Origin of the sequence: Parageobacillus thermantarcticus (genome assembly GCF_900111865.1) — a bacterium.
Classification (GTDB): Bacteria; Bacillota; Bacilli; order Bacillales; family Anoxybacillaceae; genus Parageobacillus; species Parageobacillus thermantarcticus.
This window is the reverse complement of record NZ_FOJS01000013.1, coordinates 1-57,671: the sequence shown is the minus strand read 5'-3', so window position 1 is coordinate 57,671 and position 57,671 is coordinate 1. Positions and strand designations below refer to the sequence as shown.

The 57,671-nt window shown below is 40.5% G+C and carries 52 protein-coding genes and 3 pseudogenes; 15 read left to right on the top strand and 40 right to left on the bottom strand.

What is annotated here, in order from left to right; genetic code table 11:
- Positions 1–636: 636 nt before the first annotated feature.
- Both BM278_RS08690 and BM278_RS08685 read right to left on the bottom strand, forming a co-directional pair.
- The gene (locus tag BM278_RS08690) at positions 637–1,518 is read right to left on the bottom strand and encodes an Rpn family recombination-promoting nuclease/putative transposase (protein WP_090949004.1); all 882 of its coding nucleotides are present in this window, start codon (positions 1,516–1,518) and stop codon (positions 637–639) included.
- Between the two features lie 162 nt (positions 1,519–1,680).
- Positions 1,681–3,813: a Piwi domain-containing protein gene (locus BM278_RS08685; protein WP_090949002.1), complete on the bottom strand. Its 2,133-nt coding sequence runs from the start codon at positions 3,811–3,813 to the stop codon at positions 1,681–1,683.
- Positions 3,814–4,062: 249 nt separating this feature from the next.
- On the opposite strand from BM278_RS08685, the gene BM278_RS08680 reads away from it, so the two are divergent.
- The gene (locus BM278_RS08680) at positions 4,063–5,316 is read left to right on the top strand and encodes a deoxyguanosinetriphosphate triphosphohydrolase family protein (protein ID WP_090949001.1); all 1,254 of its coding nucleotides are present in this window, start codon (positions 4,063–4,065) and stop codon (positions 5,314–5,316) included.
- A 54-nt stretch (positions 5,317–5,370) separates the two neighbouring features.
- On the opposite strand, the gene BM278_RS08675 is transcribed toward BM278_RS08680, so the two are convergent.
- The 10 genes from BM278_RS08675 to BM278_RS08635 all read right to left on the bottom strand — a co-directional run bounded on the left by BM278_RS08675 (position 5,371) and on the right by BM278_RS08635 (position 18,750).
- Complete coding sequence (locus tag BM278_RS08675) at positions 5,371–8,046, bottom strand: DEAD/DEAH box helicase (RefSeq protein WP_090948999.1); 2,676 nt, start codon at positions 8,044–8,046, stop codon at positions 5,371–5,373.
- Between the two features lie 12 nt (positions 8,047–8,058).
- Positions 8,059–9,765: a site-specific DNA-methyltransferase gene (locus BM278_RS08670; protein ID WP_090948997.1), complete on the bottom strand. Its 1,707-nt coding sequence runs from the start codon at positions 9,763–9,765 to the stop codon at positions 8,059–8,061.
- The gene (locus BM278_RS19215; protein ID WP_244151128.1) at positions 9,750–11,531 is read right to left on the bottom strand and encodes a helicase-related protein; all 1,782 of its coding nucleotides are present in this window, start codon (positions 11,529–11,531) and stop codon (positions 9,750–9,752) included. Before BM278_RS19215 ends, BM278_RS08670 begins: the two co-directional genes overlap by 16 nt.
- 105 nt (positions 11,532–11,636) lie before the next feature.
- Positions 11,637–12,500, bottom strand: a complete 864-nt coding sequence (locus BM278_RS19210; RefSeq protein WP_244151127.1) for a DEAD/DEAH box helicase — start codon at positions 12,498–12,500, stop codon at positions 11,637–11,639.
- Between the two features lie 565 nt (positions 12,501–13,065).
- Entirely contained in the window at positions 13,066–13,155 is a 90-nt protein-coding gene (locus BM278_RS19205; protein WP_244151131.1) for a nucleoside triphosphate pyrophosphohydrolase family protein, read from the bottom strand.
- A 418-nt stretch (positions 13,156–13,573) separates the two neighbouring features.
- The gene (locus tag BM278_RS08655; protein WP_090948996.1) at positions 13,574–14,386 is read right to left on the bottom strand and encodes a sugar phosphate isomerase/epimerase family protein; all 813 of its coding nucleotides are present in this window, start codon (positions 14,384–14,386) and stop codon (positions 13,574–13,576) included.
- Between the two features lie 4 nt (positions 14,387–14,390).
- On the bottom strand, positions 14,391–14,768 hold the full coding sequence (locus BM278_RS19200) for an MFS transporter (protein ID WP_244151130.1): 378 nt from the start codon (positions 14,766–14,768) through the stop codon (positions 14,391–14,393).
- Complete coding sequence (locus tag BM278_RS19195) at positions 14,713–14,988, bottom strand: hypothetical protein (RefSeq protein WP_244151126.1); 276 nt, start codon at positions 14,986–14,988, stop codon at positions 14,713–14,715. Before BM278_RS19195 ends, BM278_RS19200 begins: the two co-directional genes overlap by 56 nt.
- A 703-nt stretch (positions 14,989–15,691) precedes the next feature.
- Positions 15,692–17,086, bottom strand: coding sequence for a methyl-accepting chemotaxis protein (locus BM278_RS08640; RefSeq protein ID WP_090948993.1), 1,395 nt, complete (start codon positions 17,084–17,086; stop codon positions 15,692–15,694).
- 437 nt (positions 17,087–17,523) lie between these two features.
- The gene (locus BM278_RS08635) at positions 17,524–18,750 is read right to left on the bottom strand and encodes a YeeE/YedE family protein (RefSeq protein WP_090948991.1); all 1,227 of its coding nucleotides are present in this window, start codon (positions 18,748–18,750) and stop codon (positions 17,524–17,526) included.
- Between the two features lie 332 nt (positions 18,751–19,082).
- On the opposite strand from BM278_RS08635, the gene BM278_RS08630 reads away from it, so the two are divergent.
- On the top strand, positions 19,083–20,126 hold the full coding sequence (locus BM278_RS08630; protein ID WP_090948990.1) for an AbrB family transcriptional regulator: 1,044 nt from the start codon (positions 19,083–19,085) through the stop codon (positions 20,124–20,126).
- Between the two features lie 167 nt (positions 20,127–20,293).
- Here BM278_RS08630 and BM278_RS08625 read toward each other — a convergent pair whose 3' ends face one another.
- From BM278_RS08625 to BM278_RS08600, 6 genes and pseudogenes are all read right to left on the bottom strand, one after another.
- On the bottom strand, positions 20,294–20,677 hold the full coding sequence (locus BM278_RS08625) for a VOC family protein (RefSeq protein WP_090948988.1): 384 nt from the start codon (positions 20,675–20,677) through the stop codon (positions 20,294–20,296).
- A gap of 145 nt (positions 20,678–20,822) precedes the next feature.
- Positions 20,823–21,311 (bottom strand): annotated as a pseudogene (locus tag BM278_RS08620) (oligopeptide ABC transporter substrate-binding protein); the annotation flags it as partial.
- 418 nt (positions 21,312–21,729) lie between these two features.
- Positions 21,730–23,220, bottom strand: coding sequence for a glycerol kinase GlpK (gene glpK, locus BM278_RS08615; protein ID WP_090949020.1), 1,491 nt, complete (start codon positions 23,218–23,220; stop codon positions 21,730–21,732).
- A gap of 19 nt (positions 23,221–23,239) precedes the next feature.
- The gene (locus tag BM278_RS08610; protein WP_090948987.1) at positions 23,240–24,067 is read right to left on the bottom strand and encodes an MIP/aquaporin family protein; all 828 of its coding nucleotides are present in this window, start codon (positions 24,065–24,067) and stop codon (positions 23,240–23,242) included.
- Positions 24,068–24,287: 220 nt separating this feature from the next.
- Positions 24,288–24,686, bottom strand: coding sequence for a sporulation protein (locus BM278_RS08605; protein ID WP_090948985.1), 399 nt, complete (start codon positions 24,684–24,686; stop codon positions 24,288–24,290).
- Between the two features lie 197 nt (positions 24,687–24,883).
- On the bottom strand, positions 24,884–25,135 hold the full coding sequence (locus BM278_RS08600) for a hypothetical protein (RefSeq protein ID WP_090948984.1): 252 nt from the start codon (positions 25,133–25,135) through the stop codon (positions 24,884–24,886).
- Positions 25,136–25,449: 314 nt separating this feature from the next.
- On the opposite strand from BM278_RS08600, the gene cspD reads away from it, so the two are divergent.
- Positions 25,450–25,650, top strand: a complete 201-nt coding sequence (gene cspD / locus BM278_RS08595; RefSeq protein ID WP_003251474.1) for a cold-shock protein CspD — start codon at positions 25,450–25,452, stop codon at positions 25,648–25,650.
- 140 nt (positions 25,651–25,790) lie between these two features.
- Positions 25,791–26,051 (top strand): DUF2564 family protein, encoded by a 261-nt coding sequence (locus BM278_RS08590; protein ID WP_090948983.1) that lies wholly within the window; start codon positions 25,791–25,793, stop codon positions 26,049–26,051.
- Between the two features lie 51 nt (positions 26,052–26,102).
- Here BM278_RS08590 and BM278_RS08585 read toward each other — a convergent pair whose 3' ends face one another.
- Positions 26,103–26,321 carry a zinc-finger domain-containing protein gene (locus BM278_RS08585; RefSeq protein ID WP_064550896.1) on the bottom strand — a complete coding sequence of 73 codons (219 nt, stop codon included), beginning with the start codon at positions 26,319–26,321 and terminating at the stop codon, positions 26,103–26,105.
- Positions 26,322–26,328: 7 nt separating this feature from the next.
- Positions 26,329–26,994, bottom strand: a complete 666-nt coding sequence (locus BM278_RS08580; protein WP_090948981.1) for a ribonuclease H family protein — start codon at positions 26,992–26,994, stop codon at positions 26,329–26,331.
- A 479-nt stretch (positions 26,995–27,473) separates the two neighbouring features.
- Between BM278_RS08580 and BM278_RS08575 the strand changes: the two genes are divergently transcribed.
- A complete protein-coding gene (locus BM278_RS08575; RefSeq protein WP_090948980.1) occupies positions 27,474–28,403 on the top strand; it encodes a DMT family transporter in 930 nt (309 codons plus the stop codon).
- Positions 28,404–28,491: 88 nt separating this feature from the next.
- The gene (sspL, locus tag BM278_RS08570) at positions 28,492–28,629 is read left to right on the top strand and encodes a small, acid-soluble spore protein L (protein ID WP_090948978.1); all 138 of its coding nucleotides are present in this window, start codon (positions 28,492–28,494) and stop codon (positions 28,627–28,629) included.
- 48 nt (positions 28,630–28,677) lie between these two features.
- Here the strand turns inward: sspL and acnA are convergent, their stop codons facing one another.
- Positions 28,678–31,398 carry an aconitate hydratase AcnA gene (gene acnA / locus BM278_RS08565; protein WP_090948977.1) on the bottom strand — a complete coding sequence of 907 codons (2,721 nt, stop codon included), beginning with the start codon at positions 31,396–31,398 and terminating at the stop codon, positions 28,678–28,680.
- Between the two features lie 218 nt (positions 31,399–31,616).
- Between acnA and sspO the strand changes: the two genes are divergently transcribed.
- A complete protein-coding gene (gene sspO, locus BM278_RS08560; RefSeq protein WP_090948975.1) occupies positions 31,617–31,766 on the top strand; it encodes a small acid-soluble spore protein O in 150 nt (49 codons plus the stop codon).
- 52 nt (positions 31,767–31,818) lie between these two features.
- Here sspO and BM278_RS08555 read toward each other — a convergent pair whose 3' ends face one another.
- Positions 31,819–32,082: a hypothetical protein gene (locus BM278_RS08555; RefSeq protein WP_090948973.1), complete on the bottom strand. Its 264-nt coding sequence runs from the start codon at positions 32,080–32,082 to the stop codon at positions 31,819–31,821.
- Positions 32,083–32,206: 124 nt separating this feature from the next.
- Between BM278_RS08555 and BM278_RS08550 the strand changes: the two genes are divergently transcribed.
- Positions 32,207–32,353, top strand: coding sequence for a small acid-soluble spore protein P (locus BM278_RS08550; RefSeq protein WP_090948972.1), 147 nt, complete (start codon positions 32,207–32,209; stop codon positions 32,351–32,353).
- Positions 32,354–32,448: 95 nt separating this feature from the next.
- A complete protein-coding gene (locus BM278_RS08545; protein ID WP_090948970.1) occupies positions 32,449–32,835 on the top strand; it encodes an Hsp20/alpha crystallin family protein in 387 nt (128 codons plus the stop codon).
- Positions 32,836–32,932: 97 nt separating this feature from the next.
- Here BM278_RS08545 and BM278_RS08540 read toward each other — a convergent pair whose 3' ends face one another.
- Positions 32,933–33,577, bottom strand: a complete 645-nt coding sequence (locus BM278_RS08540) for a cell wall hydrolase (protein ID WP_090948968.1) — start codon at positions 33,575–33,577, stop codon at positions 32,933–32,935.
- Between the two features lie 257 nt (positions 33,578–33,834).
- Here BM278_RS08540 and BM278_RS08535 point away from each other — a divergent pair, with 257 nt between their 5' ends.
- The gene (locus tag BM278_RS08535; RefSeq protein WP_090948967.1) at positions 33,835–34,269 is read left to right on the top strand and encodes a DUF2621 domain-containing protein; all 435 of its coding nucleotides are present in this window, start codon (positions 33,835–33,837) and stop codon (positions 34,267–34,269) included.
- 65 nt (positions 34,270–34,334) lie between these two features.
- Here the strand turns inward: BM278_RS08535 and BM278_RS08530 are convergent, their stop codons facing one another.
- From BM278_RS08530 to BM278_RS08520, 3 genes are all read right to left on the bottom strand, one after another.
- Positions 34,335–34,823, bottom strand: coding sequence for a CcdC family protein (locus tag BM278_RS08530; RefSeq protein ID WP_425272971.1), 489 nt, complete (start codon positions 34,821–34,823; stop codon positions 34,335–34,337).
- Between the two features lie 71 nt (positions 34,824–34,894).
- Positions 34,895–35,254 carry a response regulator gene (locus BM278_RS08525; protein ID WP_090948965.1) on the bottom strand — a complete coding sequence of 120 codons (360 nt, stop codon included), beginning with the start codon at positions 35,252–35,254 and terminating at the stop codon, positions 34,895–34,897.
- 30 nt (positions 35,255–35,284) lie between these two features.
- Positions 35,285–35,992, bottom strand: coding sequence for a cytochrome c biogenesis CcdA family protein (locus BM278_RS08520; RefSeq protein WP_090948964.1), 708 nt, complete (start codon positions 35,990–35,992; stop codon positions 35,285–35,287).
- Positions 35,993–36,389: 397 nt separating this feature from the next.
- On the opposite strand from BM278_RS08520, the gene BM278_RS08515 reads away from it, so the two are divergent.
- Entirely contained in the window at positions 36,390–36,566 is a 177-nt protein-coding gene (locus tag BM278_RS08515; protein ID WP_090948961.1) for an aspartyl-phosphate phosphatase Spo0E family protein, read from the top strand.
- Between the two features lie 26 nt (positions 36,567–36,592).
- Here BM278_RS08515 and BM278_RS08510 read toward each other — a convergent pair whose 3' ends face one another.
- The 12 genes from BM278_RS08510 to BM278_RS08455 form a co-directional block, all read right to left on the bottom strand.
- Positions 36,593–38,371 carry an ABC transporter ATP-binding protein gene (locus tag BM278_RS08510; RefSeq protein ID WP_090948960.1) on the bottom strand — a complete coding sequence of 593 codons (1,779 nt, stop codon included), beginning with the start codon at positions 38,369–38,371 and terminating at the stop codon, positions 36,593–36,595.
- A complete protein-coding gene (locus BM278_RS08505; RefSeq protein WP_090948958.1) occupies positions 38,353–40,122 on the bottom strand; it encodes an ABC transporter transmembrane domain-containing protein in 1,770 nt (589 codons plus the stop codon). The genes BM278_RS08510 and BM278_RS08505 overlap by 19 nt, the downstream gene beginning before the upstream one ends.
- Before the next feature lie 113 nt (positions 40,123–40,235).
- Positions 40,236–40,448: a YneF family protein gene (locus BM278_RS08500; RefSeq protein WP_003251505.1), complete on the bottom strand. Its 213-nt coding sequence runs from the start codon at positions 40,446–40,448 to the stop codon at positions 40,236–40,238.
- Positions 40,449–40,535: 87 nt separating this feature from the next.
- Entirely contained in the window at positions 40,536–40,973 is a 438-nt protein-coding gene (sirA, locus tag BM278_RS08495; RefSeq protein WP_090948955.1) for a sporulation inhibitor of replication protein SirA, read from the bottom strand.
- Between the two features lie 155 nt (positions 40,974–41,128).
- The gene (tkt, locus tag BM278_RS08490) at positions 41,129–43,135 is read right to left on the bottom strand and encodes a transketolase (RefSeq protein WP_090948953.1); all 2,007 of its coding nucleotides are present in this window, start codon (positions 43,133–43,135) and stop codon (positions 41,129–41,131) included.
- A gap of 479 nt (positions 43,136–43,614) precedes the next feature.
- Positions 43,615–44,727 (bottom strand): erythritol/L-threitol dehydrogenase, encoded by a 1,113-nt coding sequence (locus tag BM278_RS08485; RefSeq protein ID WP_013401193.1) that lies wholly within the window; start codon positions 44,725–44,727, stop codon positions 43,615–43,617.
- Between the two features lie 60 nt (positions 44,728–44,787).
- A complete protein-coding gene (locus tag BM278_RS08480) occupies positions 44,788–45,909 on the bottom strand; it encodes an ABC transporter ATP-binding protein (protein ID WP_013401194.1) in 1,122 nt (373 codons plus the stop codon).
- On the bottom strand, positions 45,897–47,039 hold the full coding sequence (locus BM278_RS08475) for an ABC transporter ATP-binding protein (protein ID WP_013401195.1): 1,143 nt from the start codon (positions 47,037–47,039) through the stop codon (positions 45,897–45,899). Before BM278_RS08475 ends, BM278_RS08480 begins: the two co-directional genes overlap by 13 nt.
- A gap of 19 nt (positions 47,040–47,058) precedes the next feature.
- Positions 47,059–47,877, bottom strand: a complete 819-nt coding sequence (locus tag BM278_RS08470) for a carbohydrate ABC transporter permease (RefSeq protein ID WP_013401196.1) — start codon at positions 47,875–47,877, stop codon at positions 47,059–47,061.
- 18 nt (positions 47,878–47,895) lie between these two features.
- On the bottom strand, positions 47,896–48,849 hold the full coding sequence (locus BM278_RS08465) for a carbohydrate ABC transporter permease (RefSeq protein ID WP_013401197.1): 954 nt from the start codon (positions 48,847–48,849) through the stop codon (positions 47,896–47,898).
- Positions 48,850–48,948: 99 nt separating this feature from the next.
- On the bottom strand, positions 48,949–50,358 hold the full coding sequence (locus BM278_RS08460; RefSeq protein WP_013401198.1) for an ABC transporter substrate-binding protein: 1,410 nt from the start codon (positions 50,356–50,358) through the stop codon (positions 48,949–48,951).
- A gap of 318 nt (positions 50,359–50,676) precedes the next feature.
- Complete coding sequence (locus tag BM278_RS08455) at positions 50,677–52,149, bottom strand: rhamnulokinase (protein WP_013401199.1); 1,473 nt, start codon at positions 52,147–52,149, stop codon at positions 50,677–50,679.
- 383 nt (positions 52,150–52,532) lie between these two features.
- Here BM278_RS08455 and BM278_RS08450 point away from each other — a divergent pair, with 383 nt between their 5' ends.
- The 4 genes from BM278_RS08450 (at position 52,533) to BM278_RS08435 (ending at position 56,286) form a co-directional block, all read left to right on the top strand.
- On the top strand, positions 52,533–53,291 hold the full coding sequence (locus BM278_RS08450) for a DeoR/GlpR family DNA-binding transcription regulator (protein WP_013401200.1): 759 nt from the start codon (positions 52,533–52,535) through the stop codon (positions 53,289–53,291).
- A 204-nt stretch (positions 53,292–53,495) separates the two neighbouring features.
- Complete coding sequence (locus tag BM278_RS08445) at positions 53,496–54,170, top strand: class II aldolase/adducin family protein (protein ID WP_013401201.1); 675 nt, start codon at positions 53,496–53,498, stop codon at positions 54,168–54,170.
- 6 nt (positions 54,171–54,176) lie between these two features.
- Entirely contained in the window at positions 54,177–55,634 is a 1,458-nt protein-coding gene (locus BM278_RS08440) for an FGGY-family carbohydrate kinase (protein ID WP_013401202.1), read from the top strand.
- 13 nt (positions 55,635–55,647) lie between these two features.
- The gene (locus tag BM278_RS08435; protein WP_013401203.1) at positions 55,648–56,286 is read left to right on the top strand and encodes a histidine phosphatase family protein; all 639 of its coding nucleotides are present in this window, start codon (positions 55,648–55,650) and stop codon (positions 56,284–56,286) included.
- Positions 56,287–56,744: 458 nt separating this feature from the next.
- Here the strand turns inward: BM278_RS08435 and BM278_RS08430 are convergent.
- Together BM278_RS08430 and BM278_RS08425 are read right to left on the bottom strand one after the other, a co-directional pair.
- Positions 56,745–57,329, bottom strand: a pseudogene (locus BM278_RS08430) (transposase); the annotation flags it as partial.
- 128 nt (positions 57,330–57,457) lie between these two features.
- A pseudogene (locus BM278_RS08425) lies at positions 57,458–57,671 on the bottom strand (IS1634 family transposase); the annotation flags it as partial.

Below are 57,671 nucleotides of genomic sequence, written 5' to 3'. Positions count from 1 at the left end.
CATGAGGAGACCGATTGGTTCCTCTTTCTTCTTTTTGGACACTTATCCAAAATAAAAATAACTTAATGGGATTTCATTAGGAGTAAATAGCTGCAATTCAACACCTTGCTATTTATTGATTTTAGCTACATCCTATTTTTGCACTAAAGCAACAATGCTATCGTTTACAATATTCGACACAATATGACAAATTTTCTACTTCTAAAGTAATTTTGTATAAAAGATCGTTCACAAGAAGGAGGGAAATGCTGGCATAGCAACTCCGTAACTGAATTTTGCAAATTATCCTCGGTTTTCGCTACTTTGACTGCTTTCACTGATTGTCATTTTTTAAACAAAGCCAGCGTGAGTCCCCCGTTGACCAACGCAGAAAGCAACGGCCCCGTAATAGTAATCCGCTTTGCAAATCGTTGCCATGGTAATCACCTCCTTCTCAATCAATTCGATTGTACCAATCGTTGCAGAAAAATGCTGTCGAACATTGTCAAATCGTCTATAAATCCCCTATGCACAACCAACATAAGTACCGAAAATTCGAGCGACCATAACAAAAAAAGCTGCCCCCATCATCTTGGGGCAACTTTCTCCTTTGACAGGTGCCAGACACCGAACCGTCAGGAAAATATCATTTACCTTTCAATTCAATCTTTCTCGAACTTCTTCTTCTGTCAAATCGAGCATATGTGCAATTTCCGCTACGCCCATTCCTTTTTCCGACATTTTACGAATAAGATCACGTTCTTTTTGCTTCATCCCTTGCTTAAATCCTTCTTCTAACCCTTCCTTCTTCCCTTTTTCTATTCCTTTTTGCTCATACGAGATCAACAGTTCGAGCACTTGCTCTTTTTCTTTCGTTTCCATTTGGTTCACCTCGTTTCGTAATCGTTGTTCTTCTTCATCCGACAATTTCACATATGTTTCAAAAAAGCCCATTAACAGCCTCTGCTTTGCTTCATCCAGCTCTAAACGAACTAACATGCGCAAAAACTGTTTTTTCAATTCGATTCGTTCATTTTCAGTATACCCCATTTTGCTAAGCAGCGCAGCGGCGATCGGGTTGTCGCTGCGAATGTAGTTGCGCCAATTTTGTTTGCGTAGTTCAACGGTGAAAAAGCGGAAGTGAAGGATGTTGCCAAACGGAAGTTGAAGCGTAAACGAGGACGGTTCGTCGCGGATGGCATCGTAGCTGAAAACGGCAATCGGAACGATGTTCGTGCGGTATTTTTCAAACAATCGGCTGAAGTAGATGAACATCCGTTCAGGAAGCGACGGCTGCACATAGCTTTGGTTTTCAATATGAACGATAATCAGCCCATTTTCTCCTTTCAACTTCGTCTCGACCAACAAATCGACACGGTATTTCTCCCCAGCGGTCACATCGGTGAACAGTTCTTCGGATAAAAAGGACAAATGGCGAAAGTCGATATGCTCGTACATGTCGGGGAAAAAGAGAAGAATAAACTCTTCAAAAAACGTCGTGATGAGCTCTTTAAACAAGCGGTCATGGTCAACAGCCATACATTCACCTCACATGCGAAAATTCACATACGTTATTTCGACAGCATGCGCAAAATTCCTGCATGGAATAAATAAAACAAAAACAGAGAGCCAAGCAATGACTCTCTGCTTCTACAAATCCCAGCCGTTCTTTAAGGAATGGAAAACGCAACCGTTTCACCATCACACAAACGGCAATGCCCGTTCATGCTGCGAACGCGGGTGAATCAGCCCACGGTTATGGAAAGTAGAGCTCAAATCGGCGTAATGGATCGTAATCGGCAAGCGTGTCTTCAGCATGGAATGAATATGCATAAACGATAGCTTATATATGTCGGAGACAATCTCATGAATCGATAAGCCATTCGTTTTTTGTACAATTTTAATCGGTTGAGCCATGCCGACAGCCTCTTTCGGGTCCGTTGCACATAAATACGCCATGTTGCCTTTTGAATAGTATACTCCTTGCTTCGTCACCCATTTTTTATTTGAATAAATAGCCATTCTTCTTCGCGGTTTTTTTATAATTTCTACAAAATCAAAAGGAATTTGAAAGGACCGCAAATAAGCTTGCAAAAAATCTAGATCCTCCCGACAAATACCATCGCGGTGAAAAGTAATATGCCGCGGCTTTGCACCATAGGTTTGTTCATAGCTGTATATGCTTTCATTCACAATCTCTTCCATTGTGGAATTGGCGATTGTTTCCCCCGATTCCGCCGCAGCCACTGATTTTTGTTTAATGATTTTCCCTTCTCTGCCAATGATCTGAACAATACCAGAAGCATGTCTTCCTTGTTCATGACTAACATCTAATCCGATAAAACATTCTGAATGCATAGGACTGGACAAAATCCACGGCTGAATTCCTGCCTTAGCATAAATCCCTAGCAAAATATTATAGTAGTGAAAGATATTATTTTCCGTAACTAAAGAAGAAGTGAACCCAACAAATTGCGTCATTAAGTCTTCTTTTCCGCCAAATTCCTTTTTAATAGTAACATAGGCGCGATCAATATTTTCTTCTGTTCCAATGACCACTACTACTGTTCCGCGGAACTGGTCAGTAATGGATTTCAAATGATACGACAGGTTATCTTGCTTAAAAAAGTCTTTTGGCAATTGACCGTATAGTTGGCGAGGCTGATCGGAAATATTAAGCTTTACACCAAGTGCCTCAGACATTGATTCTAGCTTTTTTACAAAATATCCTACTTCCTTTCGCTTTTGTAGGTCATAGTTCAGCTCTGGATCGACGAAAAAACTAATGGCTACACTGCTCGGTTCATACACTCCCGACTGCTTGAGCCCTCTATAAATCTCATTTGTTTTATATCCTTGTCCAAACGCCATCAGTGGGGAATCCAACTCATTAACATCATAGCCTAGGTTAACCGCCCGCACATTTTCTTTTTGGAATGTTAACACTTGTTGTTGCCCAAGCAAGTGGAACGTTTCTGTATAAAGCTTCGACATTTTTTCATGCGGTGACAGCTTAATTAAGCGATTCACTTTCTTCGTCATCGATGGCGGCAATTGCTCGTATGAACAAGTTAACTTTAGCAAATGGGGCAAATAAGGCAGAAGATGACCGTCTCTGCTTTTTACATGTACAATCGGTGTTTTTTCATGAACTCCTTTTAGCTTCCATCGTTCATTCTTTTCCAAATAATAATCAATGACACTTTGTTGTAAAAACGGACTTTTTTGCCCGGCTGTATAGTCAGCAATTTCTACAAATGTGTAATAGTATGCTCGCCTATTAAATAGGTCGACGACCTCCATTCCTTCTTTGAGTAACGATGGATCGGTATCGATAAAATCTTGTAATGTTTTTCGATATTCAAAACGGTGCTGATAATCAAAACCAACGAAAATATCTCCATTTTCTTCGACTGAAAAGGAAATATAGATTGCCGGATGAATACTAATTTCACCGACATGCATCGACTGTTCATTGGCTAAACGGAATAAGTCGTTATCCATCTTATAGCCGCTTTGACAACGATTCTCTAATTCTTTCTTTAATAATTTTTCCAAAATTGTTCTTTCCATAGGCAAAGAACATTGAATGGGCCGATGTTCGTGCCGAATATAACGACGATCTCCCCAATGACAAATCTCTTCAAACGACGCTATATACTGTCCATGCGCCGCCACCGTTATGTACGAATTTAGCTTTCTCAGTTCATAAGCGATCGAATGGGCATAAGAATATTTTTCGTGCGGATTAGATAAAGGAACCGTATAAAGATGAATGGCAATATCCGACGCTTTTTCATCCGCTTTACATTCAGAAAAATAATAATGGTTCACAATCTCACCGCCTTTCCAAATCGATCCATTCTATATTATATCATCATCTCTTGCAATTATAGTGAAAATATCATGACTTGAAATAAAACTCTGAATATATTTTCATAAAAATGCATCTCCTTGGGAATAAGGTACAAAAACAAGAGGTAGACTAAAGATTATCCGAGTTTTAATAAAAAATTTCGATAATTATTTAAATTGTTATAAAATAATAGGGGATAATACTAAGAAAAGCGAAGGGGGGCTTTCATGAGTTCTAGGCAAATCGATATTTCAAAGATGATTGAAGAAGGACAAGAAATAGCAAGCAATAAAAATGAGCTTCACACATTTCGCCAATATGACGATTTATTTATCTCTACTAAGCAAGATGAAATAGATGGTTGGAGAGATCCGTTTCAAAGAGATTATGCTCGCGTTCTTCATTCTTCTTCATTTCGAAGATTACAAGGAAAGATGCAGCTTCTCGGCACTCAAATTAGTGATTACTATCGCACCCGTCTTACTCACTCGCTTGAAGTAAGCCAAATCGGGACAACCATTTCTAGAAAAATAGAACATGAAGGTGTTAAAGTAAACTCGGCATTGGTTGCGATGGCGTGCTTGGCACATGACATTGGCAACCCACCATTCGGCCATTACGCAGAAAAAGAGCTAAATAAATTAATGAAAAATGATGGGGGATTTGAAGGAAATGCACAGACACTTCGCATTCTCTGCAAATTAGAAAAGAAAAGCTCTCATTATGATGGGCTGAATTTAACAAAAGCCGCTTTATATTCCGTTGTTAAATACGGCGTTTATAACACATCAGATTGGCAAATTGAACAACAAAAATTTCTTTATGAAGAAAATAAGAAGAATTTAGAAGATCATGGAAAAATGAAAATCCAAACGATAGAGGCACAAATTATGGAGCTTGCAGATGACATCGCTTACTCGACTCATGACCTTGAAGATGGATTAAAATCAGGAATTTTATCGATAGACGCTGTATTAGGGCAACTTGAAACTGAGGAATTAAGAAGGGAGTTTCAAGAACTATTACAACAAGCATATAAAAATTGTGGTGAGACGTTTGGTGACGTTGCATTTAAATCACTCACCTCTACATTAATCGATACGTTTATTAAAGACATCGGTGTAGTGGAATTAACTGAAGAACAACGTCAACGGAAAGGCACCTCTTTTAAATACGGCTTAGGATTGCGAACAAAAGCAAAGTTAATGGACGGATTAAAAAAAGCTGTGAGGAAGATTCTCATCGAAAAACCAAGTGTAGCGTTGTACGAAATCAGAGGAGCCCAGATAGTCAATCGCTTGTTTGAGCTCTTAAATGATGACAAATATGAAAGACTACTTCCTCCTGAGTATCGAGCGTTAATTCAAAAAGGAGAACCAAAAAAGCGTGTTGTATGCGATTATATAGCTGGAATGACAGATCATTACGCTGAACAACTTTACAAACAATACTTTGGAGATCCAAATACATTGAAAATATAAAAATAACAGATAGGCAAGCCTGCTGCTTGGCTTGCTTATCTGTTAGATAATAAATTAATTCTTTCTATACACTGCCTCTAATCCCTTGATCGTCTTGTTCGAATCTACATCATCGTGTGGGATTAATAAGTATACCCACTCCTTTCCATTGTTTTCGCGGGCATGATTGGAAGCGTGTTCGCACCAGGTGATAGCCGCTTGCGCTTTCAGTTCCACTTCTCGATCTTCTTCGATTCTGTTTGTTGCCTTAATTTCACATAAATACATTTTCTCTTCTGTTTCCACAATAAAATCCGGGATATATGCTTGTGTTTGATTATAATAAATTTTAATATGGTTTTTCGTTGGCTTCAGCCATTTTAAAACGGATGGATCGTTTTCGCAAATGACCGCAAATTTTCGCTCCGCATCAGACTCAAATTTTTGTGTTCGATATAAACATTTTTTAAATCCGCCAAAACACATGTTCCGAATCGCCGCTTTATTTGCTACTGGTTGGCGAAAATCGCGCACTTCTTCATTAACATCTACAGTGACACTGGTATCTTTTAACGTATCAAACCCTATTCGAACAGTCACTTCATAATTCGTTTGCTCTTCATAATAATGTTCTTTCATTTGCTTATAAATCAATTCTGCCAAACGTTTTTGATTGTAAATTACTACATTTTTGACATCATCTTCTGTTTTTAAATAACTTCGAAGATAATTAATTAACTGTCCTGATAACTTATACAACAATTCAGCATGTTCTTCATAGGAAACATCTGGATAATCCATAAGATGAAAGACAAGATAATCTTCTAAACGTTCTTCCGTCATATTCGTATCTTTTTGAATCCGCAACACTTCTCTTTGATGTGTACGCAAATGTTCAATTAGAATATTTTCGGTAACAGGCTGAAATTTTGGAATTAAATCGCAGTTTAAATCAAAATCGCGGTACCCCCACGAGATTTCTCCTGTAGGCTGCACGATAATTCTCGGAATTTCCATAGTCAAATTAGGAAGTACATCGACTGCTTTTGCAACCATGCTTTCAATCATTTTTTCAGGTTCTTCCTCAAATATAGACAATTGTGATATTGTGTATGTTTCTTTCACATCGCTAACAATTTGTTGTTGTACTTCAGGATCTTTTAATTGTTTAGAACTATATAATGTGCGCTGCTTAGAAATGGCTTTTACTATTGTTTCCGCAATATTTCTTTTCATTTCTATTTTCTTTTTGTCTTCTGGAGAAGTGGATTCCGTCGTTCCAACTAGTTCATCAATTAATGAACGTTCTACGTTTGACTCAACAGTAACTATTTTTTTCTCTGTCTGTGCCACATCACGACCAATGACAACCCCACGACGAATAATAGAAGTAGGATTATTCGCCTCATCAATGATTTCTTGGAATTTATCATGCGCAATAATCGTTAAACGATCGACTGCCGGAACTCCTGTCCGTTTTCCGTATGGGAGACGAAGTCCTCGACCGATCGACTGTTCCACTAATGTTTTGGAGTTTGCCGCACGGAGTGGGATAATCGTGTATAAATTCGTTACATCCCATCCTTCTTTTAACATGTTCACATGAATGACAATCTCCACTTTTGAATTTGGATCCTCAAGAGCAAGCAATTGCTTAATCGTTTCGTCCTTTTCTTCGCCGCGTTGGTTGGAATGAACAGTAATGACTTTGCCTTTATAACGTCCTTCAAAAAAATCATCACTTTCAATGATATTCATTAACTCTTCCGCATGATTCGTATCTTGAGCGACGATAAGAATAAACGGCTTTACTAATTTTTCGTTGTTTTCCCGAGCATACAACTCTAGCTCTAATTTCGTTTCTTCATGGACACGGATACCGTCTTCTAATTTTAAACGTTCTAACTCTCGTTCGTTGTTGAATTTTGCTGGATTAAAATTTTCTCTCGTCGCTACAGCTGGCTCTTTCACATACCCGTCTTCCATCGCTTTATATAAAGGATAGCTATAGATTATATTTTTAAATGGTATCGTTCTGTTTCCGCTTTCCACTTGCGGCGTAGCCGTTAACTCTAGACCAAGAATCGGATTCAATTCATTGATCGCTTTCACCCCAGCTGATGCTCGATACCGATGCGATTCATCCATTAACAAAACAAGATCAGGAAGGGATTTTAAATAATCATAATAACTCTGTCCTAAATATTCGCTTAACCGTTTAATTCTTGGAGATTTTCCTCCTCTAACTTCGCTATTAATTTTAGATATGTTGAAGATGTTAATGTTTACAGCTAACGGATCAGCTAAAAAGAGGGCTTGCTGATCATAGTTATCCCCTGTAATAATGTTCGGTTGTTTATTAGCAAACTCGGAAAGCCCCTTAAATACGTATTTCGGTGTATTAGGTGTAAAATCTTGGATTAATTTTTCATAAATTGTTAAGTTAGGTGCTAAAACAAAGAAATTACGAATTCCTTTTGCCATATGTAAGTAAGCAATAAACGCTCCCATCAGACGTGTTTTGCCGACACCAGTGGCTAACGCAAAACAGAGCGAAGGAAACTCACGTTCAAAATCGGTCACTGACGGGAACAACCTATTAACAGCCTCTAACTTTTCCTTCAAAGATTGGGGATCATTATTTTTATTTAAGCCGAAGTGTTCAATCACTTCGGCGAGAATTTCCAATGATTCTTTTTGCGGTTTACGGAGACTAAGCCGAGATGAGATAACGTTAACGATACGATTCATAACCTCTTCCCCCTAAAATAGTTCTAATTGTTCCGGTTCTTTTTCTTTCATTGGTAAGTTGTTGACATTTAAACTGTAATCGTCACGACCAAACTCACATTTGTTTAAAATAGCTTGCGGAATTTTCTTAATCGTCACTTGCGGGAAATCCTCAACGTTAACGTTATATGCTTTACAGCAAATGAGCAATGTTTCATTTTCTTTCATTTGCTCGACGATACCTTCCACCATTTGCTGCGTGACAAGCTGTGTGGTTGTGAAGATAAAATCGTTCTCCGTAGACTGACCTTGCTTCCAAAATACTTCCGGGTCTGGATTGTACGTAAACCCTTCATGTTTACACATCGCTTCCGCCAACATTTCGGGGTTGTATTCTGGATTAATAATCCAATTACCAAACTTATCTTTCTTCAACAAACTTGGCGCCAATTTATAATAGCGGAAACCGCCTCCACCTTTCCAATTCACTGCTTTACTAATTCCGCTTTGATCCGTTCCATCGATGACTCGCTTCATTCGCGGAATAATATGCGTATGGCAATGCTCGCCAAGCTCAATCATAATCCAGCGTCGTCCCATTTTATGCGCCACCGCACCAGTCGTTCCAGAACCAGCAAACGAATCTAAAACAATATCTCCTACGTCTGTAACCATTTCGATTATTCTTGAAATAAGTTTTTCGGGCTTTTTTCCGTTTCTGAAGTCTACTCCACCTTCATTATGCAAATTATTAATACCAATATCTAACCAAATATCCCCAAGTGGTTTCACTGGAACTAGTTCTCCGTCAATTACTTTCATCCTATCGCTACAAAAAATCACTTCTTCACGCTTATATGCAATTTTTTTTAACCCAGTTGGAGTGATTATCTCTCTAAATTTATCATCATTTGGCAATTCTTCAAATTGTTTACTTCTATTTCTCGCAGTTCTAAATATATTTTTAGCATTTTTTATACAAAAGTTCTCATACTCCTCTAAATTATTAACGTCAACGTTGTAATTTTGAGCAGCCTTCCTAAGCGGAATAACTGACCATTTTGACATGTTATCTGGATCATCTTTATCACGTACCAAAAAATTGTTATATCTATCAAAAACGTTAAAAAAGCTTTCTTTTTCATATATAGGATTGATCTTTAATAACTCCTTATTTTTAGCGTACATTAGTATATATTCCTTAATTTTAGGAAGTTTTTTATCAACGTGGCTCATTTTTACACCGCTTAGATGGGACATTTTAACACAAATATTTGTGATAAAGTTCTTACGCCCAAATATTTCATCACATAGCACTTTAAGATACGCATGTTCTTCATCATTTATCTGAATAAAAATGGCTCCATCTTCTGTTAGCAAGTTTTTTAGTATTTCCAATCTGGGTTTCATCATATTCAACCAAATACTATGCTCCAATCCATCATCATAATGCTCAAACGCATTCCCTGTATTATACGGAGGATCAATGTAAATACACTTAATCTTTCCAGTAAACTCCTGCTCCAATGCCTTTAGCGCCAACAAATTATCACCATAAATAAGGCGGTTATCAAATATATCATTTTCCGTCACTCGTTCTTTCGCATGATAGGAAAGCTCCGGATCTTCAAGAAGAATGCGCGGTTCGAGTTTTGGTTGTTCGTCTTTGCCAATCCACGTTAATTCTAATTTTTGTTTTTTCGCCAATGTGATCCCTCCTGTTGCTACACGATTCTCCATTTGATTGTAAAAAGATGTTCAGTTGACGTGCGCTGTTCTAGTTTTTTCTCTACTTCCTCGAATAAGCGATCTTTTTGTTCATCAATTTCATCCTGTTGATCATATAGATTTCGCCGCATCTCGTTGCGCTTCTTTTCCAATTCCTTAATTTGCTTGTTTTTTTCCAGCTTCTCAGCTAAGTTGCGTGTAAGTTTTGCTTCTCGCTTCAAATGTTCAATTTCTACTGTCATTTCATCTATATCTTTTTCAAGTTTATTTTTCAAGTCTTGCAACCACTTTTCCAGCTTTTCTAATTCAGAATCAAGATAAGCCGATGCTCTCTCCATAATCTCATTTAAAATTGCTTCTTGTTGCCCTTCGCTAATCCGGCGAAGCGTATTTCGAATCGAATCAGAAATTTCCACCTCTTCTCCTTCAACAGCAGGCAGTTCAAACATTTTTTCGCACATTTCCTGATCGAGCTGTCCACCTTCTGTATCAATTGCTGAAAAAATAAGGTGCTGTTCGCTTTCTAATGACTGTACATGAAGCAAATCAAGCGATAACCAACCTTCTTTTCCAATTAATCGCTCTAAAATACTGACTTTCCCTTTATAATCCGAATAACGGAACGTAATTTCCTTCGGCAACAGTTCCCGGCTTTTTGCCTGCTCGATCCACTTTTGTGCAAGCGGATGAGAAAAACGAAAATGATGAACGTTTGGGCTGTTTTGCTTCTTTGCTTGTGATATCATTTGATATGTTTCATGATCTTTGACAAAACTTAATGTTTCATCATCAAATATTGCCTCTCTTGCTCCTTCATATTTTGATAGATTCCAAAGATAACGTTCCATACGATTGAGGTGTAAACTTGTTTGATGATAATGATCTCTTAGTTTCTCTCTTACTTCATCATCGAAGTTTTCCAATAGATGCATACGTGTTTCTTTCATTTTTAATTGAATTTGCTCATCTAACTCCGCTTGCAAGTTTTTAAACGCTTGTTCAATTTCTTCCGCCGTGCGACACGTCTGATAAATTTGTTGAATCCGTTTTTCAAAATCGACACCGGACTCCAGCGAACCTAGCACCTCATCGGAAGAACCAAAAACCCCTTCAAACAGCTTAAATTTTTCGGAGAGAATTTCATACACTTTTTTATCGGCTTCATTTTTACAATTTAAAAAGTTAATCACAACGACATCATGTTTTTGACCGTAACGATGACAACGTCCGATTCGCTGCTCAATCCGCTGTGGATTCCAAGGTAAATCGTAGTTAACGACTAGGCTGCAAAGTTGCAAGTTAATTCCTTCCGATGCCGATTCAGTCGCAATCATAATCGACGCTTGTTCTTTGAAATATTCAACAAGCGCTGCGCGCATATCTGCTGTCTTCGATCCGGTAATTTTATCATCATGCCGATGCTTTTCTAACCATTGCTCATAAATTTGTTTTGCCTGTTCATCCTGGTTTTCGCCATTAAATAAAACAATTTTGCCAGCGTAGCCATTACGTTCAAGAAATTCACGTAAATACATCTGCGTTCGACGTGACTCTGTGAAAATAACCGCTTTTTCATTTGCGCCTAGCATTCTTAATTTTTCAAATCCTTTTTCAAGCGCAATAAGCAATGCTTCCGCTTTTGAATTTTCTTTAATTGATTTTGCTAGAGAATAATATTGTTCTAATTCTTCTTTTTCTTCTTGAATAAGACGCTTCATTTCATCTGGCGATAATTTGTCTATGTATGATGGCTGATCGTCTTCTTCCCACTCTTCCACCGTATCATCAAATTCATCAACATCAGCGTAAACGTTTGAGTGTTCTACAGTTTATCTCTGTTTTTCCGCTATCTAATTGTTCTAACAATTGCTCAAGTCTTTTGATCAGGGAAAGCATGTATCGGAAATAGCAAACGAAGAAGAAGCTAACAATTTACGGACAACAAGCGTCATTAATGCCCGTTGGCTTGCCGGTAACGCAAAAAGATGTTCTCTTTGTAAATATGCCGATACTTTTTCATACAATTCCCATTCCGCATTCGTTGGCATAAACTCTTGAGTGATCGGAATACGCTGTGTATAATTCACATACTCAGTCACTTGCCGTCTTAATGTACGATGACAAACAGGCTTAATTCGTTGTTTCAAATCAATAAAATCCTTTTCCGACATTTCTTTCGTTCCGCGAGAAAACTGACGTCTAAACGTCGTTTCATCACCAAAAATATGCGGATCAATAAAACTGATAAGTCCATATAATTCCATTAACGAATTTTGCAACGGCGTAGCCGTCAATAAAATTTTGGGATAACCAGCTGTAGCTTCTCTTAGCGTGCGAGCAATTTTATTTGATTTTTTGTATACATTCCGCATACGATACGCTTCATCAAAAACGATTAGATTCCAGTTGACCTTTCGTATCATCTCCGCTTTATTTCGGGCGTACGGATAAGAAGTAATCACAACTTGATCTTGTTGCAAAAAAGGATTACGGTGACCGGAACGTACCATTTCGTTGAAGTTTTTACTTTCTAGTATAATGGATGGGATATAAAATTTTTCCCATAGTTCCTGATGCCATTGTTTTCTTAACGGAGGCGGTACGATAATAAGAATATTTCGCTTCCGTTCTGCCCACAATTGACTGATAATCAATCCCGCTTCAATTGTTTTTCCTAATCCTACTTCATCCGCTAAAATCGCTCCTCTCTCCAATGGAGCACGAAAAGCAAATAAAGCAGCTTCCACTTGATGCGGGTTTAAATCGACCGTAGCATTGATGAGAGATTGGCTTAACCGTCCTATCGAATTTGAAGCGTTTTGTTAGTTCGTAAGCAAAGTATTGGCTTTGGTATGGTGTTATCATTAATAGCCCCCCAATATAAAGTCCCACCACTACTTGCGTTATCGAATGTTATCTATATTTATTATATTAGAAGTTATCTTACACTAACAGAGATTTTACAACATATGACAATATTTTTCTAAGCTCCCAAGGTTCTCTCACTATAATTTATTGAAAAAATGTTTATCCATTTCTTTCATTTCTCCTAATAATTTTTAACTCTTGAATTTACTCAATGATAGTATAACGATTGGCGTTTATAGTCGTTTAAGTAATACTGAACGTGTTACAAAACACATAACAAATGCATAATACCCATAAAAAATCCACCACCTTGGAAGTCATATACAGTATGACGAAAAACAACTCTCCAAGGGATGAACACGATCATGATTTCAATTGGAACAACGAACATACATCTAACAACTCACTAATAAAGTATATTTCTTTTCCGACTCAAAGAACTTCTTAATTGGGTACTTTTGTTCGTTTTTCTTTAATAGCTTTTTCCAGATCAATCTCTAATTCATGTGAAAGCAAGAGTGCATAAATAACCACATCCGCAATTTCATCTTTTATATTTTCCAAGTTTGTATTTAATCCTCTTCGCTGCTTTTCATCCAAATACCGGTTGTCAAGTTCAAAGCAGATGCGGTCAGACAACCTTCGCAGCATTCTCCATAAAGCGATTTCTTCTTTCGATTTCATGAACAATTCAGGGAGTTCTTTCGCTTCTTTTAAAATGTTTAACAAAACCAAATGAATACAAGCCATACACAAAAAACACCACCCCTTCTCCACAATAAAACGCAAGGGGTGGTGAACGTGATCTTGATAATAAGCTTCAATTTCACAAAATGACACGCTTCAGCGGATCAAGTCCGCGAAATTGTGTAAAAAAGCGATTCTATTTTCCCGTAATTCAAGTCTACTGTACTGGCAATGGAATTTTACACAATAATTTGGATTTGACCCGTCAGCGATTCCCGGTCTCTATACTTTCCTGTTTTTCAAACAGATGGCTATTTTTTTCTTCGGAAACATAGTGAAGAATATCTTGCAAAGAATATCGATACGGATTTAACTCATATACAATCGGCCCTTTAAAATTCATTTGCCGCAGCGTTTCCAGCACGCCATTCGCCGCGCTGTTTTTGCCATCAGGCAGCAAGTGCAAATCGGACGCGCCATCGTTATCCGAATAATGAACTGCCGCTAACAAGCCGCCCAGTTTCGCGATGACATCCTCTATATTTTCCTTCATCACCAATAGGTGACCTACATCTAAACAAGCTTTTACATTTGCTTCATCTAACAACGATTTCCACTCCGAAAAATGTGACGCGATATGATGAGAATAATTCAAGCGATCGGCGATAAGATTTTCCAATAGGAGTTCTACCCCAAGTTCTGCCGCAATTGCCGCCATTGCCGTTAACCGTTTCTTCACTTTTTCTACAGCTTCATCTCTTTCTTCGGAAGCCCAAGCATATCCGCCGTGCAGCGTTGCATGAACTCCCTCGTATTCTCGCAGTTTTTTCATCCACTCTATCAGCACTTTTTCCGCATGGTTCCATACTGCGATGTCGGGAGTGGCAAAATTCAAGTCGTGAAAGGGCAGGTGCATTCCGATTTCCAATCCACATTGCCTAGCGTATTCTAAATATACAAGTGCTCTTTTATGCTCGCACCAAATTTCGACGCCCGCAAATCCAGCTTCTTTTATTTTTTGAAAATGCGCCAGTTCGGCGTTTGGTCCAATTGACCATGTGCTGATCCATCTTTTCACAAAATCACCCCATTAAAGTTTGGTTGGAAAGTGAAGAAGCAAACTCATTATTTAACTCTTCTAATTTTCTTCCTTTCGTTTCCGGCGCAAGCCAAAGCGAAATAAGCAGACCTAACAAGCCGATAGCCGCAAAAAACCATAAAGCCGCGCTGTTTCCCCACGCCGCAACTAAATTAGGGAAAACGAGGATCCCTAAAATCGAACCGATGCGGCTGACGGAAGTCGCCAATCCGGACGCGCTGGCGCGAATGCCAGTTGGAAACAGCTCTGTTGGATAAACAAAATTGAGAATGCCTCCGCCCATATTGGCGAAAAGAACGGCGAAACTAAACAATATCACTAAAAACAGCAGCGTCGGCGCTGGATTTAAAGCCAATACAATGAGAGAGAGGGTTAAACCGGAAAACGATAAAATAATCAGCGGAAGAAGTAAGCAATCCTTGCATGATAGGCGTTATTTCCCATTGATTCAAAATAAGCGGCATTGCGACGGCAATAATAGTTAAATCATAGCCATCGAGAAACGTCCCTCCCGCCGACAACAGCGTGACTTTTCTTTGAAACTTCTTTAACTTCGGCGAATCCAAATATTCAAAGCTCATTTTTATTACCTCCATTTCGTTTAAAATGAAAGTGCGTAAAAAACGGCTTTTCCCTCCTTTACGATCCATACATATGTATCTATCGCCATCATAAAATCTGTTTGTGAATGTTCTCTTTCATCGATATGAATTTTTTGTAAAAATATTCTAAAAACTGGTTAAAAAAGAAACTGGCTTTCCTTTCCCGCGTTTCAGCGATAGCAATAAGGAAGCCAGTCTTTTTACGACAAGCAATATGAAAAAAGCTAATAGATGTCCCCTCTCTCCGCTTATTCCGCTCGTCCAAAAGTGCAGGAAGCCGGCTTTGGCGCGGAACGACGGCGCGCTTGTAGTAGGTTTCCCATTCTTTTGGCTGTTTAAGAATATTTATGTAAACATGGCGGATTTCTTTTATATATTCCACCGAGTGACGGTGCGCAGTTATTCTTAGTAAATGAAGCCATTGAGACCGTGAAATTTCAAATTGTACCATGTTTCAAGTTCTATTAAAAAATTGGATCCCTCCCCCGCTCTTTTTTTCCTATATAACACTTAAATAACGGCAAGATGCACAAACCCAAGTTCTGATTATTGTGTAAGATCCGTTTTCCGTCCAGCGAATTTAAGTCTTGGGAACATAACTGCTTTTTGCCGTTTCTTTTTATACGAATTCCCGGACTTCATCACTGCAAAAAAACATTTGACATGATATTTTCCTTGATATCTAGCGATCTACAACTTGGACAGATACATCCACTCCAATCACCCCAACGATTTGTTCATGATGGAAAATCGGGGACGAAATCGTGATGCAAGGACGTTTTGTCAAAGCGGAAGTGTAAATATCGGAAACATACGTCCGGCCTTTGCTTGCTTCCATAAACCATGGACGCGCTTTCGCATTCACAAGGCCCGCAGGAGGATTAGAGTAAACGAACGTCCCGTCTAATTTGTTGGACCATATTGCTTCAACATGCGGATGTGATTGCAAAAATTCATCGAGAAATTTTTTATGTTGTTGTTGATCCATCTCATATAGCGGGCGGGATTGAAGAAGACGGAAAAGCTCTTTTTTTGTATTGCCAATGACCGTTTCATCGACATGAATGGCAACGCTGGCTTCATCGTTTTTGATAAGGCTTTGCAGTTCATTGGACGTTTTTTCTAAAGCGTCGTTGATGGACATGATTTGCTCGACGTTTTGGTGCTGATGATCCATGTCTAACGCGACTTTACGCGCGTATTCCTTATTTTCCATCGCCATGTTGGAAATCGTCTCCAATAAGACCGCGATTTTTTGGACGCTGTCTGTTTGTGCGTCCACCGCTTGCGCCGAATCGGATACCATCGCGGTGATATCGCTTAACTTATCTTTAAACGAATCCAAAATGCCAAGGACGTTTATCATTTCCTTTGAACCGTTTTCGATTTGTTCGGTTTCTTTCTTCACCATGCCTGTTGTCGAGGCGATTTCTTTTTGTATAACGGACAAAATTTCCCGCGTTTGTTCAACGGCTTTTGACGTTTGGCCGGCCAATTTCCCCACTTCATTCGCCACGACCGAAAAGCCTTTTCCGTGCTCTCCTGCCCTTGCCGCTTCAATGCTGGCGTTTAACGCAAGAATGCTCGTTCGTTGTGAAATAGAACCGATCGTCGAAAGAATTTGATTGATTTTTTGCGAGCGGTTCACCAAGCTATCCATTTGCTGCAGCAAAACGCGATGGCTTTCGCGCAATTGCTCCATTTCATCTTGCAGCTTTTTTAGCGCGTTCCACGAATGAACCAATTCTTCATAAAACAATTGGCTGCTCGAGTGAATTTCTTGCGAAGCCGCAGAAATTTTTAAGGCGGACGATTCAATCATTCTCATTTTTTCCGATACTTGCAGCGTGTCTTTCACCGTCTCTTCAAGGTGGCGCATCAGTTCGATCGTACTCTGTTTGCTTGACGCGGATGTTTGATTTAAGGAAACCGCCGCCAATTTCATTTGTTCGATAATTCCTTTCAACTGATCGGCCGCGACTTCGATTTGTCCCGCAGCATGTCGATCATTCCGCGAAGATGGATGATGGATATTTTTATTTTCTTCCTTTTTTAACAAATGTTTTAATACAAACATAGAAAATATCACCCTTAATGTCATATTTTATTACAAGATTATAACATATTATGATATGTACGAAAACTCTTTTCAACGGCACGTGGTGATTAAATCACGAAAATTACGAAAAAAGAAAGCTCTTCGTCTATTTTGATGACAGTCAAGGGCTCATTAAGAAATTAGTGTGCAAATTAAAACTTTTCCGCTTCCCATTCTTAATTATCTCGATTTTTCACCAAAAGAATAAAAAAATAGCAAAAGAGAGAGTTGTTTTCTAGTCATTTAATTGACTGACTAAGAACAGAATTTTCTGCAATTTGGCTATGCATCAATCATTCAAAGTACTGCAAAATCAATGCGGCTAATTCACATATCGTTTTTATGATCGTAAAACTAGAGGATCAGCTAGCAAAAAAAGGGGAAGACCAAAACGGCTTCCCCTTTTTTCTATTTTTTTAGTTTTTATAAGCGCAATACGGACGCAGTTTGACACCGATGATGCTTCCAAGAAAGGCAAAAACAAACCAAATCCAGCCATGAACGCTGAAGGAGGCAATGCCGCTGAAGTACGCGCCGATATTGCAGCCAAACGCAAGGCGGGCGCCGTAGCCCATCAACAAACCGCCGATGAGGGCGCCGATCGTCATGCGCGACGGGCGTCTCCATTGAATCGGTTTGGCGTATCGGCCCGCAAACGCCGCAGCAAGCAGCGCGCCAAACATTAAGCTGATATCCATCACTGTTGTCACATCTTGGTATAATGGGCTTTTGAGCGCGTTCAATTTCGCCGGGTCTTGCCAATACGCCCATTGTGTCGGGTCGACGCCGAACAATTGGACGAACTTCGCCCCCCAAAGAGCGAACGCGGAAGTAATGCCCCACGGCTTGCCGCCAACGATTAAGACTAACGTGTTCATGACTGCAAGTAAAATCGCGCCGACAAGAAGCGACCATGGACCTTTATAAATCGCTTTCCAGCCGTTTTTGTTCTCAATTTCCGTCGAAATTAGTTTGCCGTGGCGGCGTTTTTCGATGACGGTCACAACGTAATAGACGAGCGCCAACAGCGCCAGTTGAAGGAGAAATCCTCCGACAGCGCCAAGCTGGTGGATAAGCGAAATCGGCGCTAGATGCGGCGTGTTCATCCAAAAATCAAAATGGGTCGTCGCGATGACCGAGCCGGCGATAAACCCGATTAAGGTAACGATGCCGTTCGTATCGCCGCCGCCGATATGATACAGCGTGCCGGACGCGCAGCCATCGCCAAGCTGCATGCCGATCCCGAAAATAAACGCACCGACGATGACAGAAATGCCGACATCATGAACATTTCCCGCAACCGCGTGACCGAATATCGAACCTTTCAACAATAGCGGCATGAAGAAAACGCTCGCCACTAGCATCATGATCATTTGCGCGCGAATCCCTTCCCCTTGGCGATACAAAATAAATTTCCGCCAAGCGGACGTAAAACCGAAATGCGCTTGATACAACACAAAACCGCCAAACGCTCCTAACAAATACAACAGCGCTTGCTGCCAAGAAACGCGGTTATATAAAAACAAAGCGCCCCCGATCAATACGACTAACGCTACCGTGATAATAAACGAAGTCGGATTTTTCGGGGTGTTTGTTTCTTGTTTGGCTTGTACATCCGCTTGTTTTTTTACCGCAATATCCAATTTATCTTCCTCCTTTTTTATTTTGACGCATTTAATAATATAATAAATTCGATTGATTTTCTAGGTTTTTGCTTATGATTTACAAATTTTGAAATTTCATAATACTTACGCGATGCAACAACAAAAAGATTAAGTACTAATTATTGCACAACATTTCACTTTCAGTCCAAAAATCTTCAATCTACGGAAAATAAAAACGCTTTGTGCCGTTTCTTGTTACACAAAGCCACGAAGTTAATCATGCAAAAAGAAGTATAAGCATTTCTCTTTCCATTCCGCTTCTTTTCTTTTACAATATAATTGACTTACAGAGAATGGAAAGGGATGCAGCTATGAAAGTTTTGGAAACATATATCGTCGCGGGATTGACGGGTTTGCTGTTTTATCATCTCCATTCCCCCATCCCGTGGATGCTCGGAGCGATTACAGGAATGCTCCTATGGAAAACGGTTGTCAAGCGAAAGGTGGCAGCGCCAAAAGCGTTATCCAACAGCGGACTTATCGTGTTAGGGACGTATTTCGGGCTATCTTTTACAAAGGAAACGTTGGCGACGATCGCCCCGTATATTTTTCCTTTCCTTGCTGTAGCTGCTTTATTAATTGTCATTAATATTTTTAATAGTATCGCCGTCACGAAATGGACGCATATTGATAAAGTGACGAGCGTGTTTGCATCGGTTCCCGGTGGGCTGTCGGAAATGGTCGCCGCAAGCGAGTCGTTAAACGCGAACACCGCTTTAGTGACGATTTTTCAGACGATTCGTTTATTAACGGTCGTTTTTCTTGTGCCGTCCATCGTCGTTTATTGGTTAAACGGCGATTCGGCGGCAAGCGGCGCGACCGCTCAAGCGGCAGCGACTTCTTCCGATGGCCATTACGCTTGGTTTTTATTAAGCATTTTCGGGGCGCTTCTTTTGCGGAACGTCATTCCGGCGGCATATGTCGTCGGGCCACTCATCGTAACGGCAGCGATGCATGTAGCCGGAGTAAACTTGCCGTCACTGCCCGCATGGTTGATTATTTTGGCGCAAATCAGCGTCGGAATGAACATGGGAGACCGCATTACGTTAGAAGATATTAAGCTTGGCGGAAAATTCGGCTGGGTATATTTCTTGCTCGCACTAGTGCTGATTGCCCTTTCGTTCGGATGCGGCTATTTGTTTGCGAAATTAACGAATCTCCCGCTGGCAACCGCGCTGTTAAGCCTTGCGCCAGGAGGGCTTGTGGAAATGGTATTAACGGCGCAATCAGTCGGGGGAGACCCGGCGATTGTCAGCTCCTTGCAATTTGTACGGTTTCTTCTCGTCATTATTGTCGTGCCGAATGTTTTGAAATGGGTATTCCGCAAATTTCCATCGATTGCCGAAACGTCATGAAAAAACCGCTCTGTTTCCGTTTCGAACAGAGCGGTTTTTATAAATATCTCCGTCTTTCCTTATGTCTCGCCTTAGCGCGATCGGCTGCGCCGCTTCGCTTCCGCGGTACCGCTTCCTCTCGCCGCTCACTCTCAGCCCGCACCGATGCCTAACCTTTTCGTTTTTTCTCATTTTGCCGGCTCGTAAAATTCGATCCATTCGCCATCAGGACCAAGGAAAAACAAATATTTCGCACCGTTTGGCAGCGTCGTAATATCTTCCCATACAAGCGGGACACCAAGCGATTGAAGCCGTTCTTTTTCTTGTTCAATTCCTTCTACCGTAAACGCAACGTGATGCACCTTTCCTTCTGTCGGCAAATCCGGATTGTATCCTTCGATTAATTCGACAATGACAGAACCGTTTAATCCTAAAAATGCCAGTTTCATCGAACCATTTGTATGTGTCATTTCATGAAGCAATTCCAAACCGATCACATCTTGATAAAATTTTTTTGATGTTTCGATATCTTTGACTTGAATGCCAACATGTTCGAATTTTTTTACCGCCATCATGTTTCTCTCCTTTTTTATTATTTTTAAGATTGAGAAAATACGGCCCGCAATATGTCTTATCTTATCATGGCACCTTTGTGATGACAATCATTTTTTCCACTACATGAAAAGAGAGAGCAAAAGCGCTCTCCCTTCTTTTTTGTTATTGCGCCACTTCCGGCTTTTCCGAAGTGACACCGACATCTTTCCAAGTTAATTTCGAGCTAGGGTCAACGGTAAAGTTTTTCACGCGGTTGTTGACCGCATAAATGATCGAGCGGTATAGCGTCGGAATTACTGGCACCTCTTCATTCATTAACGCTTGCCATTCGTTGTAAATTTTCTTGCGGTATTCTTTATCGAATGCTTGCTCGGAATGTCCTTTTTCTAACAATTCATCATTTTTCTCGTTCACCCATCGAGAATAGTTAAACATCACATCACGTCCATATAATCCATACGGGTCCACATCGGTTCCTGTATACCATGCGGCAGCGAACACATCAACTTTCGGGTTATCTTTTTCAACCATGTCATAGAACGAATTGAATTCGGCCAAACGGCCGTCGACTAGCTGCACATTCAAGCCAACGTCTTTCCAGCATTGCATATAAAACTTCGCCAGCGGCTCGGCGATGTCCCCACCGCTCCTTGAGTTGTATTTATTTTTTCTTGTTTTTATTGATTATTTAGCACATAGTTTTATTTTATATTTAGAAAGTGCACCGCTTTTCATTGTAGAATAGCGAAACATTTTCAAAAACGCCACATGGCACTATAAAATATACGTCATTATTCTACTTTTTCGACAAAAATAACATTAAGCGGCGATCACATGTCGATAATGGTTATTCACTATTGTTATGAAACTAGTCGATACAGCGGCAACAGAGATTGTACACATTTCCACTTGTATAGCCAGTGAACTTTGTCGCCAAAAAACGCTTTTTGCTGTTTTTTACATAGTTTCAGAAGTTGCCTTTATAAAAATCCCTTTACGAAAAAAGCGTCCTATATGTGATAAAGAAAAGGAGGCCCTTCCTTTTTGGAAGAGGCCTCTTTTTCGCATTTTACTTAAACGCCATGGCGGCTTTCACAGCTTTTTTCCAACCGTTATATAGCTTTTCCTGCTTCTCTTTTGCCATTTTCGGTTCGAATTGGCGTTCCAATTGCCATTGCGTGGCGATTTCTTTCCGGTCTTTCCAATAGCCGACAGCAAGGCCGGCTAAATATGCCGCGCCAAGCGCCGTCGTTTCGTTGATGACCGGGCGCTCTACCGGAACGCCGAGCATATCGCTTTGGAATTGCATTAAAAAATTGTTTTTCACCGCCCCGCCGTCAACGCGCAACGTTTTTAACGCGATGCCAGAATCGGCTTCCATCGCTGTTAATACGTCTTTTGTTTGGTATGCAAGCGATTCTAATGTTGCGCGAATGAAATGTTCTTTCGTCGTCCCACGCGTCAAGCCAAATACGGCGCCGCGCACATCGCTGTCCCAATACGGGGTTCCGAGACCGACAAACGCCGGCACAACATAAACGCCATCGGTGGAATCGACTTTTTCCGCGTACGTTTCACTATCTGACGCCTGCTTAATCATGCGCAGCCCGTCGCGAAGCCATTGAATCGCCGATCCAGCGACAAAAATGCTTCCTTCTAACGCGTATTCGACTTTCCCATCGATCCCCCATGCGATCGTCGTCAACAGCCCGTGTTTCGACTGCACCGCTTTTTCACCTGTGTTCATCAGCATAAAGCAGCCAGTTCCGTATGTGTTTTTCGCCATTCCTTCCTCAAAGCACGCTTGCCCAAACAGCGCCGCTTGCTGGTCGCCGGCCGCTCCGGCGATTGGCACTTCGACGCCAAAAAAATGATGTGGTATCGTTTTGGCGTACACTTCCGAAGACGGACGCACTTCTGGAAGCATCGACTTCGGAATGCCTAAAATCGTTAAAATTTCTTCATCCCACTGCAATGTATGAATATTAAACAAAAGCGTCCGCGAAGCGTTGGAATAATCTGTCACATGCGCGCGTCCGCCAGAAAGCTTCCAAATCAGCCATGTGTCAATTGTACCGAACAATAAATCCCCTTTTTCCGCTTTTTCGCGAGCTCCTTCCACGTTGTCCAAAATCCATTTTACTTTTGTTCCGGAAAAATAAGGATCAATTAATAAACCGGTCTTCTCGCGGAACAAGTCATCATATCCTTGTTGTTTCAACTGTTCGCAAATATCGGCCGTTTGCCGCGATTGCCAAACGATTGCGTTATAAATCGGCAATCCTGTATGTTTGTCCCATACGACCGTCGTTTCCCGCTGGTTCGTAATGCCGATCGCCGCTACTTGTTCCGGCTTGATCGATGTCTCTGACAAGACGGTGGCAATGACCGCCAAAATCGATCCCCAAATTTCATTCGCATTGTGTTCAACCCAGCCCGGCTTTGGAAAATATTGCGTAAACTCCCGCTGCGAAATATGAACGATTTCTCCTTTCTGATTGAACAAAATCGCGCGCGAACTTGTCGTTCCTTGGTCAAGCGATAAAATGTATTTCTCCATCATCCATTCCTCCCCCTAATTACATTAAAACATTTTTCGGTTTACGATAACTATTCGAAGTTTTTCCTTGCCAAATAAACGCAAGCGCAAGCACCGCTACGATGGCAATAAGCACATACCAAAAGGCAGGCATCACTTTTCCGAGAAAGACAGCTTTATAAAACAACCCGCCAAATGAACCGCCAAGAATCGGTCCGACAACCGGAACCCATGCGTAAGACCAATTAGACGGCCCTTTTCCCGGTATCGGAAGCAGAAAATGGGCGATGCGCGGGCCTAAATCGCGCGCGGGGTTGATGGCATACCCCGTCGTGCCGCCGAGGGAAAGGCCAATGGCGACAATAAGAAACCCGACGATGAACGGGTTTAGACCGTCGGCAAATCGATTTGCACCGATTGCTAAAACACCAAGCACTAATACAAATGTGCCGATTATTTCACTTATTAAGTTCGCAAAATAGTTTGGAACAGCCGGACTTGTCGCAAATACGCCAAGCTTTACGCTAGGGTCATCTGTTTCTTGCCAGTGCGGCAAATAATGAAGGTACACGACGACGGCGCCGATCATTGCGCCAAGCAGTTGCGCAACAATGTATTTCGGCACATCCGCCCATGGAAAATCACCGTTCAACGCTAAAGCAAGCGTCAACGCCGGGTTCAAATGTGCTCCGCTAAATTGGCCGACCGCGTATACCGCTACCGCTACAGCCAGCCCCCATCCCATTGTAATCACGATCCAGCCGGAATTTTGCGCAAACGATTTTTTTAAGTTAACACCCGCGCAAACTCCGCCGCCGAAAATAATAAGCAACGCGGTGCCGACAACTTCAGCCACAAACGGCGTCATCCTTTATCCCCCTTATCATTCGCTTTTGTAACCGTTTGAGTTTATCCCTCCGGAGGGAAACGGCGTCCTTTGCTTCGTGTCGGAAAAGACAAAAACCCACACATCTTCCCTCATCGCAAAAGGGAATAATGTGTGGGTCTCCGACATCTCCGCCACAATTATTAACTTGACTATAGGATAAACAAAAATGTAAGCGTTGTCAATAGGTTTTTCGCCATTTTTATTTCGGCAAAATTTGAATATAGTCAAAGTCTAGCGTATCGACCGCATCTTCAATATCCAAGCGGGTAATAAACCGATACGAAACGCCGGGCTGCGAAGGCGGAAGTGAATCTGGTATTTGATACGTAAACGGTATTTCTTTTTTTTGCCCCGCCTCGATTAAAAACGATCCCGCAATCGGAATCGTCGCGATGACCGTATCGACTTCTTTCCGATCGCGCAGCGTTTTTTGGACAAATTCGACATCCAGTTTTTCAATTTTTTGTTCCACCGTGCCGCCGCGAATATGAAGAATCCCTTCGATGCATTCTCCCGGTTGAAATACGGTTTTATTTAAAATCAAATCGACATACGCCGATCCGACTCCGAGTCTTGACATCATTTTGCGCAACAACATACGATACACCTCTTATCTTTATGCTTTTCATTCCACCATCATATAGTACGACGCAAAAAGAAAGTTTGTTTCAATATTTGCCCATAAAAATAAACAGACTTGCGCCTTATTTTCGGCAAAAGTCTGTTTTTGCTATAATTGCGCCAACGCCGCTCACACAGTAAGGTTATATAGCATCCTTTCACGTTTGTCAACTATTATTCATACACGTTTTCATTTTCAATAATGTAATCAATGCGGATGATTGGAATATCGCGGTTTTCGACTTCTGCCACGATCAAACCAACGCGGTCATTATAAATACAAAACGTTTCTTGCCCTTTTTTAAACGCCGTTTCCCCGTAGGAAAGAACCATGTTGTAAATTTTGTTGTCGGAAAAATACCGTCGGCTCACCTTATTTCCTAAACGAACGATCACCTCTTTACCCGCGATTTTTCCGCGGTACATCACGCCCATCCCCCTTTGCGTTCCTACTATTCAGTGTATGGCAACTTTCTTCCATACATTCTTACTTTTTCGCTGTCTACACAAACTATTTGACGGTTCTTCTTCAACATTTTGTAATTTTTTTCTGAATTTCATCTTCTTTTTCTTGACGATGCCCTTACATTAGTGTATAGTAAAGTCATCATATAACAGAATATATTTCAAGCATTCAGCGTGTTTGTCCACCTTAGATTGCTGTGAAGTATATTCCGTTATTTGATAAAAAATCTTTAAGTTAGCCTAAAGGCTAAAGGTATTAGGAGGAATTCAGTATTATGCAACGCGGTAAAGTAAAATGGTTTAACAATGAGAAAGGTTATGGTTTTATCGAAGTGGAAGGCGGGTCTGACGTATTCGTTCACTTCACAGCGATCCAAGGTGAAGGGTTCAAAACTTTAGAAGAAGGCCAAGAAGTTTCTTTTGAAATTGTGCAAGGAAACCGTGGACCTCAAGCTGCTAACGTTGTAAAATTATAAAGCGTTCGTTGATATAAACGAAAAGGACGTAAAGAACGTAAGCGGAACAAAAAGGCTGGCGCACTGTCAGCCTTTTTGCTTTTTTATGCGCATATTTCCTGACATTCGGCAGACACTATTCGCTAGGAGGTGTTTGCCGAATGGAACGCGGTATTCATTCCGGTTATAACGACTTAAAACAAGTAGAAATGTTTGTCAAAGCAGCGGAAAAAATGGTTGGTCAGGCGACGATGGGCTTGGACAAAGACATGCTTGAAGGCGCCAAACAAGCCGTCGCCAACGCTCATGCCCAGCTTTCCCGCGCCCGCCGGCAAGCAACTGGCGTCGATGAAGAATTTTTATCGCATTATGAGCAGAAGCTTGCCAATGCCGAACACCAATTAAACGAAGCGTTGCGCTGAACAACGCGTTAAAAAAAGGGGCTTCCTTTCTTTGTGAAGTCCCTTTTCCAGCTATTTTGTCGAACGGGAAGTCGTCGCCAGCAACATGGCTCCGTACTGCCGCATTTTCTCGCCAACCGTGCATTGGTTAATGCAAAAAGACTGCGCGTACGTTTTGCCGTATTCTTTTCGAAACGTGCTCTTTAAAAAGCAGCCTTCGCAATACGTTTGATGCAACTCGTTCAGTTTATCTAATATTTCTTTTCGTTTGTTTGCTTTTTTCTCTCTCATTTTATGCCTACCCTTTCTCCGTAAGTTCCATCATGCTGGTAATCGTTTGCCCTTCTAACGCCTGACGAGCAAGCTGATCGGCCTCTTTATTTTGTTTGCGTGAAATCGGCTCATAAATTGGCTGAATTCCCAGTTCGTTCATCTTTTCTTCAATGCGGTCCAACCATGCGTTATAGTCGTCTTCCAAACACGGCCAATCACCGGATAGCTGCTTCAGGACAACGTGCGAATCGCCGCGGAAAATGACCGGCAAATGATGGACGCCGAGTTCCTCAAGCGTTTGCATTAAAAACCAAAACGCGGCGTATTCCGCTTCGTTATTCGACTTTAACGCATCAAGCTGGCGGTTGGCGCGAAGCCGATATTGTCCGTTGTTTTGTTTATAGTAAACCACTACCCCAACCCCAGCCTGCGACGTTTCATTATCAAAACCGCCATCAAAATAAGCGATGATATCATGCGGTTCTGTTTCCATTTCTTTTAACAGCTTGTTTAATTCTTTTTTCGACCACACGACATGATTGTCGTCAATAAAACACAGTTTTTTGACGCGGCCCGTTTTTTCAAAATCTTCTGCCAACCGAAGCGCTTCATCAGCAGGTAAAAAATCGGAAGTAAGCACCACTTCGCGCTTTTTCGGTGTCATATACGTCCACTGGATCATGACGTCCAAGCCATCGTCACCCTTCCGTCATCAATTCCGTGTACAACCTATACTTTCATTTTTATTATACAATATAGTGAAAAAAACATGTGAAGCAACGATTTTTGATTATTTCTTGAAAATGATGTAAAAAACAGCAAAACACGATTTTGGTTTTCGACGATTCAAGTGTGGTCAAGTCCTGTTTATTGTGTAAAATTCCATTACCAGTACAGTAAACTTGGATTTACGGGAAAATAAAATCGTTTTTTGCCGTTTTGTTTTTACACAATTTCGCGGACTTGATCCCCAATACTGAGCTGCAATCGAACTTGATTTTTCTTTATTATCTATTACTATGCAAATTTTCCCGCTGTATCAATGTTTTTGTACGTGTTTTCCGCCTTGCATTTTTGCAAAAAAGTATGTTCTTTTTCGGTAAATTATGGTACACTACTGTTCGATCGCATGAAAAATGAAGCAAAGCGAGTCAAACGGGGGGGATTGGCTTGAAAAAACGATGGGTAGCTGACGCCAGCCTTCTTGCCGTCACGTTCGTCTGGGGGGCAACATTTGTCGTTGTGCAAAACGCGATCGCTTTTCTTGAGCCGCTTTCTTTTAATGCGGTTCGCTTTAGTCTAGCATGGTTGTTTTTATTTATATGGCTTGTTATTTTCCACCGCTCCCTTTTTCGCCATTATACGTTGCCGCTGATCCGCGCCGGTATATGGATGGGGCTTTGGCTGTTTAGCGGCTATGCGTTGCAAACGATCGGCTTGTTGTATACGACTTCGTCAAAAGCAGGATTTATTACCGGGCTCAACGTCGTGCTCGTTCCGTTATTTTCTTTTCTTTTTCTCAAACAAAAACCATCGGCCAATGCCATCATTGGTACGGTGATGGCGGCAGCCGGCCTCTATTTTTTAACGATTGGCGACGGCAGTTGGTCATTCAACCGCGGAGATGTCTTTGTCTTTTTTTGCGCGATTTCGTTTGCGATGCACATTATTGTGACTGATAAATATTCGGCGCGCTATTCGTCCATGTTATTAACAATGACGCAAATTTTCACCGTCGCGGTAATGTGTACGATTTTCGCGTTTCTTTTTGAAGACGAAACGCAAATATGGAATGCGGCGATTTTGCAAAAGCGAGAAGTATGGACGGCGCTTCTCATTACATCGTTGCTTGCGACAACAGCGGCGTTTTTCATTCAAACAAACTTTCAAAAATACACGACGGCCACTCGCGTCGCCCTTATTTTTGCGATGGAACCGGTATTTGCGGCGATTACCGCGTACATATGGGCGGGAGAACGGCTAACCGCTTCCGCGATCATCGGCTGCATCGGCATTTTGTGCGGAATGATTTTCGCGGAACTTCCCACTTCGTTCCTATCGGAAAAATGGTGGCGCGCGAAACGGCGCATAACGCACTGAACCTTTGCCGTGTTTGGATTAAGGGCGCTTGTTAGTGTTTTTTATATTTTGCGCGCTAACGGAGATACTATATTCGGAGGTGAGCGCGATGGCGAAGAATGGCGGCAAAAATCGCGGGACAAAAGCCCCAGGAGTCAATCCACAAGGATTCGGTCAAGACGCATCATTCACTCCGGATCCGAAAAGCAAACTAGAAAACGCGGCAAAAAAAGCGAATACAAAATAAAAATAAAGCAGGCTCTTCTTCTCAAGAGCCTGCTTTGTTATGTTTCGATTATTTTTTCGCTTTTGCGAGTTTTTCGCGCAATACCATCGGCAAAATTCCGCCATGGCGATAGTAGTCGATTTCGACTTCGCTGTCGAAGCGGACGATGACTTCAAATTCTTTTTTCTCGCCCGTATCTGGATTTGTCGCTGTCACTTTGACAAGGTCGCGCGGTTTGACGTTTTCGTCAATATGCACATCAAACACTTCCTTGCCGGTTAAGCCAAGCGTTTCTGCGTTTTCCCCTTCTTTAAATTGCAGCGGCAATACGCCCATGAGCACAAGGTTTGAACGGTGAATGCGCTCAAAGCTTTCCGCGATGACCGTTTTAATGCCAAGCAAGAACGTTCCTTTTGCCGCCCAGTCGCGGGAGCTTCCCATTCCGTAATCTTTGCCGGCAATAACGACAAGTCCCGTGCCGTCTTGTTTGTATTTCATGCACGCATCGTAAATCGTCGTGACTTCGCCTGTCGGCCAGTAAGTCGTATAGCCGCCTTCTGTGCCAGGGGCGATTTGGTTGCGAATGCGAATGTTCGCAAACGTACCGCGCATCATCACTTCATGGTTGCCGCGGCGAGATCCGTAAGAGTTGAAGTCTTTCGGCTCGACGCCTTTTGAGATGAGATATTGGCCAGCTGGCGTGTTTTTGCCGATCGCTCCGGCTGGCGAAATATGGTCGGTTGTGACAGAATCGCCGAATTTGCCAATGACGCGCAAACCTTTAAGCGGTTCGACTTTGCGCACGTCTGGCGACAATCCTTCAAAGAACGGCGGATTTTGGATGTATGTCGAGTTTTCATCCCATTGATAAAGCGGTTCATCCGTCGTTTCAATTGCATTCCAGCGCGGATTTCCGTCGAACACGCGCTCATATTCTTTGCGGAACAACTCTGGGTCAACCGCTTGTTTGACAACTTCTTTGACTTCTTCCATCGACGGCCAAATATCGCTGAAGTATACGTCATTGCCATCTTTATCTTTGCCGATCGGATCGTTTAACAAGTCAATGTCAACCGTACCTGCTAGCGCATATGCGACGACAAGCGGCGGCGACGCCAAGTAGTTACCTTTTACTAATGGATGGATCCGACCTTCAAAGTTACGGTTTCCGGAAAGCACGCTTGTCACAAGCAAATCGTTTTCCGCAATCGCTTTTTCCAGCTCTGGCGCAAGCGGTCCAGAGTTACCGATACATGTCGTACAACCGTAGCCGACGATGTTAAAGCCGAGTTTTTCAAGATATGGAAGCAATCCGGAATCGCGCAAATAACCGGTTACGACTTTCGAACCTGGCGCGAGCGATGTTTTTACATATTTCGGAACTTGCAATCCTTTTTCTACCGCTTTTTTCGCCAATAAGCCAGCCGCGATCAATACATACGGGTTCGAAGTGTTCGTACAGCTTGTAATCGCGGCGATGACAACGGCGCCTGTTTTCATTTTGACTTCTTCGCCGTTTAACGTTACGGTAATTTCTTTATTAAGATCCGCTTCCGTTAAGCCGAAGCCTTGGTTGCCTTGCGGCGCTTTTACCGCTTCACGGAACGATTGTTTCATTTTCGAAAGCGGAATTAAGTCTTGCGGACGTTTCGGTCCAGACAAGTTCGTTTCAATTTCGGACAAGTTAATTTCAACGACATCTGTAAACACAGGTTCTGGAGCATCCGGCGTGTAGAACAGACCGTTTGCTTTGCAATATGCTTCCACCACTTGCACATGATGCTCGTCACGGCCGGTTAAGCGCAAATAGTCAAGCGCTTCCGCATCCACTGGGAAGAAGCCGCATGTCGCACCGTATTCCGGCGCCATGTTCGCAATCGTCGCGCGGTCTGCAAGCGGCAATGTCGCCACTCCCGGTCCGAAGAACTCGACGAATTTGCCGACAACGCCTTTTTTACGAAGCACTTGCGTTACTTTTAAAGCAAGGTCCGTCGCCGTCGTGCCATTTGGCAGTTTTCCGGTTAAACGAACGCCGATCACTTCCGGCACTGGGAAGTAGGAAGGTTGTCCAAGCATGCCAGCTTCCGCTTCAATTCCACCGACTCCCCAGCCGAGAACACCAAGGCCGTTAATCATTGTCGTATGGGAGTCCGTGCCAACTAGAGTGTCTGGAAACGCTTCGTATTCGCCGTTTTCTCCTTCCACCGTATGAACGACATTCGCCAAATATTCTAAGTTTACTTGGTGAACAATTCCAGTTGCCGGCGGAACAGCGCGATAATTGTTAAACGCTTTCTGCGCCCATTTTAAAAATTTGTAGCGCTCCGCGTTGCGCTGAAACTCTAAGTTCATGTTGTATTCTAGCGCATCGTCCGTCCCGGCTCTATCGACTTGCACAGAGTGGTCGATAACGAGATCAACCGGGATTTCTGGATTGATTTCATATGGATCTCCGCCCATATCCGCCATCGCTTTGCGCATCGACGCCAAGTCAACGACGGCTGGTACGCCAGTGAAGTCTTGTAAAATAACACGCGACGGCTTAAACGGGACATCGATGTCTTTTATCTCCGGCGTTCCCCATTTGGCAAGGTTTTCGACATGCTCTTTTGTGATGACACGTCCGTCTACTTGCCGAAGTACCGATTCTAGCAATATTTTAATCGAGTACGGTAAACGGGAGATGTTGCCGATCCCTGCTTCTTCAAGCGCTTGCAAACGGTAATAGTTGTATTTTTTACCGTTTACTTCAAATGAAGAGCGGGCGTTGAAAACGTCTTGTTTTGCCATATGTATTACCCCCTCATTACATACTATACTATTTTTTCGCAACAAAGTCGAAAAAATAGCACGAATTCTCCCAACACCCGTAAAATTTGGTACGCTTTTATCTTATTATAAAGAAAGGTAAGTTGTAAATAGAATTTCGAAGGTTTCGTCATATTATCCCTTTTTCTGGAGCATAAAGTTATTTTTCCGCCGCAAACTAGTACCGGAGGTGAAAATTAATGGGCAAACGAAAAGCCAATCACGTCATTCCCAGCATGAACGCGGCGAGCGCGCAAGGAATGGGAGCCGGCTATAACGAAGAATTTTCCAACGAACCACTGACAGAAGCGCAGCGCCAAAACAATAAGAAAAGAAAAAAGAACCAATAGCCTTAGTCTCTCCATCGCAAGCAAAAGGGAATGTCGGATGATGACATTCCCTTTATGATTGTATTTCATTCACTTCATCGACAATCGCTTGCAAATCGTTACGAAACTTTTCCAGCTGCATCCGCTGTTTTTCCGAGGCGACTTCAAGCGCGTTGTTAATTTGCGCAAACGCTTCGTTCACCTCTTGCTTTAAATGGCTTAATTGATGGCCGTAATCGGCTTGGTCACGCACTAAATGATCGTGCCATTCTTTCGCTTCCATCGTTGCCTTTTGCGCCGCTTGAAACGCTTCTTGTTTCGTTTTATGATAAGCCATGATTGCCTTCCTCCTTCGTCAATGGCGGTCATTCATTACTTATCGTTTCAAACATGGCGTGAATTATACCGCGAATAATGAAGAAAGATGCCGGCATGCTAATAACAAAAGGAGGGGAATGGACATGACTAATAAAAACTCAAGCACAGACATGCGCAAAAACGCGGCAAAAGGCGACAACCCCGGACAGCCGGAACCGCTAAGCGGGTCCAAAAAAGTAAAAAACCGCAATCACACGCGGCAAAAACATCATTCCAGCCACGATATGTAATAAAAATCGTTTTCCGCTCCCGCCGCGAACTTTTCCCGTGTTCATTCATACAATAAACAACAGTAAGATTATTTCGGAATGCGGGGGAGCATTTCTTGGAAAACGGGAAAAAAACTGAGCAAAATGAGTTGCGTAAGTGGCTTGATTTGTTATGCGGCGAATCGTTTGCGTGCGAGTTAGATGAGAAGACGTTTCGCATTGACGTTTTTGAAACAGACAGTCATTACATTATAGAAGCGGAACTTCCCGGCTGTTTAAAAGAACAACTAGCCGTTATATGTGAAACAAACGCGATCATTATCCAAATTCATAAAGAAAAAGCATTTTATAAACAGCGGATTGTTCCTCTGCCGTTTTCGCTTCAACATAAACAAATTTGCGCCTATTTTTCCGCTCCAACACTAGAAATCCATATAAGTAAAGACGAAAGCACAAACGATACAAACCGATACACGATCATGATAAACGAAAGAAACTACTAGCTGAAACGAACATATTTTTTGCCAAACTTTGCTGGACAAGCTTTTTTAAATACACGTTTTAAAAAAAGATTGCCCACTAGCCGCGGGCAATCGCCGTTTATTTCGCAAATACATGATTCCCAATCCGGATCGTTACCGGTCTTGATCGCATCCATTTATCTTTTGTGATTTTTGGATTATAAAAGTACAACGAACCGCGGCGGTCGTTTGGAAACAGCGCCAATGCTCGATCGACCGCAGCATAATCTTGTTTCGTCGGCTGAATGCGCGTTAGTTTTCCCGTTTTTACAGGAACAAACGCGTAGCCCGATCTTGTTTTTTGATAAATGACGCCTTTAATCGTTTTTGGAAAAGCGGGATGCTTCACGCGATTTAAAATAACGAGCGCCACTTCCACTTTTCCCGCAAACGGCTCGCTGAAGCCAGTTTCCGCATGGACAAGCTGCGCCATTAGTTTTCGTTCTTCAGCGCTAATAGAAAACTTCTGCTTTTGCCCAACAGATTTCACCGCCAGCCGCGGCACTTTGATCGTTTCCCCGGCAATAAGAACATCGCTTTTGCGCTGGTTTAATGATTTCAAGGCTGAAACTGTCGTTTTATATGTTTTGGCAATCTTGAAAAGCGTGTCGCCTTTTTTCACCTTATAGTATGTATACGTTGTTGCGGCATTTGTCGAATAGGAGGAAAATCCGCTAACCATACAGCAAACTACCGCAAGTGTCGCAAACGTTTTTCTAATCATCGTAGCCACCTCAACGTTGCTTTTTCTTTGTCGTTTGCCTTTAATAGAGTAGCATGTTTATAGATAGATATCACTGGTCATAATTTCCATTTTTTTGTGACAATCGTCGCTGAACCATTGACATACAAGGGATCGCGGCGCTTCTTTACATTTACTTTACATTTTCGTAACAATGCGATAAAAATACGCTTATCTTGCCAAAAACCGCTTTTTTCGCAATAATGATGGATAGATTGGAATTCGTTGAGGTGGGAATGATGCTGACAGGTTGGTTTCTTTGGTTTATATTGTTTTGGACCGTGTTTTTGCTTGTCATCATGTCGATCGGCGGTTTTTTTATGTTCCGCAAATTTTTAAAACGGCTGCCAAAAGAAGACGGAAAATCGGAATTAGACTGGCAGGAATATTATATTGAGCAGACGCGGCATTTATGGGGCGAGGAAGAAAAAGCGCTTTTAGAAGAATTAGTAAAGCCGGTTCCGGAATTGTTCCGCGACGTCGCCCGCCAAAAAATCGCTGGAAAAATCGGGGAACTCGCGCTTCAAGAAAACGCTTCGCGAATTACAAGAGATTTAATTATTCGCGGCTACATTATGGCAACGCCAAAACGCGACCATAAATTTTTAATCAAGACATTGAAGGAAAAACAAATTAATATCACCCCTTATGAACATTTGCTGCAAAGCAAATAGTTGGACTTCTCGTCATATAGTTTAACGACAAAGAAAAAAGCGGGAATGCGTCTCCCGCTTTTTTCCTATGTTGTCAAAATGGGCGATTGGTATTTTAAGCGCCGCTCTAGCTTTTTATACATGATATACATCGCAATGCGCCACGGAACAATCATCGAAAAAGCAAGCAAATAAAACATTCCGCTCAACTGGCGATAGTCAATCGTTCTTCCTAAGTATGACTTTAAGCCGATTCGAATCGCAATCAAACCGACTAAAATGAAGATAAACGCTTTCGAACGCTTTAAATAAATAGCGCCGTCTTTTATCTCAAATTTCGACGTTTTAATGAGAAAAATGGAAAAAAACAACCCTAATACAACCGCCTCGATAAGTTCCCCTTTTGTCACGCGAAATACCGGGTCAATGAACATCAAAGCTCCGGTGCTCATAAATATCGGCGGTAAAATAATTTTTTTGGCGTTTGTCGGCTTTTTCGACGCTTTCATTCTCACAAACAAAATGAGCAATGCCATGAATACTGCAATGATTGAACTCGCGATTGCCAAGCGCATCATCCTCTTCATTTAAGTTTTGGACAATTGTATTATAACAAAAAGCAGCAATTGTTTCATACCAATATTGTTTATGATAATAAACGAGCCACCGCTTCTATGACACGATTTTCTTCAAACGGTTTCACGATAAAATCAGACGCTCCCGCTTCGATCGCTTCCACCACCATGCGCTGCTGTCCCATCGCCGAACACATGATGATTTTCGCATTCGCATCTTCTCGTTTAATCGCGCGCAACGCTTCGAGCCCATTCATCACAGGCATCGTAATGTCCATGATGACAATATCCGGTTTTAGCACTCGGTATAACTCCACGGCTTCTTTCCCGTTTTCCGCTTCTCCAACAATTTCATGGTTCGCCTTTTTCAAAATGTTGGATAATGTCATTCTCATAAATTTCGCATCATCAACAATAAGAATTTTCGCCATAACTCCTTAACTCCCCTTAATAAATCTAATTTAAAAACCAGTAAATCCACCAAAAATGCTCGTCGTGTACGCAATAATTTTTGTCATCCAATCAAAAAACAGAACGACTCCCATCGTAATCATTACATATCCACCGATTTTCACCATTTTTTCGCTATGCCGGCGAATCCATTGCAACTTTCCGATAAAAAACGAAAGGATAAAAAACGGAACAGCAAATCCTAGCGAATAGGCAAGCATATATAACATGCCTGAACTCGGGTTTGTCGCCGCTAGCGCAATAACGGACACTAAAATCGGACCCATGCACGGCGTCCAACCAGCCGCAAAGGCCATACCAATGATGATCGAGCCAAAATAGCCAGAAGGACGCTCTTGAAACGAAAGACGGCGGTCTTTCATTAAAAAAGCCGGCTTCCATATTCCGACAATTACAAGGCCGAAAATAATAATCAGAATCGCGCCAATTTGCCGAATAAGATCTTGGTATTCGCTAAACCATCTGCCGACAAGCGATGTTCCAAAGCCGATGGAAACGAATATAAGAGAGAACCCAAGCAAGAAAAATAGTGTATGCAATAAACTCCGCCGCTGCATCATCGCCTTCTCCGTCTTAAGTTCACTAACCGATACGCCAGTAATATATGACAAAAACGCCGGGTATAGAGGCAAGCAGCACGGAGAAATAAATGATAAAAAGCCGGCACCAAAAGCCAAAAACACATTGACATCAGCCATTGAATCCAACCCCTACATAATTTTATTTTATTGTAACAAAAATACAACTATTAGTAATCTACGAACAACACACTTTCTTCATAAAATGTAACTTAATTATTTCTATTTTTTACCAAAATTTCAAACAGAGGCAAATAGCGGATTGCCTTTACATCACGTTACAACAAAAAACATAAAATCTATTTTCCATTCAGTGAACTTGGACTATTGGAAAACACTATCGTTTTTACACGATTTTCCATACTACACCAACGAAAAATGGGGCACACATTTATTATTGTGCATAAAAAGCAAAATGTTCAAGTTTAAGCTTATCTATTTTTCTTTTTTGAATTTATTGGTAAAATAGTATAAAATACACCTATATCAATTTTGAAAAGAAAGGACTTGTTCCTCTGTGTTAAACAACGAAATTTTAACTTTAATTGAAAAAAAGCGCACGGAATTGATGGAAGTAGTCGCCAAAAACGGCTTGAACTCGGCTGTTGCAATCCAAGTGAGTCGAGAGCTCGATTCGCTTTTAAACATGTATAACCAACAAAACGATAAGCAAAAAAGCGCTCCTCGCCCGTAACACGAGAGGCGCTTTTTCTTTTTACGCTATTCTTCGACATCTATTAACCCGTTTTGCAATAAATACATTTTATAATATAACCCTTTTTGTGCCAGCAACTCCTGATGCGTCCCCTTCTCGACAATTTTCCCGCGATGAAGGACGAGAATTTGGTCAGCATCTTGAATCGTGGAAAGACGGTGGGCAATCGCAATCGTCGTCCGCCCTTTCCGCATTTTTGCCAGCGCTTCTTGAATCGCTTCTTCTGTTTCTGTGTCGATATTAGCAGTTGCTTCGTCCAATACAAGTATTTTTGGATCTGCCGCAATAGTTCGGGCAAACGAAATTAACTGCCGCTGCCCACTAGAAAAAGTAGATCCTCTTTCTACTACTTGGTGATCGTATTTGTCCGGAAGTTTTTCGATAAACGAGTCCGCTTGCACGAAACAAGCGGCATTTTTCACCTGTTCATCCGTTAACGATTGGTTGTACATGCGAATGTTGTCTTTAATGGTTCCATAAAACAAAAATGGATCTTGTAGCACGAGGCCGATATTTTTACGGAGCTCTTCCTTCGTGTAATCGCGAATCGATACACCATCAATGAGAATATCACCGCGGTCAAATTCGTAAAACCGCATTAACAAATTAATAATCGAGCTTTTTCCGCTGCCGGTATGACCAACAAGCGCAACGGTCTCTCCTGGTTTAGCGACAAATGAAATATGCCTGAGCACATCACGCTTTCCATCATAGGAAAAACTAACGTCACGAAACTCAATTTTTCCTTCCGTGATGGATGCTTTCGATTTTGCCACGTTCTTCGGCGCCAACTCTTCATGATCAAGAAGCGCCAATACGCGCGCGCCAGAAACGATAGCCTGCTGGTATAGGGAAAGGCGCATCATCATTTGCGTCACTGGTTCGAAAAAACGCTCCAAATAGTTGACAAACGCATACAGCACCCCTATTTCCACTGGGCTTTCCATTGCAGAAATTCCAAAAAAGCTAAGAACAACGATAATCGATACGATGTAAACGAAATCGATCGCGGGACGCAATAACAAACCGTCGATTTTAATATTTTTCATGCCCGCAGCGTAGTGTTTGTTGTTAATTTGCGCAAATTCTTCGCGAAGCCGTTTTTGCTGGCGAAACACTTGGATAATGGCCATTCCCTGCAATGATTCGTTTAGTTTCGCATTTAATTGGCTGAGACGTTCACGCATATCTCTATAAAAAATCGAACTGTAATGGCGATACAATTTCATAATCCAAATAATAACCGGCAAAATAAATAAACAATATACGGCGAGTTGTACGTTTAACGAAAACATCGCAATAAATACGCCAACCACAAATACACCGTTTTGAATAAAAGCGGCGAGTACACTAACGAACATGTCTTTGATCGCTTCCGTATCGTTCGTCACGCGCGATACGATACTGCCGCCTGGCGTCTGATCAAAATAGCACATCCCGAGCTGGTGCACTTTTGTAAACACGTCCATCCTTAGCGCCTGGATGACCTTTAACGCCAGTTCTTGAAATTTAACGAGTTGAAAATAAGAAATGATCGTTTTAAGGAGCAAAACACCGATATATGCTGCCGAAAGCCAAAATAGTGGCTCAAAATCAAGGCGCTGCGGTGTTAAATAATCGTCGATAAATATTTTCACTAAATACGGTCCGATGAGTTCTCCGGCCGTTGCCAGCACAAGCAATATAAAGGCAAGCATGGTATCTTGTTTGTATAATTTCATGTACGATAACAATCTCCATAAAACTTGCCGTTGTTCTTTTGGTGTTAACGATTTATTTTCCATACTTGCCCTCCCTGTTCCACTAATGACTCAAGCTGCTGCCGTTCATACATATTGCGGTACCAGCCGCCTTCTCTCATTAGTTCTTCGTGTGTTCCCATTTGCGCGATGCACCCTTCTTCTAACACAAGAATTAAATCAGCGTGCTGAATCGCGCTAAGCCGATGTGCGGTAATAATCGTCGTTTTTCCAGCGCGATTTTCTTTTAAAGCTGTCAAAATCCGCTCTTCCGTTTTAGCATCCACCGCTGATAACGAATCATCTAAAATAAGCACTTCCGGATTTAAAAGTAAAGCACGCGCGATCGAAATGCGCTGCTTTTGTCCGCCGGAAAGCGAAACACCTCTTTCCCCAACAATCGTTTCATAACCGTCGGCAAACTGTTCGATATCCTCGTGAATATTCGCTAATTTTGCCGCTTTTATCACATCTTCTTCACTCGCTTCCGGGCAGGCAAACGCAATATTTTCCCGCACCGTAGCAGAAAACAAAAAATGGTCTTGCGGTACATAGCCAATCGACGAACGAAGCGCATGTAACGTATATTCGCTAATTTCGTGATCTCCGAAACGAATTTCCCCATCGTATTGATCAAACTCGCGAATCAATAGCTTAAGCAGCGTCGTCTTTCCTGCCCCTGTTTTTCCGACGATGCCAAGCGTCTGACCACGCCGTAAGTGAAAGCGAATATTCCGTAAAACAGGTTTTTCTTCATTCGGATACGTAAATTGTTGAATATCGTAAACAATATCCCCTGTTGGAGGGGCAGCAATCGCATTTTCCGCCTCTTGAATTTCCTCTTTCTCGTCAAGCAGCGCTCGGACACGGTCATACGATGCCCGCCCGCGCTCGACAATGTTAAACAGCCAGCCAAACGCCAACATCGGCCAAATCAACAAACCGAGATACGTTGTAAACGATACGAGATCGCCGATGGTTAATTCACCAGCAATGACCATTTTTGCACCGAATGTAACTGCTAAGAAAAATGAAATGCCCACAATCAATGAAATCGTCGGGTCAAACAGAGCATCTACTCTCGCAACCGCCACGTTTTTCGAGACGACATCTTCTGACTGCTTGCGAAACGATTCAATGTCGTCTTGCTCATAGCCAAACGCTTTTATGACACGAATTCCACTTATGCTTTCTTGTACTTTATCGTTTAAGGAAGAAAATGCTTCTTGCGCCTTTAAAAACCGCTGATGCAGAAGCGTGCCATAGCGGCTTGTCGCAATCGCCATCACCGGCATCGGCAATAAACTAATGATCGTTAATTTCCAGCTTATCGTAAACGCCATCGTCGCCAGCACGAAGCCGCCTAGCATTAATGAATCGACAAGCGTCAATATCCCGCTTCCGGCTGTTTGTTGAATTGCTTGTAAATCGTTTGTCGCATGTGCCATTAAATCACCGATACGTTTCCGTTGGTAAAAAGACGGCGACATTTTCGTAAAATGGGCGTACAGCTCATTGCGAAGCTGCCGCGATAACTTCACAGCCGAACCAAAAATTAAAATGCGCCACCAATAACGCAATACATATAGGACGATGGCAACAACAAGCAAAGTAACCATCCAGCGAATGAGAATTGCTTTTGTAATCGTTCCTTCTTTTATATGATCAATCATAATTCCGATGACTTTCGGCGGAATCGTTTCGAAAAAAGCAACGATCAAAAGTACAATAATTCCTGTTATATATGCTTTTTTCTCCTGACGAAAAAACCAAAATAAATCACGAAATACCGTCATCGAACCTCTCCCATCGTCACGTAAAATGCGCTATATTATTGTAGCAAAAATAAAAAAATTTTGGAAGTTTATTTAAAATAAAAAGACACTCCGTCCGAGTGCCTGTCCGATGTTTATTTTAGATGATTGTTCATCATTTTCATCATTTGGTTAATTTTTTTCTGGGATGGCGTCATTCCCATTTGCATCATCATCATCCGAATCATTTGCTCATTAATTGGCGGGTTTTTCTTTAAGTAGTTCATCATCGTTTTGCGAGCAATGAAAAATCCTAGCGCCGTTCCCGCAATAAGCGCTAGAATGCCAACGAGAATCGTTGTCCCCATACTACTATTTCCTCCTTCGTGTTGTCTATTTAACAGTGTACTAAACAATGTGGTATTATACAATATTTCCTCACAAAAATCTTCTATTTACGCAAATTTTCTTCCATCAAGCGAAGCAGTCAGCCATCCATAGTCGGCAAAATGAGCATCCACCGCTAAAAAGAAAGGAGAAATCAGTGCGAGCGCTTGGCAAATGTCATTGGTGACTGACGGATTGTCGGCGACGAGAAGAAGGCGGCGCTTTTGCACAATTAATAGTGCTTCATCTCCAGCCTCATTTTGCAGTACGAACATGTTGCGCTCTAAATTTTTCCCGACGTTTCCCGAAAAATGTTCTTTAAGCCCCAATTCTAACCTTGAAAAAGAGAGGCGTTCCGTAATAAACTCCACTTGTTTTCGATAAATGCTCTTAAACGGCGCTTTGGCGCATTGGTGTTCCCGCAATAATTCGACGATTTTTTCCGTTTTATCGCGATAATGGCCCGCCACCTCTTCGTTTAACAAATAAATCCAATACCGTACCATTTCCCATCCCCCATTTCCTCCTTATTACTATTTTTATTATAGAGAAAAGCGAGAAAAAAATATGTCAATTAACGGAAAAAAATTTTTACTAACTTTGTCGATTGGCCCATATGAAAAAGCTGTCTCCTTCTTCATATGGAGACAGCTTTTTATCGTTATTTTTTCAGCAATGCTTTCACTCGTTTTACTACGTTTTCTACTGTAAAGCCGTACTCTTCCATAATTTTTTCCCCTGGTGCGGAAGCGCCGAAGCGGTCAATTGCCAAAATGTCGCCTTCGTCGCCGACATAGCGCTCCCAGCCGAGCGAAGCGGCCATTTCAATCGCTAAACGTTTTTTCACGGCGTTTGGCAGCACTTGCTGCTTATACTCATCCGGTTGTTTTTCAAAGCGATCCCATGATGGCATGCTGATGACAGAAACGTGAATTCCTTCTTCCGCCAATGCTTGCTGCGCCTTCACCGCAAGGCTTACCTCAGATCCAGAGGCAAGCAATAATGCTTCTGGATCGCCGTTTTTCGCTTCAGATAGGACGTAAGCTCCCTTTTTCACGCCTTCGTATGCCCGTTCCGCCGTATTCGGCAATGTTGGGACATTTTGCCGCGTCAATACTAATGCGGTAGGCTGGTCGGTCGATTCAACAGCCAAGCGCCATGCTGCCGCAGTTTCATTCGCGTCAGCCGGGCGAATGACCGACAAATTCGGCATCGCGCGCAACGACGGCAATTGCTCGATCGGCTCATGCGTCGGACCGTCTTCCCCAACGGCGATGCTGTCATGTGTAAGAACGTACGTTACTGGCAATCCCATTAATGCAGCGAGGCGAATGGCAGGGCGCAAATAATCGGAGAACACAAAGAACGTGCCGCCGAATACTTTTACACCGCCGTGCAACGCCATTCCGTTCAACGCCGCGCCCATCGCGAATTCACGCACGCCAAACCAAATATTGCGGCCTTCATAGCTTCCCGGCAAAAAGTTTCCGGCACCTTTGATTAACGTTTTATTGGAGCTTGCAAGGTCAGCAGAACCGCCAATCAGCTGCGGAACGACTTTAGCAATCGCGTTTAGCACCTCGCCAGAAGATGCGCGTGTCGCCAAGCTTTTTCCTTCTTCATATACCGGAAGCGCTTTTTCCCATCCTTCCGGAAGTTCGCCGTTCATTGCCAATTTCAATTGTTTCGCCAAATCCGGATACGCTTTTTCGTATTGGGCGAACAACTCGTTCCATTCCGCTTCTTTTTTCTCGCCCGCTTCTTTTACCACTTGGCGGAAGTGTTCATACACTTCTTGCGGGACGTAAAAATCTTCCGCAAACGTCCATTTATACGCTTCTTTCGTCAGCTTCGCTTCTTCCGAGCCAAGCGGAGCGCCGTGCACGTTAGACGTTCCCGCTTTATTTGGCGAACCATAACCAATCGTCGTTTTCACTTCAATAAGCGTCGGGCGGGTTGTGTCCGCTTTCGCTTCTTCGATCGCTTTGGCGATTTCCGCAATATTGTTCCCATCTTCAACGCGCAAATATTGCCAGCCGTACGCTTTAAAGCGTTGTTCGACGCTTTCTGAGAAGGAAAGATTTAATTCCCCATCAAGCGAAATATCGTTCGAATCATAAAGAACGATAAGGCGGCCAAGCTTTAAATGACCAGCTAGCGATGCCGCTTCGGAAGCGACCCCTTCCATTAAGTCGCCATCGCCGCAAATCGCATATGTGTAGTGATTGATAATTTCAAAATTTTCTCTATTATATGTAGCTGCTAAATGGCGCTCTGCCATTGCCATTCCAACGGCCATCGCAATGCCTTGGCCGAGCGGGCCAGTCGTTGCTTCCACCCCCGGTGTATGGCCGTACTCCGGATGCCCCGGCGTTTTGCTGCCCCATTGGCGAAATTGTTTAATATCTTCGATGGAAACGTCGTAACCGCTTAGGTGAAGCAAGCTGTATAACAGCATCGATCCGTGTCCTGCCGATAACACGAAGCGGTCGCGGTTAAACCATTTCGGATTGCTTGGGTTGTGGTTCATAAATTTCGTCCAAAGCGTATACGCCATCGGCGCCGCTCCCATCGGCATTCCCGGATGACCGGACTTCGCCTTTTCGATCGCGTCGATGGACAAAGTACGGATCGTCGTAATCGCTAATTGCTCAATCGTATATGCCATGTTTCTCTCATCCTTTCGTTAACATTGTACCAACACTATCATATAGAAAAGAAGGAAAATGTACAATGTTTCTTTGTGAAAATAAAATGGCTATATATTATTTTTCACATTTTAAACATATTGCAATACCCTTTATCAAACTTATTATAAAAAACAACCACCTTGAAAATGCAATGAAGAAGGATAACAATGCCTATACTATATAGGACTATAAACTGCACAACTTTCAACACGAATAATCTGTTCATTCTTTAGAAGATAATGGTTCTAAATATTACTTAGTTATGTATAAAGCTGGAGTTTTACTCTAATAACCTCAAACATCCGTTTAAAAAGGAGTATTAGCGATCGAAGCTCGAAAGTCTAAATAAAAGGAAAGCAATGCTCGTAAACAAAGCCAGCCCTTGTAACGACTGGCTTCTTAATCTTTAATTATGATAAAGGTTACTTTCTATATTATCTAAACAATACTGTAAAAATTATGGAATTAAAATTACTTTGATAGAATCTTTCCCATTTTTGACCATGTCGAATCCTTTTTTAAATTCCTCTAAAGGTAACTTATGGGTTACTACACCTTCAGTAGGAAAATCTCCATTTGCGATTCCCTCGATAACAAGCGGATAGCAATAAGGACCCAAATGTGACCCGAGCACATCTAATTCTTTTCGATCACTAATAATACTCCAATCTACCGTAACCGGATCTTTGAATACACTAAATTCTACGAATCTACCTAGCTTCCGGATCATAGATAATCCTTGTTCAACAGATTTTGGGTGTCCAGTTGCTTCAATATATATATCACAACCATATCCATCTGTCATTTTTTTGATTTCCGCAACAACATCAACCTTTGCAGGATTAAGAACAATATCTGCTCCGAATTTTTTCGCTAGTTCCAATCGGGAATCAATTAAATCTAAAACGACTAAAGTTCCTGCTCCTGATTTCTTTGCCGCTCCTATCATTCCTAAACCAAGCGTACCAGCTCCCGCTAATACGACAAAATCACCAAGCTGAATTTGTGCACGCTGGACTGCATGAAGAGAACAAGCATACGGTTCAATTAAAATTGCCTTCTCAATAGGAAGATCTTCCGGAACCTTGTAATTAATAGCCTCTTTCGTAAATTTCATATATTCGGCCATACCGCCATTTACATTATTTTGGAAGCCATATAAATCATGTTTTTCACACATCCAGTATTGGCCTCTCTTACAAAAACGACATTCCCAACAAGGAACGATTTGCTCGGAAATGACACGGTCACCAATTTCAAAGCCTGTTACTTTATTGCCCATCGCCACTATGCGACCAATAAATTCATGCCCTGGGATCACAGGAGACTTTATATACGCTGGCTGTGTTTCGTCTCCCCAGAAGCTAGGAGCTCCTTCAAATGCCTTTACATCACCAGCACAAATGCCGCAAGCCTCAACCTTTACAATAATTTCATATTCATTTTCAAGCTGTGGAGTTCTCACCTCTTCATATCTATAATCACCAGGGGCATACGCTACAACAGCCTTCATTGTTTCAGGAATAGTTAAATTATCACTTCTACCTAAACTTTTACTAATAGTTGTCATAGAAAAGTTCCTCCCTTTAAAAATGCATTTATTTTAAAACAATTCAACCTAAACAAAAAATTAGGTCATTTGTAGTGCTTTTTCAATCCTTTGTCCTGTTTTGCAGTCAAATATATGAATTCTCTCTGGATTAAACTTTAATTTAATTTCATCCCCATACTTGAAATGGAAGATCTCACTCGAAACAACACTTAAAATATTATCATTATCTAAGCGAATATGAATTCTACATTCTTCTCCTAAATTTTCAAACACACTAACTTTTGTTTTAACTGTATATGAATCATCTTCCCTACAAACCGTTATATCTGTAGGTCTTATACCAAATCTGTATTTTTCTCCCTCTTTTACAAAACGAATATATTTTTCAGGTACTACAAACTTTATTAGAGAATTTTCTGTTTTGAAATGTAGAATTCCATTCTCCATAATTGCAACAACATTAAAGATATTCATTGGCGGTTCACCGATAAAACCAGCCACAAACTCATTAACAGGATTATTAAAAACTTCTAATGGTGTACCAAATTGCTGAAGAACCCCTTGGTTAATAATAGCAATTCTATCCGCTAGAGCCATTGCCTCTAACTGGTCATGCGTCACAATAATGGTAGTACAATTAATTTCCGTATGAAGATGTTTAATCTCTGTTCTCATCTTTTGTCTAACTTTTCCGTCAAGATGGGATAACGGCTCATCCAGCAACAATACTTCCGGTCTCCGGATTAAGGCTCTTGCAATATTCACTCTTTGCTTCTGACCACCAGATAATGCAGCTGGCTTCATGTCAAGTAGATCCGTAATATCTAGTAGTTCAGCAATTTTATGAATTTCCTCTTTTATTTGTTTCTCAGGAATTTTCTTAGCCCTTAAGTTAAATCCAATATTATCGTAAACAGTGAGGGGTGGATATAGTGCATAGTTTTCGAAAGCCAAACCTATATTTCGATCTTTGGGATGGAGATCATTAATCCGTCGATCACCAATATAAATATCTCCTGATGTTATGTCCTCTAATCCAGCGATCATTCTAAGTGTTGTTGACTTTCCACATCCCGAAGGACCTAAAAGAGCAACAAACTCTCCATCCCTACATTTTAAATTTAATGATTTAACTGCTTCGACTGGCTTTTTGTTTTTATAGTAAATTTTACATACATCTTTAAGAATTAGTTCTGCCATGCTACCCCTTTCCTTTCTACATTTGAATAAGAAGCCAGAAGGTTATTTCCAACGCTATCAAAAAATATTGTTTTCTCCATATCTATTTCAATAAAAATCTCTTGATTTAGTTGAATTTCACTATCGGAAGGAACTAAAAGTTGGACTAGCTGATTGTGCACTTGAACCGTAAGAATCGCTTTTGCTCCTAAAGGTTCAAAACTATAAACTTTCCCTATAATACAGTTTTCATTCTTTTGTATAAATCCATATTTAATATCTTTTGGTCTGATACCCACCCGGACAATCGAAATTTCTTTTTCCGCAACTAGTTTTTGTATATTTTTAGGAATTTCGATTTTTTTTCTACCAAAAATACTTAATTTCAACTCTGTATTTTCTTTAACTACTTCTGCATTAAATATATTAATCTCAGGTTCCCCGAACGCGCTTGCAACAAATTCATTAGCAGGCTTATAATAAATTTCTTCAGGAGTACCTATTTGTTCGATTTTTCCTTTATTAATAACAGCAATACGGTCTGCTAAACTTAATGCTTCTAAGTAATCATGTGTAACATATATTGTTGTTGTATCTAGGTTTCGCTGCATATCTTTTAATTCAGCTCTCATTTGGTGTCTAAGTTTAGCATCTAAATGGGTAATGGGTTCATCCATCAAAAACACTTCTGGACTTCTAATAAGCGCTCTGCCAAGTCCTACCCTTTGACGTTGACCATTGGATAATTCTGATGGATTTCTATCAAGCAACCAGTCAATTTTTAGTATTTCTGCCACACGGGTAACTTCTCTTTTTACGACTTCTTCAGGTTGCTTGTATCGGGGACTTCTCAACGGAGAAGCTATATTATCAAAAACAGTCAAATGAGGATAAAGTGCATAATCTTCGAAAACCATTGCCACATTTCGATCTTCAGGCTCGACATGATCTATACACTTATTGTTTAAATACACATGCCCTTCATCGGGAACATAGATTCCAGCAATAATATTCAATAATGTCGTTTTTCCTGCACCTGCAGGGCCGAATATGACAAAAAATTCTTTATCTTTCACTTCAAAACTAATGTCACTTAATACCGTTTCCTTTTTAAACGACTTTTTTATTCCTTCCACTCTTACATTAGCCACTTTGATCTCTCCTTCATGTTTAACCTTTAACAGCCCCCATACTCAATCCACGTACTAGATGTTTTTGAATAGCCAAAGCAAGAATGATAATCGGCAAAGACGAAATAAGAACAGCAGCGGCCATTTGACCATAGTGAACTGTATCAGAGGAGACATATTTTAGCATTGCCACCGTCGTTGTTGTTACCTTTTGACCAGCTAATAATAAAGAAAATGTAAAGTTATTCCACACAAATATAAATGATAACAAGGAAGACGCTACCAAACCCGGTTTAATAAGCGGGATAATCATCTTTATGAATACTTGCCACCATGAATAACCGTCCAGACGAGCAGCATGCTCCATTTCTACAGAAATATCCTCGAAGTAGCCTCTTAAAATCCATATCATAAGAGGCAATGATACAACTTGGAAAATCCAAATTAAACCGAAATAAGTATCATACAAACCAATTTTTTGGTAAATAAGGAAAATCGGTAAAACTACTAAAATCTCAGGTGCAAATCGAAAAGAAAGGAACGTAAATGCAATCGACTCTTTCCCTTTAAAATCAAATCTTGCCAACGCATATGCTGCAGGAACACCGACAACGATGGATAAAATGATTGCCCCCACACTAACGATTAAATTATCAACAAAGTACCCGATAAATTCCCCGCTTGAGAATAAGACACGATAGTTGTCTAACGTTGGCGAGAAAATAAATGTTGTATTAAACATTTCTCGGTCATGTTTAAATGAAATAATAACCAACCATACTAACGGGAATAATGCAAACATGGCATATAAGAGTAGCCCCAAATCTTTTAACAAGCTCACTACCTTATTTGATTTCACCTTAATCCCCCTTTCTATTTATTTCCCGGATGCTTTTTTCTGTGTGTGTGACCAGTATTTCACCATATAATGGCTAATCAAATAAACAAATGCCCATAAGATTAACATATATGGAAGAGAGTATCCCAATTCTTTATACGTAAAGGCCTCGGTATAAGCAGTTAAAGGTAAAGTCATCAACGTATTCCCAGGTCCCCCACGTGTTAAAGCGAAAATAATATCAAACATTTGTAGAGATGCCATTAGACGAAATAAAACGGCAATTAATAGCATAGGCATAATCATTGGCAATGTAAGATTTTTAAATGTAAACCAAGCCGAGCCACCATCTATCATCGCAGACTCAAACGGAGCCTTTGGGAGAGATCTTAGTCCAGCTAATACAAGTAAGATAACAAAAGGAGTAAATACCCATGCATCAATAACTAATACAGTAAAAAGGGCCGTTTTTGGATCCGCTCCCCATGTAAAGTTATCAACACCCACCATACGGAGCCATTTACTTAAAATACCAACCGAATTATTTGTCATAAGTTGCCATATTAATGTTGCGATAACCGGAGCAATTACTAGAGGGAAAATAAGAACGATCCTTAAGGATTTAGCGATAACACTTTCCCTATTTAGTAGCAGCGCAATGATTACTCCCAAAACCGTTTCTATCACTGTTGCTAAACCTGCATACATTATTGTTACTTTCACACTATGCCAAAACTCTGGATCTTTGAACATTGAAATATAGTTTTCTAATCCAATCCAATTATAAACAGCGTATTTAAAAGAGAAATTTGTAAAAGAATAATAAATAGCCATTCCAAATGGAATTAAAATACCGATTGTTAATAGGAAAGCGGGACTTAAAATAATATAAGGCCTCATCTTACGGAGAAACGGTATTTTTATTTCCTCATTACTTAACAAAGTTGTGGAATCTGCTTGAACAAATTTTCCTCTTTTATGTTCTACCTGCATCGTTCTCCCTCCTTTTTATACAGCGGGGGAGAGAAATTCTCTCCCTTCGCTTCTTTATTCAGAATCCTAAAATTTACCTTATCCCATAGCATAGACAATCTATTTAACTCTCAATCTTTCAACACGTTTATTGATATCATTAGCCAATTGATTTAAACGTTCTTGTGCATCTGCACCGTTAACAATATCCTGAAGTGCGGCTGCCCATTCTGTTGTGGTGTTAAAGAATTCTGGTTGAGGAGTGAATTTAATTGTTGAGTTATCGATGATAGATTTAAATGTTTCTTCATAACCTTCTATTTTGCTGATTCTTTCTTTAAAACCTTGATTTTCCCATACAGATTTACGGACCGGATCAACTACATTCGCTTGAGTTGCTCCCCAAATCATATGTTCTTTGCTAGTAAAATATTGCATAAATAGCCATGCAGCATCCTTTTTCTGAGAAGATTTATTCATCGCAATAGACCAAACCCACATATTTGACCCTACATCTCCGTCCTTAGTAGCAGGTGGTGGGGCAACCGCAAGATTTCCTGCTTCTTTTGAAGCACCTTCCTTATTATTGTAAAAAGAAAAATTATCTGCATCATATGCCATCGCTGCCTTACCTGCCCCCAAATCACTAGATACTTGATACCAAGTGTAGTTAGACCAGTCTTTCGGGCCAGCTTTCTTAATTAATTCAACAAATTTTTTAGTAATTTCAACAGATTTTGAGCTATTAAGTTTAGAAACTAACTTCCCGTTTTCGATCTCAAAGTCTTTGGCACCATGATTGGAAAACGAAGTCATATAGCCCGGATGAATTGTAGCCCAAGAGCGGGTTCCACGAATCGCAATACCGTAGGATCCTTCGCCATTCCACCCATTCAGTTTGGTGGCGATTTCAATAAGTTCGTCAAAAGTTTTGGGAGGATTTTTAATTCCAGCTTGTTCAAACGCTCGTTTGTTATAGTGCAGTACATTAATTTCAAATCCTAACGGAATAGCCCATAAATTACCAGTTCCAACTTTATGGCCTGGTACTAAATCCCATTTATCCGCATTTAGTACTCCTTCAAAGAAATCATTGATATCATAGTCCGATGATGTTCTATTTTTGTCATTAACGAACGGGTCTAATTCCTGAATATACCCTGCCGGTGCATATTCCCATAGCTGGTATGAACCTGTCATAAAAACATCTGGATTTCCATTTTTTGCGTTTAATGCAGTAGTTAGTTTATCAAAGTAACTTTCCTCAGGTGTTACCGAATATTTGACCTTAATTCCAGTTAATTTTTCAAATTCAGGTAATCTTTTAATGATTGCTTCGGCATAAGGGTGTTGATTTAACATTACGTTAATTTCTTCTCCTTTAAAACGCTTCCAATCAAAGCCATCCAACTTTTTCAACTCTGTTTTTTCCACTGAAGATCCGGATGATTGAGTGCTATTCGAACAAGCAGAAAATACAATACCTACAACTAACGAAATAATAATAGCTAAGAATTTTCTTAACAACATTTCTTCTCCTCCTTTTTCTACTTCCCCCTAATTCATTAAATTTAAAAACTTGTTTTTATTTTCGCCTCCTTTTGTTTCCTTTCATAAAATTTCTAATTAGAATATTATTATTAATATTTTTAATTGTCAATATATTTTTGTTTTGAATCACATTTTTTTATTTTTTATCATATTATATTTTTTATGTTTTCGTTTTTAAAAATTTAATTATCGATTTGCTTTAGTTTTACTTCTTAATAATAAATTCCCTTATTTCACATGCTTCAATAAACAAAATACTACTTTACACTGACTGTTATATGCAGTTCGAAAGCCGCATTAATTATGACTTTCTATCACTTTCTTGAAAATTTCATATGCATCATTCCACAGTTGCGAATCCAACGGCTCATAAGTTTTTAAAGGAAAGGAATTCTGTATGATCATTCTTCCCTCCTGTAAATCTTTAATCTCCCCAAGCGAAATATATTGGACCATAAGGTTACCTATTGCAGTTGCTTCTTCCATTCCAGCCCAAACTGGGCGCGCAAGAGCATTAGAAGTAAATTGGCATAATAGATTATTTTTTACTCCACCTCCAACAATATAGAGTCCTGGGAATTTTTTGTTCGTCAATTTTTCTATACGTTCTAAGACAAAACGATATTTCAATGCGAGACTCTCTAGAATACATCTTAAAATTTCGTTCTTTGATCTTGGTATTGGTTGATTTGTTAACTGACAATAATACTGTATCTGCTTAGGCATATGTTCCGGGTTTAAAAACATCTCATGATCAGGATCAATAAACGATCGAAACGGTTTAGATTGAAAAGCTAAATCTACCATTTCATCATAAGTTAAAAAATCTCCATCTCTTTCCCACGCTCGCTTACATTCCTGTATTAACCAAAGCCCCATAATATTTTTTAAAAGACGATATGTATTAAAGACACCTTTCTCATTAGTGAAATTCCATTCCATTGCTTGCCTGTTTATTACTGGAGTATCTATTTCGGTACCTAATAAAGACCACGTACCACAGCTTAAATAAGCAAATTCCTTTTCAGCAGTTGGTATTGCAGCAACTGCTGATGCAGTGTCGTGCTCACCGACAGCTATTACTCGTATTTTTGGGATATGCAGTTCATTGCAAATCGATAATCTGATAGAACCGACTTGAGTTCCTGTTTCCACTATATCAGGAAATATTTCAATAGGCAGATCAAGTTTATTTATTAACGGGGCAACCCATGATTTGCTTTGGGAATTATATAACTGGGTAGTAGATGCTATAGTTTCTTCAATCGTTTTCTCTCCCGTTAAAAAATACCGTAATAAATCAGGAATCATTAATAAAGTTTCCGCTTTCTCAAGTATAGGATTGCGCGAACATTTCATCGCATATAAATGATAAATTGAATTCACTTCCGTAAACTGTATCCCTGTATGAAAATATATTTCCTCCTTCGGTACTATATCGCACACCTTTTCAATCATTCCAAGCGACTGTTTATCTCTATAATGATAAGGATTGCCTAATAATTCCCCGTGAGAGCCAATTAATCCAAAATCTAATCCCCACGTATCTATTCCTATACTTTGTATGTGAAACCCTAGAAATTTCGATTTCAATAACCCTTGTTTCATTTCGTGAAATAACCTTAAAATGTCCCAGTAAAAATGCGTACCAATCTTAACTGGATCATTGGCAAAACGATATATTTCCTCAACTATTAATTTGTTTTTTTTTATTTCACCAACTAACACCTTGCCACTACTTGCTCCTAGATCAAACGCTAATATTGACATTTTCATCCCCCTTCGCTCAATCAAATAAATTGACCTATCTAACAACTTATTTTATACAGAATTTTCATAACTTTGACTAAATTATAAAATTAGAGTATATTTTAGTCAACATTTTTTAATGTTTTTTAAAGAATTTTATTTATTTTTATTGATATTGACAAAAAACATTAAAAAGATTTAAAATTAAGTAAAATCTGAATTCAGTTTTTACTCTCTTCTACGCACTATTTTTCAGTATTGACCAATAAAACAAAGCATATGGAAAAAGTTTGAGAGAATTATTTGTATATTTTTTGTGAGTTTCATAGCAACTTTAATCAAACAATAGACGTCAAATTATAAAAAATTGTACTAATATAAAGTTATGCTAAGGGGGATATACAATGCTAATCGCACAAAGACATCAAAAAATCTTAGATATACTAGAAGAAAAAAATGCTGTAACAATCGAAGAATTAAAAAAGTACTTCTCCGTTTCTGAATCAACTATTCGAAATGATTTACGTTATTTAGAAAGAATAAATAAACTAAAACGCTCCCACGGTGGAGCAATCAAAATACAGAAACAAGAAGAAATTCCTTTTTCCCAACGCTCCTTAATAAAGAAAAAAGAAAAGGAGCAAATAGGTAAAATAGCTTCTCAATTTATTTCCCCTAATGAAACCATTTTTTTAGATGCTGGAACAACAGTAATGGAACTTGCAAAAAATCTACCAACTGACTTCGAATTTAATGTTGTTACATCTGCCCTTAATACGGCATTAGCTGCAAGTGTATACCCAAATGTATCCGTTCACCTAGTTGGAGGCTTGCTTCGTCCGGCCTTACAAGAACTAGTTGGTCCAAATGCAGTAGAAGGAATAAGAAAAATTAATGCACAAAAAGTGTTTTTAGGCGCAAGTGGCCTAAGTCTTGAAAGGGGGGTGACGGAAAATCACATTTTTTCAGCAGAGGTAAAAAAAGCAATGGTTGAATCAGCAGAACAAGTTTTCCTGTTGATTGACTCAGAAAAAATCGGGAAGTCCTTCTTCGTTGATTTAATTCCTTTGGACAAAGTAGATGTATTAATTACTGACTCAAACATTTCTGATGAATACTATACAACACTATCAGAAATAGGAATAAAAGTTATTAAAGCTTAATTGACTCTTCTTTTGAAAACTATGGATAATTCCCTCAATAAAAGAGTTGGAAAATCTTAAGCAAAACAAAATAATTAAAACATGGGGAAATTAATATACGTAAAGCAAAATAGCAATAGAAACCATTTTATACATTTCTGAAAATGAATCTACAAGGTAAAGTTAGGGCAAATTCCTATCAATAATACAAGGAGGAACTCTTAAATGGAATACCTGCTTTCAAAAGACGATGTTCTAAAATTAAGCTATATTAGCCAAAAAATAGTTGACAAACAATTAGTAGTCGGTCCTGGCGGAAACATTAGTATAAGGACTAACAATATTATGTGGATATCACCAAGTGGGTTTGCATTAGATCAAATTCAAGAAGATCAATGGGTGCCGGTACAAATTCACAACGGGCAATCTCTCCATCCCACTTTAAGACCCTCATCTGAGATTGCTATGCATTTAGAAATTTATCGAAATCGAAAGGATATAAATGCGATTGTTCATACTCATCCCCCGATTACAATCGGTATCATTAGTACAGAGCATAATGAAATCCCAGCAATGTTTCCTGATTTTGTCGCTCTAGTTGGAAAGGTTCCTTTTATTGAATATGTTGTTCCCTGCTCTACCGAATTAGCCAATTCTGTTATTAATATTTTGCAAGATCCGGCATATAATGCTTTATATTTAAAAAACCACGGCTTAATTACTTTAGGAACAAATATCATGCAAGCGTATTACCGTACGGAGATTATAGAAAATGCCGCAAAAGTATTTTGGGTAAGCAAAACGGTTGGAACCCCGCGAGCTTTACTAGAACATGAAATTCAAGAAATCCTAAATCTTGAGGCGGAAAAGTACCGCCAAAAATTACTGGAAAGGGGATGAATAACATTGGGTTCAACAAAAGAGGCTGTTTTTATAGGAATTGATATTGGAACTCAAGGAATCCGAGTAATAGCTATTACAGAAACCGGAACATTGTTGACTAGCGATAATCACCATTTTTCCTTTATTACTTATCAAAATCTGCAGATAGAACAGTCACCAACGTTATGGTGGTCATGTTTAGTTAATTCCTTAAAAAAAGTATCAGATAATTTAAAAAAGTTTATTTCCTTAGAACAAATTGTTTCTTTATCAGTCACTTCTACTTCAGGTACAGTAATACCGCTTGATCAAAATTATCAGCCTATTAGCAACGCTTTTATGTATAGTGATAATCGTTCGTACAAGGAAGCGGAATTTTGCAAACAATCTTCGATGTCTATAAATAAAGACGATTATACTCCCTTTAATACTTCCTTTGGGTTACCCAAAATCGTTTGGTTTACTAATAAATTTCCTGAAAAAGCAGATAGCATTCACCTTTGGTGTAATCCGACAGATTATATTATCGGAAAACTAACGGATATTTGGGGAATTACTGACTATACAAATTCTCTCAAAATGGGATATAACCTAGTAAAAGAAAAATGGCCTTCCTATATTTTCGATATTTTGAAATTACCAAATTCATGGTTTCCTCAAGTGGTCCATCCCGGAAAAGTGTTAGGTTACCTTTCTCCCAAAATTTCGGCTATAACCGGCCTTCCAAATAAAATAAAAGTGGTTGCTGGTTTAACAGATGGATGCGCTTCTCAAATTGCATCAGGCGCAGTAAGTCTAGGTGACTGGAATACAACAATAGGCACTACCATGGTAGTAAAAGGAGTAACTTATCGACCAATTGAGGATCCGTACGGAAGAATATACAACCATAAACACCCTTGCGGATATTGGATGCCAGGAGGAGCAAGTAATACCGGCGCGGACTGGATTTCAAAAGATTTTAGTAACGAAAACCTCCATTATTTAAATGAAGTAGCCAAAAAATTAATTCCAACTTCCTGGATTTCATATCCTTTGCAACAGAAAGGGGAAAGATTTCCTTTTATTTATGATAACGCTCAAGGTTTTGATCCTCATAATGTGTCAAAGGAAGAGCTTTATACAGCACGTATAGAAGGCATTGCTTATTTAGAAAGACTTTCATATGAAATAATCGAGAAATTTTCGGTCGATGTTAAAACTATTTATACCGCCGGTGGAGGGAGCAATAGTGATGTATGGTTAGCCGTTCGAAGCAATGTTTTACAAAAACCAATTTATAAAATGAAATACGTTGAAGCAGCTATCGGAGCTGCTATTGTCGCGGCTTCCCAAACATATTATAAAAACATTGAACAAGCTGCTAAACAAATGCTCAAGTTAGAAAAATATATAGAACCTAGTTATTATATGATGGAAAAGTACGAAGAAAATTATCAACGCTTTGTAAACATTTTAAAAACGAAAGGGTACATAAGTTGAAAGAGGTGCAATCATGACAAAATTTTATATATTACGCCATGGAGAAACGGAGTGGAATCACAACCATAATCGCTATTGCGGAAGAACCGATATTCCACTTTCCTGCACAGGTATAAAGCAAGCAAATGCGGTCAGTCAGATCTTAAAGGGAATAAAGTTTGCTAAAATCTACTCTTCTCCATTAATTCGTGCTAAAGAAACGGCACGTTTAATAAAAGAAAATTTATCCTTAACAACTTCTATAGAAACAGATGAACGTTTAATAGAGATTGATTTTGGTAGATGGGAAGGAAAAACAAAATCTCAAATACAAAATGAGTTCCCAGAGCTATGGCTAAAATGGGCTAATGACCCTTCAAATACGAAAGCCGGAGAAATCGGAGAAACAGCAAACGAAGTATATAACCGTGTATACAACTTCTATCACGAAAAAGCTCAACGATATCCCGATGAAAATATTTTAGTCGTCGCGCATAATACCTTAAACCGAATATTTATCGCTGGAACATTAGGATTACCTTTTAGTAAATATCGAAAACTAGTTCAAAGCAACACAGGAATATCTATTTTGGAAATTAAGGAAGATAATGAGTTTATATGGCATCAGATGAATAGCTTTCTGCACATTTCCTCTGGTAGTAATCACCTTTAAAAAATAAAAAGTAACTAATTATATCAAAAATTACACCCCGTCAGTACTAAATGGCTAAACAATAGTTACCTAATATAAAGCGAAATTTCCTGTATAGTAAAGACCATCAATGAGGAAATTTCGCTTCCCATTCTTTTCATATCATCAGACTTTCATATTGTATTAGGAATTTTGAATTATTCAATTAAAGACATAAAACATGAAAAGGAAAAGAACTAACCTAAAAATTCATATGAATCTAAGAGAACAAAGGAACATATGACAGCTTGAAAAACACATGAAAAAGCCTATCATTTCAGCAATAACAGATTCCTCAAAAAACTTAGAAGCAGCTTGAATGTATTCCCTATTTGGTTTGAAAGACAGTAAAATTCTTTAATCATGATGGTGCTGCAAAACTAGAGTAAAAACTCGAAGTTATGCATAAGGATGCAGCATGACACATGCAGTAAATGCAGTTAATATCGATAAAATCTATACCATCGCGACTGTTCCAGCCCATCGTTTTTTAGCTCATTAAATACCCGCTCAATCTCACAACGAAGCCCAAACATCCATCGACCAAACCCTCGTCTTCAAAAAACAGGAAGAACCCGGCCATAGGCATCTTTCCGTTCCTCGTTGTTGTGGAGGTTGATGGGGGAAATCAATAGGATTCCCGACTGTTCTGCTGTTTGGCGAACCTTTTCGCTGCTATACGCAGCATCACCCAATACCAATTCGATATCCCATTGTCGCAAAGAAGTAAGCAATTCAGGCGCCACTGCCGCATCATTCCGATTTGCTGTGGTCAACAACATATGAGACAAAATAATTCCCTCGGTAGTTGTACAGAGATGGAACTTATATCGTTTAAACCAATGGTATCGGGTGTGGACACTCCCTACTGCGCCTGTGGATCGTAAAGGCTGCTTTGAAGGGCCGTGCTGTCGATCAGCACGATTTAGGGATACCCTAAGCCCGCATGCCAGCTGAAAAGAACGCAACCTCTGTAGGATGCGCTCTAATTTTCGTAAGGAATCGATGGCAAAATAGGTTTTTAACTCACATTTCGCACCCTAACAAGGTCAAAACAAAGGATTTTTTATTTAGTTTTTCAGAATAACTTTTTGACCAACACGACGAGCGATGGCTATCCTTTTTTTACCATCGCTGGTCGTTCCGTATGACGTTACACGTAAATGCTCTCATCCAGCCCCAACCCCTGCAGAATCCTTCGTTGTTCAGGGGTGAGGGAGCGATCCAGTGAGCGTTGGATGCGTCCATCCGGCAGCTCCAGGAGGACGACGTTCACATATTGAAACAGCTGGAAAATCGCCTGCCCCGTCGGTCGGGTCAGCTTGCGGCCTCCGGCGCCCTTTAATGGGTGTTCGGGTGTGATGAAC

Bases quoted from the DNA above. Each gene is read 5' to 3' on its own strand.
- BM278_RS08690 (WP_090949004.1), bottom strand. From the start codon at position 1,518: ATGGCTGTTGACCATGACCGCTTGTTTAAAGAGCTCATCACGACGTTT.
- BM278_RS08680 (WP_090949001.1), top strand. From the start codon at position 4,063: ATGAGTTCTAGGCAAATCGATATTTCAAAGATGATTGAAGAAGGACAA.
- BM278_RS08675 (WP_090948999.1), bottom strand. From the start codon at position 8,046: ATGAATCGTATCGTTAACGTTATCTCATCTCGGCTTAGTCTCCGTAAA.
- BM278_RS08670 (WP_090948997.1), bottom strand. From the start codon at position 9,765: ATGGAGAATCGTGTAGCAACAGGAGGGATCACATTGGCGAAAAAACAA.
- BM278_RS19195 (WP_244151126.1), bottom strand. From the start codon at position 14,988: ATGAGCTTTGAATATTTGGATTCGCCGAAGTTAAAGAAGTTTCAAAGA.
- BM278_RS08640 (WP_090948993.1), bottom strand. From the start codon at position 17,086: ATGTTTGTATTAAAACATTTGTTAAAAAAGGAAGAAAATAAAAATATC.
- BM278_RS08630 (WP_090948990.1), top strand. From the start codon at position 19,083: ATGAAAGTTTTGGAAACATATATCGTCGCGGGATTGACGGGTTTGCTG.
- BM278_RS08625 (WP_090948988.1), bottom strand. From the start codon at position 20,677: ATGGCGGTAAAAAAATTCGAACATGTTGGCATTCAAGTCAAAGATATC.
- glpK (WP_090949020.1), bottom strand. From the start codon at position 23,220: ATGGAGAAATACATTTTATCGCTTGACCAAGGAACGACAAGTTCGCGC.
- BM278_RS08610 (WP_090948987.1), bottom strand. From the start codon at position 24,067: ATGACGCCGTTTGTGGCTGAAGTTGTCGGCACCGCGTTGCTTATTATT.
- BM278_RS08605 (WP_090948985.1), bottom strand. From the start codon at position 24,686: ATGTTGTTGCGCAAAATGATGTCAAGACTCGGAGTCGGATCGGCGTAT.
- BM278_RS08600 (WP_090948984.1), bottom strand. From the start codon at position 25,135: ATGTACCGCGGAAAAATCGCGGGTAAAGAGGTGATCGTTCGTTTAGGA.
- cspD (WP_003251474.1), top strand. From the start codon at position 25,450: ATGCAACGCGGTAAAGTAAAATGGTTTAACAATGAGAAAGGTTATGGT.
- BM278_RS08590 (WP_090948983.1), top strand. From the start codon at position 25,791: ATGGAACGCGGTATTCATTCCGGTTATAACGACTTAAAACAAGTAGAA.
- BM278_RS08585 (WP_064550896.1), bottom strand. From the start codon at position 26,321: ATGAGAGAGAAAAAAGCAAACAAACGAAAAGAAATATTAGATAAACTG.
- sspL (WP_090948978.1), top strand. From the start codon at position 28,492: ATGGCGAAGAATGGCGGCAAAAATCGCGGGACAAAAGCCCCAGGAGTC.
- acnA (WP_090948977.1), bottom strand. From the start codon at position 31,398: ATGGCAAAACAAGACGTTTTCAACGCCCGCTCTTCATTTGAAGTAAAC.
- sspO (WP_090948975.1), top strand. From the start codon at position 31,617: ATGGGCAAACGAAAAGCCAATCACGTCATTCCCAGCATGAACGCGGCG.
- BM278_RS08555 (WP_090948973.1), bottom strand. From the start codon at position 32,082: ATGGCTTATCATAAAACGAAACAAGAAGCGTTTCAAGCGGCGCAAAAG.
- BM278_RS08550 (WP_090948972.1), top strand. From the start codon at position 32,207: ATGACTAATAAAAACTCAAGCACAGACATGCGCAAAAACGCGGCAAAA.
- BM278_RS08540 (WP_090948968.1), bottom strand. From the start codon at position 33,577: ATGATTAGAAAAACGTTTGCGACACTTGCGGTAGTTTGCTGTATGGTT.
- BM278_RS08535 (WP_090948967.1), top strand. From the start codon at position 33,835: ATGCTGACAGGTTGGTTTCTTTGGTTTATATTGTTTTGGACCGTGTTT.
- BM278_RS08530 (WP_425272971.1), bottom strand. From the start codon at position 34,823: ATGCGCTTGGCAATCGCGAGTTCAATCATTGCAGTATTCATGGCATTG.
- BM278_RS08525 (WP_090948965.1), bottom strand. From the start codon at position 35,254: ATGGCGAAAATTCTTATTGTTGATGATGCGAAATTTATGAGAATGACA.
- BM278_RS08520 (WP_090948964.1), bottom strand. From the start codon at position 35,992: ATGGCTGATGTCAATGTGTTTTTGGCTTTTGGTGCCGGCTTTTTATCA.
- BM278_RS08510 (WP_090948960.1), bottom strand. From the start codon at position 38,371: ATGGAAAATAAATCGTTAACACCAAAAGAACAACGGCAAGTTTTATGG.
- BM278_RS08505 (WP_090948958.1), bottom strand. From the start codon at position 40,122: ATGACGGTATTTCGTGATTTATTTTGGTTTTTTCGTCAGGAGAAAAAA.
- BM278_RS08500 (WP_003251505.1), bottom strand. From the start codon at position 40,448: ATGGGGACAACGATTCTCGTTGGCATTCTAGCGCTTATTGCGGGAACG.
- sirA (WP_090948955.1), bottom strand. From the start codon at position 40,973: ATGGTACGGTATTGGATTTATTTGTTAAACGAAGAGGTGGCGGGCCAT.
- tkt (WP_090948953.1), bottom strand. From the start codon at position 43,135: ATGGCATATACGATTGAGCAATTAGCGATTACGACGATCCGTACTTTG.
- BM278_RS08485 (WP_013401193.1), bottom strand. From the start codon at position 44,727: ATGACAACTATTAGTAAAAGTTTAGGTAGAAGTGATAATTTAACTATT.
- BM278_RS08480 (WP_013401194.1), bottom strand. From the start codon at position 45,909: ATGGCAGAACTAATTCTTAAAGATGTATGTAAAATTTACTATAAAAAC.
- BM278_RS08465 (WP_013401197.1), bottom strand. From the start codon at position 48,849: ATGCAGGTAGAACATAAAAGAGGAAAATTTGTTCAAGCAGATTCCACA.
- BM278_RS08460 (WP_013401198.1), bottom strand. From the start codon at position 50,358: ATGTTGTTAAGAAAATTCTTAGCTATTATTATTTCGTTAGTTGTAGGT.
- BM278_RS08455 (WP_013401199.1), bottom strand. From the start codon at position 52,149: ATGTCAATATTAGCGTTTGATCTAGGAGCAAGTAGTGGCAAGGTGTTA.
- BM278_RS08450 (WP_013401200.1), top strand. From the start codon at position 52,533: ATGCTAATCGCACAAAGACATCAAAAAATCTTAGATATACTAGAAGAA.
- BM278_RS08445 (WP_013401201.1), top strand. From the start codon at position 53,496: ATGGAATACCTGCTTTCAAAAGACGATGTTCTAAAATTAAGCTATATT.
- BM278_RS08435 (WP_013401203.1), top strand. From the start codon at position 55,648: ATGACAAAATTTTATATATTACGCCATGGAGAAACGGAGTGGAATCAC.